Here is a 57,414-nt window from a genome sequence, read left to right as displayed (position 1 = left end):
GTGGCGGCACGGCTCAGCAATGCGAAAGGCCCAGGTCCGGCAGGAGTGCCGTGGCCTGGGCCTTTGGTGCTGTACGCCGCGTAGGACTTGAACCTACAACCCGCAGATTAAGAGTCTGCTGCTCTGCCAGTTGAGCTAGCGGCGCCTGGCTGAACGGAGGAAACTCTAGCACGCCCTTCGCGCGCCCCAAAAACGAGATACCCCCGTCCGGCCTGTGCGCTGCGTTACTCCTCGTCGTCCTCCCAGAAGAAGTCCGTCGGTGTAGGTTGCTCCGGCTCCTGTTCCAACAGGTCGGTGTCGGGGCCGATCAGGTCCTCGAGCTCGTCGTCCGGCTGCTCCCAGGTAACCGGCATCTCGGTCATGTCACTAACCCCCTGAGGTACTCCCGAAGGAAATCCAACGGCCCGCGAGCTACCCGGTCCGTGCAGTCCTAACCGCAACGGGCCAGGTAGAGGCCCGTAGGACGAGGGTGGTGGGCATGAGGAGCTCTTCGGGGGTCCAGTCACTGACGGTCATGGCGCGGCGGAGCATGCCGGCGGCGAGGACGCCCTGCTCGAAGACGCGCTGGCGGACGGTGGTGAGGTCGAGGAGGGCGCTCAGCTCGTGGTCGTCGAAGCCGATGACCGAGACGTGGCGGCCGGTGCGGCGCAGGGCCGAGAGGGCGCCGAAGGCCAGTTCGTCCGACTCGGCGAAGACGGCGGTGGGTGGGTCGGGGAGGGCGAGGAGGCGGCGCATGGCCTGTTCGCCGCCGTCGAGGCCGTGCGGGACGGACATGACGAGCTCTTCGCAGAAGGGCACGCCGGCGGCGGTGAGGGTGTCGAGGTAGGCGCGGCGGCGCTCGTGCGCGACGGGAAGGAACATCGCCTGGTCGGCGTAGGTGGAGATCATGCCGATGCGGCGGTGGCCGAGGCCGAGGAGGTGCTGGACGGCGGAGGAGGCGGCGGCGACGTCGTCGATACGGACGCAGCCGGCGCCGGGCACGTCGTGGCCGACGGCGACGATCGGGACACCGAGGCTGCGCAGGTCGGCGATCTCGGGGTCGCTGAACTGCATGGCGACCACGAGGACGGCGTCGACGCGGCGGCGCAGCGGGAGCTGGCCGAAGAAGCGTTGCCTGGCCGCGGCGTCGCCGAGGTTGTACAGCAGCAGGTCGAGGTCGTGCTCGCGCAGCACGGACTCGGCGCCGGCGACGATCTGCCCGAAGAACCAGCGGGCGGCGTACGGGACGATCACCCCGACGGTGTGGGTGCGGCCGCTGGCGAGGCGGGAGGCGATCGGTGAGACGACGTACGACAGCGACGCCGCGGCGTGCAGCACGCGGTCGCGCGTCTCGTCGGAGACGTTGGGCAGCCCTCGGAGGGTGCGTGACACGGTGGCGGTGGAGACCCCGGCCAGCCGGGCCACGTCCTCCATGCTCACGGGCACGGGAACGTCGGCCACACGGGGAGGCTAGCAACACTGACGGCAAAGGCAATGTGTCCACCGTGTTGCTAACTCGTTATCGATCAATAGTCCCGAAGGGCTCGACAAACCGACCTTGCAAACGCTTACATCCGAGGGACACAGCACACCGGTACGTGGGCGGAGCTGTTCGCCCGGACCGGGTCTAGCCAAAGGAGGCTAACCATGGCTGTCCTTTCGAGGCGGCGTCGGGCGTTCGCGCTCGCCGGTGTGGCCGCGCTGGCACTCATCGCCGCCGCTTGCGGCGACGATGCCGGCGACACCGGCACATCCAACGCCGACAAGCCCGAGTGCGCGCCCTACGCGCAATACAAGGTCGACAAGAAGAAGACCGTCTCGATCTATGCGACGATCCGCGACGCCGAGGCCACCAAGCTGACGGATTCGTGGAAGCAGTTCGAAGAGTGCACCAACATCAAGATCGACTACGAGGGGTCCGGCGAGTTCGAGACCCAGATCAAGGTGCGCGCCGACGGAGGTCAGCCGCCGGACATCGCGGTCTTCCCGCAGCCGGGCCTGCTGGCCTCGTTCGCGACGAAGAACCAGCTCAAGGAGCTGCCCGCGCCGGTGAAGGCCAACCTCGACAAGAACTGGTCGAAGGACTGGGCCAAGTACGCCACCGTCAACGGCAAGGTCTACGGCGTGCCGCTGGGCGCGAACGTGAAGTCGCTGGTGTGGTACTCGCCGCAGCTGTTCAAGGAGAAGGGCTACAAGATCCCCACCACGTGGGATGAGATGATCAAGCTCTCCGACGACATCGCTGCGACCGGCATCAAGGCGTGGTGCGCGGGCATCGAGTCCGGTGACGCGACCGGCTGGCCGGCCACCGACTGGATCGAGGACATCGTCCTGCGCGACCAGGGTCCGGACGTGTACGACCAGTGGGTCAACCACACGATCCCGTTCAACGACCCGCGCATCGTCTCGGCCGCCGAGCGGACCGCGTCGATCCTGAAGAACCCCAAGTACGTGGGCAACCCGAAGACCATCGTGACCACCTCGTTCCAGGAGGGTGGCCTGCCGGTCAAGGACAAGAAGTGCGGTCTGCACCGCCAGGCCAACTTCTACTCCAACCAGTGGGCGAAGGGCACGAACGTGGCCGAGGACGGCGACGTCTTCGCCTTCTACTTCCCGGCCGTGGACCCCTCCAAGGGCAAGCCCGTCCTGGTCGCCGGCGAGTTCGTCTCCGCGTTCTCCGACCGCGAAGAGGTCGTCAAGGTGCAGACCTACCTCGCCTCCGCCGAGTGGGCCAACAGCAAGGCCAAGCTCGGTGACTGGATCTCGGCCAACAAGAACCTGGACGTCAGCCTGGTCAAGGGCACGATCGACCAGCTGTCGGTGAAGATCCTGCAGGACCCGGCCACCGTGGCCCGGTTCGACGGCTCGGACCTGATGCCCGCCGCGGTCGGCTCGAAGTCCTTCTGGACCGGCATGACCGACTGGATCAACGGCACCAAGGACACCAAGGCGACGCTGGACTACATCGAAAGCACCTGGCCCAAGTAGTGAACTGAGGTCCGGCACCGGCGCTCGCAGGCGTAGGCGGAAGCCAGCGCAGCGGCGCCGGTGCCGGCCGGTCGGAGGACACCCCCATGGAATATGACTTCTCCGAAGACATCGCCAAGATCTGGCCGGCTCTGCTGTTCATCGGCGCCTTCATCGCCGTGGTCGGCGGCCTGCTGTTCGTGCTCGACATCCTGCCCAGATGGGGGAAGGGCAAGGAACGGCTGCAGATGCTGGGCTTCCTCGGCCCGGCGCTCGTCCTGCTCGGTGTCGGGCTGCTCTACCCGCTGGTCCGCACGGTCACGCTGTCGTTCTACAACAACTCCCGCGGCTCGTTCGTGGGGCTGGACAACTACAGCTGGATCGTCACCAACGACGACACACTGATCATGCTGCGCAACACCCTGTTCTGGGTGGTGTGCGTGCCGCTGCTCGCGACCGCGTTCGGCCTGATCTACGCCGTGCTGGTCGACAAGGCCCGCGGCGAGGGCATCGCCAAGTCGCTCATCTTCATGCCGATGGCGATCTCGCTCGTCGGCGCCACGATCATCTGGAAGTTCATCTACGCGTTCCGCGAGGCGGACCAGGAGCAGATCGGCCTGCTGAACCAGATCCTCGTGTGGTTCGGCATGGAACCCCAGCAGTTCCTCACCAGCTCGCCGAGCAACACGTTCTACATGATCGTCATGATGATCTGGATCCAGGCGGGCTTCGCGATGGTCATCCTGTCCGCCGCGATCAAGGCGATCCCGGCCGAGATCGTCGAGGCGGCCAAGCTCGACGGCGCCAACCCGTGGCAGATGTTCTGGAAGGTCACGATGCCGAGCATCCGGCCGGCGGTCGTGGTGGTCACCATCACCATCACCATCGCCACGCTGAAGGTCTTCGACATCGTCCGGACGTCGACCAACGGCAACTTCAAGAGCAGCGTGCTCGCCTTCGAGATGTACAACCAGGCCTTCCGGCTCAGTGACGACCCCAGCGGTGAGGGGCGCGGTGCCGCGCTCGCCGTCGTGCTGTTCCTGCTCGTCGTGCCGGTCGTCGCCTACCAGGTCCGGCAGCTGCGGAAGCGAGCGGAGATCCGATGAGCGACGTTTCCCTCGACAAGAACGAGGACAAGAACAAAGCCACGAACCAGGCCGCGAACCTGAGGAAGGCCGAGACCGGCCCCCTGCCCAGGAGCGGGCACGGCGGCGAGGACACGATGGCCGCCCGGGTCCGCCGCAAGCTGACCTCCCGCGTGGCCAGCGCCGTGGCGATCGTGATCGCGATCGTCTGGACGATCCCGACGTTCGGGCTGTTCGTCTCGTCGCTGCGGCCCGAGGAGGACATCAAGACCACGGGCTGGTGGAAGTTCTTCAGCAACCCCAGCCTGACCCTGGAGAACTACAACGAGGTCGTCTTCGGCACCTCGGCGAGCTCCGGCCGGCTGGCCAGCTATTTCATCAACTCGCTGGTCATCACCGTGCCGGCCGTGGTGTTCTCGGTCAGCCTGGCGGCGATGGCCGCCTACGCGCTGTCCTGGCTCAACTTCCGCGGCCGGGACTGGATCTTCGTCGGCGTGTTCACGCTGCAGATCGTGCCGCTGCAGATGGCGCTCATCCCGCTGCTGCAGCTGCTGGGCGACTACACCAAGTGGGGCGGCGGCTTCTTCGCCGTGTGGTTCGCGCACACCTGCTTCGGCCTGCCGCTCGGCGTGTTCCTGCTGCACAACTTCATGTCGGAGCTGCCGAAGGACCTGTTCGAGGCGGCCAGGGTCGACGGTGCCGGCCCGGCGATGACGTTCCGGCGCGTCGTGCTGCCGCTCATCACGCCGGCGCTCGCCTCCCTCACGATCTTCCAGTTCCTGTGGATCTGGAATGATCTACTGGTGGGTCTGGTGTTCACGTCCGGGCCGGACACCCGTCCGCTGACGGTGCGGCTCGCCGAGCTGGCCGGCACCCGGGGCAACGACTGGCAGCGGCTGACCTCCGGGGCGTTCGTCTCGATGGTCATCCCGATCATCGTGTTCCTGTCGCTGCAGAGATATTTCGTACGCGGCCTGCTGGCCGGAGGAGTCAAGGGGTGAGTTCGCTGGTCTGGTGGCGCGATGCCGTGATCTATCAGGTCTACCCACGCTCGTTCGCGGACGCGGACGGCGACGGTATGGGAGACCTCCGCGGCATCACGTCGCGCCTCGACCACCTCGCCGAGCTGGGTGTCGACGCGCTGTGGATGTCGCCGTTCTACCCCTCGCCGCAGCACGACGCGGGGTATGACGTCGCCGACTACCGCGACGTCGACCCCCGGTTCGGCACCCTGGCGGACTTCGACGCGCTGGTCGTCGCGGCGAAGGCCCGCAACCTGCGGGTCGTCGTCGACCTGGTGCCCAACCACACCTCCAGCGAGCACGTGTGGTTCAAGGAGGCCCTCGCCGCGGGCCCGGGAAGCCAGGCGAGGGAGCGGTACCACTTCCGCAAGGGCCTGGGCCCCGACGGCGAGCTGCCGCCCAACGGCTGGCAGAGCGTCTTCGGCGGACCCGCCTGGACCCGCGTCCCCGACGGCGAGTGGTACCTGCACCTGTTCGACACCAGCCAGCCCGACCTCAACTGGGACCTGCCCGAGGTCCGGCAGATGTTCGTCGACGTGCTGCGGTTCTGGCTCGACCGGGGCGTCGACGGCTTCCGCGTCGACGTCGCGCACGGGCTGATCAAGGAGAGCGGCCTGCCCGACTGGACCGAGGCGCAGGTGCCGATCACCAGCCCGGGCGCCGAGCACCGCACCCCGCCGATGTGGGACCAGGACGGCGTCCACGACATCTACCGTGAGTGGCGGCGGGTCCTGGACTCCTACGACGGCGACCGGATCATGGTCGGCGAGGCGTGGGTGTCGCCGGCGGAGCGGATGGCCCGCTACATCCGCCCCGACGAGATGCACCAGGCGTTCAACTTCAACTACCTGATGGCCCCGTGGACCGCCGCCGACCAGCGCGCCGCGATCACCGAGTCGATCGCGGGCGTCGCCCCCGTCGGCGCCGTGTGCACCTGGGTGCTGTCCAACCACGACGTGGTGCGGCACGCGTCCCGCCTCGGCTTCGAGCCGGGGTACAGCACGCAGGGCGGGATCGGCGTCGGCGACCCGCAGCCCGACGAGGCGCTCGGCCTGCGCCGGGCCCGCGCCGCCACGATGCTGATGCTGTCGCTGCCCGGCTCCGCCTACGTGTACCAGGGCGAGGAGCTCGGCCTGCCGGAGCACACGACGCTGCCCGACGACGAGCGGCAGGACCCGACCTGGTTCCGCTCCAGGCACGAGGTCCGGGGCCGCGACGGCTGCCGGGTGCCGGTGCCGTGGGAGGCGGACGCGCCGTCGTTCGGCTTCGGGCCGACCGCCGCGTCGTGGCTGCCGCAGCCCGCCGACTGGGGCCGCTTCGCCGCCGACGCCCAGCGCGGCGTGCCGGGCTCGACCCTGTCGCTCTACACCGAGGCGTTGCGGTTGCGTCGCTCGTACGAGCTGGGCCGCGGCGTCCTCGAGTGGAACACGGCGGACGACCTGGTCGACTTCCGCAACGGCGGGATCCGGGTGATCACGAACTTCGGACAGGTGCCCGCCCCGCTGCCGCCGGGTGAGGTCCTGCTCGCCAGCGGCGATCTGGCCGCGGACGGGAGTCTGCCACCCGACACGACGGCCTGGGTTCGAGCGTGACAGAACCGGTTACCTTGACGGGATGACCGCTCTGTTCGCGTACGTCGTCAGCTACCTCCACCCGTCGGTGCTCGAAGTCACCGGCGAGCTGGCGAAGAAGAAGCCGAAGGTGAAGACCAGCGGCGGCGGCCTCATCGGCGCCTGCTGCTGCGGCGTCGTGGTGATCATCGCCATCGTGGTGATCGTGATCGTGATGCGCCGCCGCCGGTCGAGCTCCTGACGCGAGTTGGTTCACGTGGCGGGGTCCCCTGACCGATGAGGCAACCGATGGGACGGTTGTGATCCGCCGGGAAGGGAACCCTGCTGCCATGGCACGAGTGCTGCTCGTCGACGACGACGTGGACATCCGCGAGACCACCGCGATCCGGTTGCAGATCGGGGGTCACCACGTGATCACCGCCGCCACGCCACAGGAGGCGCTCGACGTCGCGGCGGATCAGCCGCACTTCGACGTCGCCGTGCTCGACCTGCACCTGCCGCGGGTCGACGGCGACGAGCTGCTCGACCTGTTCCGCGGCCACCAGGCGACCGCGGACCTGCCCGTGGTGTTCTACAGCGCCAACGCGCCGCACGCCACGTCGGTGCACGGGCTGTCCCTGGCCGACACGAAGCTCACCCACGGCCGTCCCCTCAACAGCCTCCTGGCCACCATCAACTGCCTCTCGCACTGAGCAACCGCACGGCAACCCGCGGCGAACCGGTGCCGCACCGGCCGCTCCCGAACCTTGGTGAAGCAAGCACGTCACCAGTTCGGGAGGGTCCTGCCAGATGCGAAGCACCCTGCGCGCCACCTTCGTCGCCGTTGCCGCAGTCGCCGGTGTCGTGGCCGCCGGCACGCCGGCGCTGGCCGCCCCGGCCGAGGGGCAGATCCGTGACGCCGGCAAGCCGGGGGCGATCCGCGACCGGTACATCGTCGTCCTCAAGGACACGGTCGCGGCGAGCGACACGGCCAGCAGTGCCAGCCGGCTCGCCGACCGCTTCGGCGGGCAGGTCAAGCGCTCCTTCGGCAGCACGCTGAAGGGGTTCTCGGCGCAGCTGACGGAGCGCGGCGCCAAGCGGCTCGCCGCCAACCCGCTCGTCGAGTACGTGCAGCAGGACCGCACCGTCTCGCTGGAAGGCAGCCAGGCCGGCGCGCCGTGGGGGCTGGACCGCATCGACCAGGCGAACCGCCCGCTCGACGGCACCTACACCTACCAGGGCAGCGCCGCCAACGTCACCGCGTACGTGCTGGACACCGGCGTCCGCCTGACGCACGGCGAGTTCGGTGGCCGCGCCCGCTCCGGCTACGACTTCGTCGACAACGACACCGACGCGAGCGACTGCCACGGCCACGGCACCCACGTCGCGGGCACGGTCGGCGGCAGCACCTACGGCGTCGCGAAGGCCGTGAACATCGTCAGCGTCCGGGTCCTGGACTGCAACGGCTCCGGCAGCTACTCCGGGATCATCGCCGGGATCGACTGGGTGACCGCCAACGCGCAGAAGCCCGCGGTCGTCAACATGAGCCTCGGCGGCTCCACCAGCCCCGCGCTCGACCAGGCGGTGCGCAACTCGATCGCCTCCGGCGTCACGTACGTGCTCGCCGCCGGCAACGAGAACGTCGACGCCTGCGGTGTCTCCCCCGCCCGCACCGGCGAGGCGATCACGGTCGGCGCGACCGACTCGAGCGACAACCGGGCCTCGTTCTCCAACTACGGCGCCTGTGTCGACCTGTTCGCGCCCGGCGTCGCGATCACCTCGGCCAGCAACAGCGGCGACGCCGGCTCCGCGATCATGAGTGGCACCTCGATGGCGTCGCCGCACGTGACCGGCGCCGCGGCGCTGTACCTGTCGGCGTTCCCGTCGGCGACCGCGGCGCAGGTGCAGAGCGCGCTGCTGGCCTCGTCGGTGGCGAACGTCGTCGGCAACCCGGGCACCGGCTCGCCGAACCGGCTGCTGCAGGCGCCGGCCGTGGCCGGTCCGGCCCCCGTCACCCAGCAGCCCGTGACCCAGCCTCCGGTCGCGGTGGTCGCCGCGCCCGCCCCGGTCGCGCCGTGCAACGTGCGGACCAACGCGGCCGACGTGACGATCCGCGACCGCGGGACCGTCACCACCGCCGTCGTGGTCAGCGGCTGCGCCGGCAAGGCGTCGGCGAAGGCCCGCGTCGAGGTGCACGTCGTGCACGCCAAGCGTGGCGACCTGGTGGTCGAGCTGATCGCGCCGAACGGCTCGGTCAAGCGCCTCAAGGCCGCGAACTCGAAGGACAAGGCGAGGAACCTCGACGCCGCCTACACCGTGAACCTGTCGAGCCGCCTGAAGAACGGCACCTGGAAGCTGCGGGTGCGCGACTCGTACAAGGGCAACACCGGCTACCTGAACAGCTGGACCCTCACCGTCTGAACCAGCACGGGCTCGGCCGCACCGGTGTCGCCAAGGATGGCGGGCCGGTGCGGCCGTATGTTCACCCGGTTCAGGCCACCGTCGCGCGGCGCTCGACCGTCTCGACCAGGCGCTGCGCGACCGTGGCGAGCGGCAGCCCGAGCCGGCTCGCGGTGCCGTGCAGCACCTCCAGGGCCGCCTCCGACGAGCAGGCCCGCTGCACCATCATGATCCCGATGGCCCGGTTGACGGTCTCGCCGTCGGCCAGGGCCTCGGTCAGCTCGGCATGCAGGTCGGCCTGCCGGCCCCGGTCGAGGACCGCGGCGAGCAGGAGGCCGGCGTGCTCGGCGATGAGCATCGCCGTCAGCCCCGCGTCGGGGGTGAAGCGGCCGGGCTGGGCCGCGTACACCGTCAAGGCCCCGATGACCTGCTCGTCGATGTCGACAGGGACGGTCAGCACACCGTGCACGCCGGCCGAGAGCGCGTGCTCGCGCCACCCCGGCCAGCGATCGTCCGACGACAGGTCGGCGCTGACGATGAGGTCACGGGTGCGGATCGCCTCCATCGACGGGCCGGTGCCGCTGTGGTACTGGCTGTCGTGGAGCTCGGCAGGCAGCTCCGGCGACGCCGCGGCGGTCGACGGCCCCCCTGCCCGCACCAGCGTGACCGCGCACCACGACGCCCCGTCCACCAGGTCGGCAGCGGTCTCGACGAGGTCCTCCAGGGCCTCGTCGAGGTCGTCGCTGGCGATCAGGCGCGCGGTGAGCTGGCGCAGGACGGCGGCGATCTCCACCGTGTGGAGCTCCGTCACAATTCCCCCTTCAGACACGCCGCCTCCTACCCGGCGCGTCGAGATCTCAACCGTCCAGCAGCGCCCGGCGTAATCCTTCCAGGGTCCGAGACAGCAACCGCGACACGTGCATCTGCGAGATGCCGAGGTCGGCGGCGATCTGCGCCTGGGTACGGTTGCCGTAGAAGCGCAGCGACAGGATCCGCCGCTCCCGCTCCGGTAGGCGGGCGATCAGCGGCTTCACCGCCTGGCGGAACTCGACGCCGTCGATGTCGCGGTCGTCGTCGCCGAGCACGTCGGCGAGCGTGCCCGCGTCGTCGTCCCCGCCGAGCGGCGCGAACAGCGACACCGGCCGGTATGCCGAAGAGGCCACCAGGGCCTCCAGGATCTGGTCCTCGGCGACACCGAGGTGGTCGGCGACGTCCCGCGGCGTGGGCGAGCGCCCCAGCCGCTGCCCGAGCGTGTCCCGCACCCGGTTGATCTCGATCCGCAGCTCCTGGAGCCGCCGGGGCACGTGCACCCCCCAGCCCTTGTCGCGGAAGTACCGCTTCAGCTCCCCGACGATCGTCGGCGTCGCGTAGCCGCCGAAGTCGGTGCCGTAGTCGGGGTCGAAGCCGTCGATCGCCTTCATCAGCCCGAGCGCGGCGACCTGGCTGAGGTCGGCGGGCGACTCACCCATCCCGTGGAACCGGCGGGCCAGCCGGTCGGCGAGCGGCAGGCTGTGCTCGATGGCCCGCTGCCGCAGCGCGCCGCGCCTGGCGTCCTTGACGTCCATCGTGGCCGCCTGGCGCAGCAGCTCGTTGACGGTCGTCCACTGGCTCTGCGGCTCTTCCTCGTCGTGTACTGGTGGTGGGGCGCCGACCGGTGGGTCGTCGTACGCACGCAGGCGTTTCGCCGCCCCGATGATCTCCAGGACGTCCAGCACCAGGTCCGACGCGCCGGGGGTCCGCAGGCCGCCGCCGCGCTCCTGGGCCTCCAGCTGCGCGCGCAGCAGCGTGTCGGCGGCGGCGCAGTCCAGCAGCCGCAGCCGCGAGAGATCGACGGTCAGGTGCACCCGTCCGGCGTCGAGCCGCTGGTTGAGCTGGATTCGCAGGTCGAGGCTCGCCGCGTGGTCGAGCACTCCCGAGGGGCGCAGGATCTCCTCGTCTCCTTCGCGCCAGGATTCCAGTGAAAGTGCCGATTCAAATCGGTCTTCATATATGGGCATTGTCTCCATGGTGGAGACTCCCCCCTATCCCATCGCGTTGCGCAGCAAGCGATTCGCGGTTGAGCGTGCGGTCGTGGAACCGGGCGGAATTGCTTTCCCGGTCACTGTACGCACGGGGGAATTGCCAATGAATATGTGAAAGGGTGAGGTCGTGGGTGACCTTTCCTGCGCGCGCGAGGTCGCCTTTGTCTTTGTGGCCGCGGGATTTACGCCCGCAGCGACGCCCAGACGACCTTGCCGTCGGGGACGGGGGTGCAACCCCAGCGCTGGGTGAGCGCCTCGACCACGAGCAGCCCGCGGCCCCCCTCGGCGAGGGTGTCGTCGGACGAGCCGCGGACGGGCAGGGCGTGGCTGCCGTCGCGCACCGACAGGTGCAGCTGGTGGCGGCGCAGGCTGACGCGGACCTCCAGCTCGGTGCCCGCGTGCCGCACCCCGTTGCTGACCAGCTCGGTGATGATGAGCTCGGCGAGGTCGGCGAGCCGGGCCACCCCCCACAGCCGGCAGGCCCGGTCCACCAGGTGCCGCGCCGCGGCGGTCGCGTCGAGCATCGGCTGGAGCCGGACGCGCATCATGGGCGGCTCGCCGCCGGGCGCCCCGGCGCAGCCGTGCGCGATCGCCGCATCGGTGGTCGCGAAGAGGGGGATCTGCCGCGCGACCGCCATCCGGTCCAGCGCGTGCCGCAGCGGCGCGGGGGCGGCCGCCATGCTGACCGCGCTGCCGGGCCAGGCCGCGGCGTGCTGGGCGAGGGCGGGGAGCACGGTCAGCGCCACGTCCTCATGGGTCCGCAGCTCCGCGACGTCGAGCACGATGAGCGCGGGCTCCGTGGCGAGGCACTCCAGGACGGTGGTGCGCAGCACCGGCGCGGTGTTCACGCCCAGGCTCCCGGCGACGTGCACCACGGTCGCATCGCCGCGGACCTCGACGGTTGCCGCAAGACTCGCCCTCATGGGGTGACGCTCTACCCGCCCCCGGTGGGTTAAACCCCACTGGCGGCGGATAGAGCGTCCTCGCATCGTTCCGGCGAACTGGTTGTATCGGGGCGTTGCCCTTCAGACCGGCGTGGCAACCTTCATGGCGCCCCACGCCATGGCGCAGATGTCGGCGACGTCCGTGTCGGCGACCGGGGTGAAGTCGGTGTAGTACAGGCCGAGAGCGTGGAACTCCCGGGGGGAGTGGATGTCGATGACCGCGTCGACGTCACCGGCGAGCAGGTCGACCGACTCCGCGGCACACACCGGCGCCGCGAACACGATGTGCGCCGGCTTCTGGGTCTGCAGTGCCCGGACCGCCGCACGCGCGGTGACCCCGGTCGCGAGCCCGTCGTCGACGAGGATGACCACGCGTCCGGTCACCTCCGCCGCGGGTCGCGAGCCGCGGTAGCGCTCCTGCCGGCGCCGCAGCTCCACCCGCTCCCGCTGTACCGCGGGCGCGAGGTCGCTGACGGTCAGGCCGGCGCACGCGAGCGCGCCGCGGTCGAACACCGGTGGCCCGTTCTCGGCGATCGCGCCCACCCCGTGGTCCGACTGCCACGGCAGCCCGATCTTCCGGGCGACCATGAGGTCGAAGTCGGCGTGGACGGTCTCCGCCACCGCGTACCCGACGGGGACTCCGCCCCGGGGGAGCGCGAGCACCAGCGGGGCCTGCGTCATGTCGAGCTGCCGCAGATGCGCGGCGACGGCGGTGCCGAGCAAGCGACCCGCGGCCGTCCGGTCCGCGAACCGCTCGGCCTCAGGCGGCCACATGGTCGTAGGCTTCCACTCGGGCGACCCGGAGGCCGGCCAACATGATCCGCATCAAGCGGACACCTCCTTCGATCGGCGCGGTGGGGCCGTCGCCACGCTGGGCCGTGTCCCCTGCTGGCCGCTCTGCCGCGGCCTACCTCGCCCGGTCCGAAGACTACGCCCGTTGAGCTGGGGAAACGTCCGCTTGGCATACTTCCTCAGGGGTGAAACCGGCATTCCAGAAATTCCTGTTGTCTCCCGTTTCTGAAGTGACGCCGTCCCACCCGGCCGGGCATGATGACCCGGTGGACACGCCAGCGCAGCGGGACGCGGCCATCGCCGTGTTCGACATCGACGGAGTGGTCGCCGACGTCCGGCACCGCCTCCGCCACCTCGACAAGCGCCCGAAGGACTGGGCCCGCTTCTTCGCCGCCGCCGACCGCGACCCGGTCCTCCCCGAGGGCGTCGAGCTGGCCCTGCGGCACGCCGCCAACCACGTCCTCGTCTGGCTCACCGGCCGCCCCGAGCACCTGCGCCCGGTGACCGACGCCTGGCTCCGCCAAGCCGGCCTCCCCGCCGACCTGCTCTTCATGCGCCCCGCCCGCGACCGCCGCCCCGCGAAGGACTTCAAGGCCGCCCAGCTGTCCCTCCTGGCCCGCGAGTCCCAGATCGCCGTCGTCGTGGACGACGACCCCGAGGTCATCGCCAGGCTCCGCACCCTCGGCCACCCCGTCCACCTCGCCGACTGGGTCCCCCACTCCTCCACCCTGCAGGCCGCCCAGGAACAGGACGGCAAGACCTGACCTTTCGCTCATGCCAGGCTCTCGGCTCGCGCCAGGCTGAGGACGTTGCCGGAAGCAGCGGCCGGCGTCGGTGTTGGTCGCGGTCCAGGCGCCAAAGCTCCGCGGCGTGGACACCAGGTGGCGGCGCCGCGGGGCGTAGACCGTGGCGGCCGGGGCTGGATCGGAGGCCGTGACCGGGCTCCCGCCGGTCACGGAAAGAGCCGAGGCTAGGCAGCGACTGCGGGAAACACCACGAGCGATCCGTCGCCGCTTCGTTCGATCTCGATCGCGACGTCGGCCTGGTGGGCTCCCACGTTGAGGCCACCGCCCAGGTCGCGAAGGCGATATGCGGCCTTGAGCAGGTCGTCGACCTCGCCCGGCGTGAACATGATGCTCCGGAAACCGCCGTAACGCTTCAACTCGATCGTCGACAGCCGGAGCAGGACCGAGTCGATGCCTGACTCCAACTCGTCGACTCGGCGCTCGTCGTCCTGCAATGTCCCGATGAAACTCTTGAACGGATTGTCCGCGCCCACCAGCTGAGCGTGTTCAACTGCTTGCAGCACGAGCACCCGGCGTTTGAGAGCGATGACGAGCCGGGCAAGCTCCAGGTGCGCGCGGAATTCGCCGCCCTCCTCGTCGACACCGGGGAACGATTTCGTCAACGCACCGATCTCGACCGGGCCACCGGGCAGCGCAGCTAGGGCATCCTGCCATTTCATGAGCCGGCGCCTGGTTCGTTCGATCGCTGTGCTGATCGCGTACGACGCGGAATCCAGTCCCAACGACAGGCCGATCCTGCCCTGGTCGAGCAGAATCGACGTCGCCTTGTCGATCGCGTCACGACAACCGTCCAACTCGCTGCGTTCCCTCTCGAGGTTGTCCTCGTGCAGCTGCTCCAGGAGGTCGGTGATTCGCTCGATCGCCTGCTGGCGTTGGTGATCAGCGTAGGCGCTGACGCCGACCGCGACGGCCATCAGCACGAGCGGCGCGGCCACGGTCAACGCTCCGGCGCCGGCCGCGGCCACACCAGCCGTGGTGGCCGAGCCGGTCGCGGCACCTGCAACAGCGGCCTTGCCGGCAACGGGGACGAACGTGGGTTGGGCCACGATGCCGGTGGAGTCGACCAGCGCGCCGCGAATACCCCCTGCGATCGACTTCGCTGCCATGGGCCTCACAAGGCCTTTACCCATCTGTGCGGCAACCTTGGCCGGCACCACCATCCGGTAGAGCACGTCACCAGTGCCGGCGACGTTCAGCGTCGGCGACGCTGACTTGGCTGTCTGGGTCACGAGCTGCGACAACTGCTGAGCGAGCGGACTGGCCGAGTGCAGCGGAATTCCGCCGCTCCGATCGCGCCTGGTCGAAATCGGATGCGCTTCCAGCGTGGCGATGGGGGAATCCGCGAGTGTCGCCAGGGCCGTTCGCAATTCTGCGAGCCGGGCCGGTGTCATACCCGCGCCGCCGAGCACGTCCGGCACGCTCACGACCTCGGTGGCGAGTGCCCATACCGGCAGGTCGTTGTCATCAGTGGTCACGTCTCGCCCCTCCCCGAGCCGACGTCCACCCTAGGTGGCGGTGACGACCCCGACAACAAACCTGGGGGCGCGGGACCGCCCCGGGGGTTGGGATGGTCCGGGGCGGTCCTGCGGTTAGGGGAAGGTCAGGCCTGTGCCGCAAGCGTGATCGAGCCGAGCAGCGCGGCGTCCTGGGCGAAGTCGGACAGGACCACCTCGGGTGGGTACGGCAGCGCGTGGGAGAGCCTGTCGGTCAGCAGCTCGCGCACCAGGTCGTCGCGGGCGACGCCGCCGACGAGCACGAGGCGCTGCGGGTCGAGCAGCAGGCAGCACGTGACGACGTGGCGGGCCAGCTCGTCGACGCGGGAGACCAGCGCGTCGCGGACCACGCCGGGCCGGGACGCGGCCGCGCAGAGGCCGGCCGCGCCGTCGGGCAGGGCGAGCCGGTCCGCCAGCTCGTCGAGGGCCCGGCCGGAGAAGTCGGTCTCGAGCAGCGGCTCGGGCGACGCGGGCCAGTCCGGGCCGGTGACGGCGTACGCGATCTCGCCGGCCGCGCCACGGTATCCGGACACGACGGCGCCGTTGACCGTGATGGCCGTGGCGACGCCCGTGCCCAGGCCGATGACGAGGCCGGGGTCGGCGTCCCGCAGCGCGCCCCGGTGCAGTTCGGCGAGGGCCGCGGCGTTGAGGTCGTTGGCGACGCTGACGCGGGTGACGCCCAGGTGGTCGCGGACGGCCTCGGCCAGGCGCAGGCGCTCCCAGCCGGGCACGTTCGGCGCGAGGTCGATGCCGTCCTCGCGGATCACGCCGGGCGAGGCGATCCCGACCGCGTGCAGGGTGCCGCCGGTGTCGGTGACGAGCTTCTGCGCCAGGTCGAGAGCGCGGTCGAGGGCCTGCCGCGCGCCGCGGGCGGCCAGCGTCGGCAGGCGCTCCGAGACGAGCAGGCGTCCGTCGGCGTCGCCGATCCCGATCGCCATCTTCGTGCCGCCGAAGTCGATGCCCAACAGCCGCCGGTCGGCGGGGGCTTCGAGGTTCACTGTGCGGCCCTTTCCGCGACCACGGCCGCGAGCTTCGTGTCGGCCTCGCGCAGCCGGTGCCGCAGCGCGTCGACCTCGGCGAGCGTCGCGTCCAGGTGGGATCGGAGCCGGGCGACCTGGGCCCGGACGGCGGCCTCGCCCGGGCCGTCGGACTGGGCGCGGCGCAGCACCAGCTCCGGCAGCAGGGCCGCGGCGCGGAGGTCCTGCACGGCGGCGTCGCCGAGCGGGTCGATCCCGGCGACGTCGCGCGCCGCCTCACGTATGCCGTCGTCGGTCCAGGTCGCGGGAGGTCCGGAGCGGACCAGGCGGCCGATGACCGAGTGGGCGGCGCGGAACGGCAGGCCGTGCCGGGTCAGCGCGTCGGCCGCGGCGGTCGTGGTCGCGCCGGTCGCGACGATCGTCTCGGCGTTCGGCGGCCGCAGCGGCTCCAGCCGCTCGAACAGGCCGCCGAGCAGGGCGAAGAACCGGTACGCGCGGTCGTTGCTCTCCCACAGCCGCACCTGCACGTCGGTGGTGGCGTTGTTGGAGTCCTCCCACCACGCCGCGCCGACGTTGTTGAACACGGACGCGGCGTCGGCGGCCGTCGCGCCGGCCATCGAGACCAGGTGCTCCAGCACGACCGGGTTGCGCTTCTGCGGCATGATGCTGCTGCCCTGCGTGAACTCCTCGGGGGTGCGCACCCATTCCCAGGTCAGCCAGTCCATGAGCGTGCGGGCCACGCGCGCCCCGGTGGCGGTCGCCTGCGCGTTGAGCGCGCCCGTCCGCATGAGGTGGTCGGCGCCGGCGACCGCCTCGTACGAGTTGACCACCACTTCGTCGAAGCCGAGCAGCTCGGCCACGCGGTGGGGGTCGATCGCCAGGTCCGTGCCCGCGAAGGCGCAGGAGCCGAGCGGCGACCGGTTCATCTCGGCGAGCAGGCTCGCGTAGGCGGCGGCCTGACCCGTGAGGGCCTCGGCGTATCCGGCGAGCACGTGCCCGATGGTGGTCGGCTGGGCGGGGCGGCGGTGGGTGTACCCGACCACGACCACGTCGGCGTACCGGTCGGCGCGGTCCAGCAGCACGGCGCCCGCGTCGCCGAGCGCGGCGATCACACCGAGCAGCTGGTCGCGCAGGACCATCCGGAACACGCCCGAGTCCAGGTCGTTGCGGCTGCGGGCGAGCTGGACGCTGAGCTGCCCGGTCGGGATGCCGCAGGCCTCGGCGAGCCGCTTCTCCAGCGTGAAGTACGTGTCCTCGACCGAGCCGTCGTACTCGAACGTCCCGGGCCGGTCGTCGCGGAGCTTGACCAGCCCGCGCAGCATCTGCGCCGCCGCGTCGGCGGGGACGAGGCCCTGCTCGGCGAGCATCACCACGTGCGCCTCGCTGGCCTTCACCATCGGCCCGTAGAGGTAGGCGGCGTGGTGGTCGAAGACGACGCGGAGGTGGTGCTGCTGGTAGGTGGTCAACGGCTGGTGCGTCATGCGTTCCCCTCGTGTCGTTGTGGTGCCGGATCGGCGCCGGGCGGGCCGGGCAGCGGCGCTGCGACCCAGGCCCGCGCGACTTCTCCGAGCCGGGCGGCGGCCGTCTCGCGCACCCGCCGGCCGGCCGCCTCGGTGGCCAGCGAGACGTGGCCGGACCAGCCCTGCCACGGCTCGGGTCGCGACTCGACCAGGACGTACGGAAAGGCGGTCGGCAGCTTCGGCCGGGGCGGCAGGTCGGGCGCGGCGCCCGGGTGCACCGCCTCCGGGTCGAAGCCGAGCACGGCGGACGTCTCGTAGGCGCCGCCGTGTCCGCGCGAGGGCAGCTCGCCGAACAGCTCGGTCGTCTCGCGGGCGTCGACGAGCTGGAACCAGTTGACCAGCAGCAGGCTCGCCCGCTGCCGGCCGGACACCCATTCCATCGCCGCCCGGGCCGTGGACATGTTGGCGTCGTGCCCGTTGACCACAAGCACCCGCGGGAAGCCCGCGGCGACGATGCCGTCGAGCACGTCGCACAGGTATCCGACGGCGATCTCGGGCCGCACGGCGATGGTGCCGGGCCACGGCCGTGTCTGTCCCGGGCACGCCGCGTACGGCACGGCCGGGAACGACACGGCCCGCAGCCCGGCGCCGGCGACCTCGCTCGCGAACCCGTCGGCCAGGATCAGGTCGGTGCCGAGCGGCAGGTGCGGTCCGTGCCACTCGACGGCGCCGACGGGCAGGACCGCGAAGTCGGCCGCCGCGGCGACGCGCGCCAGTTCGTGCCCGGGCAGACGGCTCACCGGGAGGAGCCCGCCGTCCGCCTGCCAGGCCTCGATCAGTTCGTCCATTGTTCCGCCTGTCGTGCCGCGGCCCGGCCGCCGCCGTTCTCCAGCCGGCTGGAGAACCACATCACCACGAAGATCAGCACCACCTGCAGCATGCCGTACGCGGCGGCCGTGCCGATCTCGAAGGAGTACATGCGGTTGTTGATGGCCACCGAGATAGGGACGGTCGAGGAGGTGTAGATGAGCACCGACGCGACGAACTCGCCCACACCGTGCACGAACGCCAGCAGCGCGCCGACGATGACCCCCGGCAGCATGAGCCGCACCGTGATGTTGAGGAAGGCCCGGAACCACGACGCGCCGAGGTTGCGCGCGGCCTCCTCCAGCGACGGGTCGATCAGCGCCAGGGACGCGGAGCTGGCCCGGAACACCAGTGGCAGGAACCGCACGAAGTACGCCAGCGGCAGGATCCAGAAGGTGCCGATCAGCGCCTGCCCGAAGCTGAACGAGTTGCCGGTGCTGAACGCCGAGATCAGGTTGATCGCCACGACTGTGCCGGGCAGCGCCCATGCGATCATGACGCCGATGTCGAGCAGGCTCCTGCCGACGAAGCGCAGCCGGCGCACCGCGTAGGCGATCAGCACGCCGATCACGATGCACCCGGCGGTGGCGAGCAGGCTCATCTGCAGCGAGTTCAGGATCGGCTGGAACGCCTTCGGCTCGGACACGATCGTGACGAAGTTGTCGATGGAATACGCGGACGGGATGATCTCCGTCGTCCACGACCCGTCCTCGGAGAACGCCACCAGCGCGATCGTCGCGACCGGGGCCAGCAGCACGATCGCCGCCAGCACGGAGGCGACCGGCGCGAGCCAGCGCCCGACCGGGTTGGAGATCTCCCGGCGCCGCGCGGAGATGCCCTTCGACTGCGACAGGTAGCTACGCCGCCCCTCGTACCAGCGCATCAGCAGCAGGAAGGCGATCGACACCAGGCCCAGCGCCGACGCGTACGTCGAGGCCATCGGCAGGTCGCCGTTGGTGCGGTTGATGTAGATCTGCATCGTCATGGTCTGGTCGACGCCGAACAGCAGCGGCGCCGTGTAGGACGCCAGCGACGTCATGAAGACCAGCAGCGACGCGGAGACCATCGCGGGGGTCAGCATCGGCAGCAGCACCGTGCGCCAGACCCGGACGCGTCCGGCGCCCAGGTTGTACGCGGCCTCCTCGATTGACGGGTCCAGTCCCGCCAGCGCGGCCGACGCGGCCAGGTAGAAGAAGGGGTACATAGTGAAGGTGTGCACGACGAGCACCCCGGCGATGCCGTCGAACGCGAGCACCGGCGACTCGGTCCCGAACAGGCGCTGCAGGCCGCGGGGCAGGATGCCGATCTCGCTGTACAGCAGCTGGAACGAGATCGCCCCGATCAGCGGCGGCAGTGCGGCCGGCACCAGGATGAACGCCTCGATGAGGCGGCGACCGGGGAACGAGAACCGCTTGAGCAGGAACGCCATCGCGACACCGACGACGCCGCACAGCACCACGCTGGCCACCGAGATGGCCAGCGACGTGATCAGGGAGGTGCGCGCGACGCCGGCCGAGGTGAAGAACTGCGTGTAGTTGCTGACGCCGTCCTCGCTGACGCTCTCCACGAACGTGGCGAGCATCGGCTGCACCACGTAGCCCCAGAGGATCAGGACGAGCGGGGCCACCATCAGGTACGGGAACCAGGCCGCGTTCGCGCCACCGGCCAGCCGCCGGGCCAGCGCGACCCGGCGGGACGGGACGGTGGACGACGCCGCGGTCACGGCCGGACCACCCACAGCCGCTCGGCGGTGAGCCGCAGGCCGATCCGGTCGCCGACGTCGACGCGGCCGGGCACGTCGACCGCCGCGACGGTCACCTCGCCACCCTCGGCGCCGATGTCGACCGTCAGGTGCGTGGCCATGCCGGTGAACTCGAGGGCGGTCACGCGTCCGCGGATCACGCCGGGGTCGTCGGGGCCGGCCAGCGCGATGTGCTCGGGCCGGGCGGAGACCAGCGCGGTGTCGCCGGTGCGCAGCCCGTGCCCTTCCGGCGCGCCGGAAGCGATGGTGCCGGCGCCGGGCAGCGCGACCTCGACCGTGGTGGTGTCGGCGGCGGTGACCGGCAGCGACAGCACGTTGCTGCGGCCGATGAAGCGCGCGACGAACGCGGTGGCCGGCTGGTGGTACACCTCGCGCGGCGAGCCGATCTGCTGCACGCGGCCGGCCTGCATCACGGCGATGCGGTCCGACATGGCCATCGCCTCGGCCTGGTCGTGGGTCACGTAGATGGACGTGGTGCCGGCGTCGCGCTGGATGCGCCGGATCTCGGTGCGGGTCTCCTCGCGCAGCTTCGCGTCCAGGTTGGACAGTGGCTCGTCGAGCAGGAGCATGCGCGGGCGGATCACCAGCGCGCGGGCCAGCGCGACGCGCTGCTGCTGACCGCCGGAGAGCTGCTCGATCCGGCGCGACCCGTATCCGTCGAGGTGGACCTGGGCCAGCGCCTCGTTCACCCGCCGGCTCGACTCGGCCCGCGACACCCTGCGCACCTTGAGCCCGTAGGCGACGTTCTGCGCCACGGTCATGTGCGGGAAGAGCGCGTAGTTCTGGAACACCATGCCGGTGTCGCGCTTGTTGGGGGCGAGCCGGGTGACGTCCTGCCCGCCGAAGCGGATGTGCCCCTGGGTGGGGAAGTAGAACCCGGCCACCATCCGCAGCGTGGTCGTCTTGCCGCACCCGCTCGGTCCCAGGAGCGTGAAGAACTCCCCCGCACCGATGGTGAGGTTCACGTCGTCGACCGCGGCGGCCTCGCCCGACCGGGAGAAGCGTTTGCTCACCGACTCCAACTCGACGTCGATCATCTTTCCCTCTCTGCGCTGCCATCGATGCCTGGACGGTCAGCAGACTTGAAGCGTCCGGGGGCCGGGTCGCCGCCGCGCGGCGACCCGGCCAGGGGGCGGTCAGCCCTTGTTCTTGATCTCGGCGTTCCAGTGGTTGATCCACTGGGTCTCGTTCTTGGCGATGACGTCCCAGTCGACGTCCATCGGCTTGAGGTTGAGGTCCGCCAGCCACTGCGGCTTCTCGGAGATCGGCACGGCGGGGATCTGGAAGAAGTCCTTGGCCAGCTTGGCCCGCAGCTCGCCGTCGAACAGGAACTCGATGAAGGTCTTGGCGCCCTCGGTGTTGCCGCCCTTGATCGCGGCCACGCCGTCGACGAGCACCGGCGCGCCGGACGCCGGCATCACGTAGCCGAACGGCATCTTCGACTGCTCGGACTGCAGCAGGATGTCCTGCAGGTTCCAGGCGCTGAGCACACCCTGCTCGCGGGACATCTTGACGTACAGGTCCGTCGGGTTGGCGGCGTAGTCGCCGGTGTTGGCGTCGAGCTTGCGCAGCCAGTCGTAGCCGGGCTGCGGGTTGCTGCCGTCCTTCGACAGGCGCTGGATCATCGAGGCGTAGATGGACCGCATGGTGCCCGACGCGGCCACGTCGCGGATGATGACCTTCTTCTTCCACTTCGGGTCGAGCAGGTCGTCCCAGTCCTTCGGCGCCTGGTCGGCCGGGATCGCCTTGTTGTTGTACATGATGACCTCGGGCAGCAGGATCTCGCCGAACCAGCGGCCCTGCGCGTCCTTGTACCGGGCGTCCATCTGCCCCGCGAAGGAAGGCTGCCACGCCTCGAGCAGGCCGTCGCCGGCACCGGCCGACAGGCCCTGCTGCGTGCCGCCCCACCAGACCGAGCCCTGCGGGTTGGCCTTCTCGGCGCGGGTCCGCTCGAGCACCTCCTGGGCGCCCATGTTGAGCACCTCGACCTTGCCCTTGTACTCGGGGTGCTTGGCGACGAACTGCTCGACGACGAAGTCGGTGACCTTCTTGTCGCGCGCGCTGTAGACGACGATCTTCTCGGCCGGCTTCCCGGAGGCGCCCGCCGAGGCGGAATCCTTGTTCTCACTCCCGCAGCCGGTCAGACCGGCCACTAACGTGCTGACCGCGAGGGTGAGGGCAACGCGACGTCTCATGACTTCCTCCGCATGCAGAAAGGGGGGTGTTATCGGTGGTGGTTCGTGGTGAGGAAAGGGCCGGGTAGCCGTACCGCGGCCGACAGGGCGTAACTGATCGCGCCGTGCAGCACCGCCTGGTCCCCGAGCACGGCCCGGCGCACCTCGGTGGAGGCCGGAACCCTCGCGGAGACCAGGTCCTGGATGCGTGCCAGCGCCGCGTCGTCGAGCTCGGCCGCCGCGCCGCTGAGCAGCACCCGGCCCGGGTCGACGACGCAGGCGCAGGAGATGACGAGCCGGGCCCACGCCTCCAGCACCTCGTCGAGGTAGGCGCGGGCCGCCGCGGACGTGGCCGCGAGCTCGATCAGCTCGCTGACCGGCGCCTCGGGGCGGCGGCCGGGGTTCAGCGCGACGACCCGCTCCGCGATCGCGTTGGCCGACCAACGCGCCTCGAAGGGGCCGACCCCGCTGTAGGCGCGGTCCGCCTGCGGATCGAGCGGGAGGAAACCTATCTCCCCCGCCGCGCCGCTCGCCCCCCGCCGCACCTGGCCGTCGAGGATGAGACCGGCGCCGATGCCGTCGGCGACGTGCAGCAGCAGCAGGTCGTCGACGTCCTTCCCGGCGCCCGCCATCCGCTCCCCGGCCGCCATCAGGTTGACGTCGTTGTCGACGACCACCGGCACGCCGAGCTCCTGCTGCACCGACTGGCCGATCGGCCGCGCCTCGACGAGGCCGACCGAGGGCGCCAGCCGGACCGCGCCGTCGGACGACACGCCGGGCACGGCGATCGCGACCCCGCACAGCGACGGCCGGTTGTCGGCGACCAGCTCCGCCACGAACTGGCAGACGGTCTCGACGACGTCGCGGCCGAGGCGGGACGTGCGGTGGGCGATCACTGTGCCGTTGCTGTCCGCGATCTCGCACGTGATGCGGGGCGGCTCGAGCGAGACCGCGGCCACCAGCTCGGCGCGCGGGTTGAACTCGAGCATCGCCCGCGGTCGCCCGTGCGTGTTGGCGCCCGGGCCGCGCTCGATCAGGTATCCGTCGGCGATCAGGTCACGCACGAGCGCCGTCAGCGTCGCCGCAGGAAGTCCGGTGAGCTCGGCCAGATCGACCCGGGACAGCACACGCGCTTCCCGGGCAGCCGAGATCACCGACTGGCGCTTGATCTCACGCGACCGTTCCCGGCTGACCGGACTTGTCGGTGCTCTCCCCACGGCGATCACCCTTTCTTACTAGTGCGAAGAAAATCGGGGGTCAAGTCACGGAACGATCTCGAAGGGCCACGATGCCCCCGCGATATCGACGAGCTGGACATGGCAAAAGGCCAGGTGGCTCGCCTAAAAGGACAGTAATGTGGACAGATCATAAACACAAATATGGACATTCATGGTCGGATCGGGACCACGCCCGGGTGCTCTCGTTCGGCGATTCTTTCTAGAGCGAAGAAAATGCCCGTCCGAGGTGTTGACAGCCCTTTCGGGCGGTCCCTAGCGTTACGCCACAACACCCTTCCAGTGCTGACCGGCTTGCCGGCCGCTGTGATGCATGGCGACTGTCCACTGTGGACGGTCGTCCTGCCGTGCCGGGCGCCGTCGCGTCCACGCACTAATTTCGCAGTCTGAATTAACTCGGCAAACCGCCAGCGGTCCAGGAGTACCCCCGTCTCCACCACACGAAGAAGGTTGCCCTATGAGATGGCGCCCCAAAGCCGTGATCGCCACATGCGGTCTGTTGATGGTGGGCCTGGCAAGCCCTGCACAGGCCAAACCGAACGCACCGATCGACCTGGACATCATGTTCATCGGTGCGCACCCGGACGACGAGGCCGGACAGCTCGGCATGTTCGGGTACTGGAACGAGTACCACAACATGAAGGCCGGGGTCATCACGATGACCCGGGGCGAGGGCGGCGGCAACGCAGTCGGCCTCGAGGAAGGGCCCGCGCTCGGCATCCTGCGTGAGGCCGAGGAGCGCCGCGCCGTCGGCCGGGCCGGCGTCATGAACGTCTACAACCTCGACGCGCTCGACTTCTACTACACCGCGAGCGCGCCGCTGTCCGAGCAGATCTGGAACTACGAGAAGTCGCTGTCGCGCATCGTGCGCACGATCCGGACCACCAAGCCGGAGGTCATCGTCACGATGAACCCGTCGGCGACCCAGGGCAACCACGGCAACCACCAGGAAGCCGCGATGCTCGCCGTCGAGGCGTTCTACGCGGCGGCGGACCCCAACGCCTTCCCCGAGCAGATCAAGAAGGAGGGGCTCCAGCCCTTCCGGCCCGCCCGCCTCTTCCAGGGCGGCGGCAGCGGCACCAGCTCCAACGGCCAGGCCTGCGAGACCACCTTCACCCCCTCCCAGGCGACCAACACCATCTTCGGCACCTGGCAGGGCTACGAGTCGGCCCGCAACGGCGGCATGCGGTGGAACCAGGTCGGCGTGCTGGCCCGGCGTGAGTACGCCTCCCAGGGCTGGGCCGACACGGCGGACGCGCAGAGCAACCCGGCGAGCATCGGCTGCAACCGGATCACGATGATCGACAGCCGGACCCCGTACCCGGACCCGAACGTCGGCGGCACCGCCGCGCTGCAGGGCACCAGCATCCGCGCCGCCGGCGGGCTGCCGCTCGGCACGGAGCTGCACGTCCGCTCCGAGCAGTGGGAGGTGCTGGCCGGCCAGCCCTTCGAGGTCAAGACCCACGTGCGGGCCACGCAGGCGATCCCGGGCGCGCAGGTGGCCCTGGAGGCCCCGGCGGGCTGGACCGTCACGGGCAAGGGCGACATCGGCACCGTCACGCCCAACAACAAGGAGTCCGTCGCCACGTTCACCGTCACCCCACCGGCCACCCTGGTCGCGGGTCAGCGGTTCCAGCTCAAGGCGACCATGACCACCAAGAAGGACGGCACCGGCAGCAACACCACGCTGGTGCAGGCCACCGCCCCGGTCCGCGGCACGCTCGAGCCGCTGCCCGAGGTGGGTGACTTCCGCGAGTGGACGCAGCGCAACCAGGTCCAGTCCCTCGACGCGCTGATCGAGTCGATGCTGAGCATCCCCAGCGGCGGCACCCGGCCGATCCGCGTCGACCTCACCAACCACAGCGACCAGGTGCAGTCCGGCTCGGTGAAGCTCAAGGTGCCCGCCGGCTTCGCCGTGGCCGAGGCGCAGCAGAGCTACAGCGGCCTGCAGCCCGGCGCGCGCGGCTCGGTCACGTTCACGGTGACCAACACCGACGCGTCGCTGCCGACCGCCAACCGGGCGCCCAACGACGGGCGCTACGCGGTGCAGATCGAGACCGGCTACGTCGGTGGCAGCGCGGTCGAGCCCGGTGTCCTCAACATCGTGCCGGTCACGTCCATCCCCAAGGCGGCGAAGGCCCCGGTCGTCGACGGCACGGCGAGCCCGGGCGAGTACGGCGGTCAGGCCATCGACATCTCCACCCGCTGGGAGGGCACCGCGGCCACGGCGGCGGACATCTCCGGCAAGGCCTGGCTGACCTACACCGACGACGCGATCTACGCGCTGTTCGAGATCACCGACGACGTGCTCGGCACGGTGCTGCCGCCCGAGGACTGCAAGCGTCCCCGGCGCAACGACAACATCGAGTTCGGCATCGACCCGCGCGGCGGCTCGCCGAACACCTCCACGGTGTTCAACGTGGCGCTCTTCCCGGCGACGAAGGACCCGGCCAACGGCAACCCGCCGTGCTACGCCCGGGAGCGGGACAACCACCAGGGCGCCGGCCCGGTGACCGCGCCCGGCATGCAGGTCGCGTCCGTCGTCTCCAGCAACCCCTACACCGGCTACCGCATCGAGGTGAAGGTGCCGTTCAGCGTCCTGCCCGACAACGTGGACGCGGCGAAGATGGGCATGAACATCCTCGTGAACGACTCCGACACGCAGGACCTGGCGGCGCAGACCCGCGTCGGCTGGTCCACCTGGAGCGGCGTGCGAGCCGACCCGTGGCGCTGGGGCGTCGCCAAGCTGGAGGGCTACCAGACCCAGCCTTCCTCGCCGAAGGCGCCGATCATCCCGGACACCGCGGCGGAGAGCGTGAAGTCGCCGCAGACGATCCTGCAGTCGAGCTCGGACATGGTCGCCCCCGGCGGCTGGACGGCGCTGCCCGAGGGCACGATCCAGATCAAGGGCGCGGTCAAGCAGCAGAACGGCGTCCAGGTCGAGCTCAAGGCCCGCCAGGCCGGCACCGCCCGGGTGTTCGTCTGGGACGGCAACGCGATCCTGGCGCAGTCCACGGTCGAGTTCGACCGCAGCGGCTCGAGTGCCGTGTGGCTGCCGACGACCGGCACCCTGCCGGCCGGTGCCACGCTGCTGGTGTCGTACCAGTCCGGCGAGGCCACCACGGGCATCGCCCAGCAGCTGAGCTGAGCACGCTGAGCTGAACGCACAAAGGAGGGGCCGGCGCACGCCGGCCCCTCCTTTCGCGTCCGCCTGATCCCACGAAGCGCGCGAGGACCCCCACACTCACAGTCACTTCCGCATGGCACGGCGACACCTGGCAGCTGCCACGCCCGCGCCGCCGCCACAGGCGGCACAGGCGCCTCCACAGGCGCCTTCGGCGTCGGGTCCCCACCCCAGATGCGGCTGTTCTCCTTCTGCGCCCACTCTTGAATGATTCGTCCGGGTTTGGCCTCTTCGGGACGTCATTGGCTCCGCGCGCCTGCCATCATGAGGGTGGCACCGGCGCCCGCGCGCCGGTGGCGGTGAACATCAGAAGAACGGCCCCTGACATGCCCCGCGTGGAGGCGTGTAAGGGGTGCAAGCAGTGCCGGGCGTCACTGTGCGCGGTCAGGGCGCGCCGGTCAGGGTGCCTATACTCGGGCCGCAGCTTACGGCGAAACCAGAAGGTGACTCTCACGATGACTCTGGCTCAGCAGGCCGAGCACGACGGTGGTGTCCAGTCCGACGAACAGTCGCCCGGCCCGGTGCGGACGGCTGTCTGGAGGTCCGGATGGTTACCGGCGGTGCTAGTGGCGGTCGCCACGGTCGGAGTGCTGTGGTTCTACGACGTGTCACCGGCGACGACCGGGATCTTCGCGGCGTACATCGCGATCGGGATCACGCTGCCGGGGACGCTGTTGTGGCGGCTGGTGCATCGGGGGGCGCGGGCGCTGCCGGAGGACCTGGCGGCCGGGACGGCCATCGGGTACGCGATCGAGGTGCTCGCCTACATCCCGGCCCGCGCCCTGGGGGTGCCACTGGCGGCGCAGCTGGTGCCGCTGGCGGTCATCGTGGCGTTCGCGGGTGTGCCGAGGCTGCGGCGGTACTGGCGCGGCGCCGGCCCGGCCGCGCGGACGCCGCTGGCCTGGTCGTGGGCGATGGCGGTGCTGGCGCTCGTCATGCTGGCGTGGGCGGCCAACTACTACCGGTTCGTCGGCATGAAGTGGCCCAGCTACGGCATGACCGACATCGACCTGCCGTTCCACCTGGCGCTCACCGGCGAGATCAAGCACCACATGGACCTCGTGACGCCGTGGGTGACCAGTGAGGGCGTCTTCTACCACTGGTTCGTCTACGCGGACTTCGCCTCGACGAGCTGGGCGACCGGGATCGAGCCGTGGGTGCTGCTCAACAGGCTGTCCCTGCTGCCGATGGTCATGGCGTACGTGTTGCTGATCGCCGCGTTCGGGCGCCGGGTGACCGGGTCGTGGCTGGGCGGGGCACTCGCCTCCCTGGCCGCGTTCCTCGTCCTGTCTCCCGACCCGTACGGCTGGCAGCTGAACGGGTTCTACCAGACCTACGCGTTCAACCCCATGGACGACGGGTCCAACCTCAAGCTGTTCCTGTGGACCAGCCCGACCCAGACGTTCGGCAGCCTGCTGTTCGTGCCGCTGATGCTGCTGCTGGTCGACCTGCTGCGGGAGCACGGCGGGGACCGGCGGCGGTGGGTGCTGTTCGCGCTGCTGCCCGGGGCGATCATGGGCGCGAAGGCGACGTTCCTGCCGACGCTGCTGTGCGGGCTGCTGCTGGTCGTCTGCGCACAGCTGGTGTTCCGGCGGCGGCTCAACCGGGTGGCGCTCGCCGCGCTCGTCATCGTCGGAGCCTGGATGGCGTTCGCGAACCTGGTGCTCTTCGGCGGGGAGAGCCAGGGGCTGGACATCGTGCCGCTCGGCGGGATGCGGCACAACCCGGCCGGCGGCACCACCGGCTTCGTGGCCGACCCGAAGATGTACCGCCTGGTGATCCTGCTCGCCCTGACCGTGCTGTGCTGGGTCTGCATGTGGGCCGGCGCCGCCGGGCTGCGCCGCCGGCTGTTCGACGCCGAGGTGCTGCTCATGGCCGGGCTCGGGATCGTCGGCATGGCGGCGCTGATGCTGTTCGCGCACTCCGGCGGGTCGGCCGAGGGCTTCTTCCTGATGGGCGCGCGGCCGTACCTGGCGACCCTGGCCGTCTGGGGGCTGCTGCTGCTCGCGCCGGCGCTGACCTGGCACACCGCCCGCCCGCTGCTGGTGGCCTTCGGCGCCGGCGTGCTCGTGATCTTCGCGATCCGCGCCGTCGACGGCACTCACCTGCCGAAGTTCAGCCCCACGTACCGCACGGTCCAGCTGGCCGCGAAGCTCACGTACCCGTACGCCATCCTGGCGCTGGTCATCGTCGTCGCGGCGGTCCTGGCCTGGCGGTACCGGTCCCGGCTCGGCGGCGTCAGGCCGGCGGCGCTGGTCGTGACCCTCATGCTCGGCTTCACCCTGCCGACCGTGGCCAGCCAGATCGCCAACGTGTACCCCACCGCCCAGAAGGACGGCTGGAAGAACGCCGCGAAGCTCTGGCCGATCGTCACCGAGGGCACCCTCGACGCCGGCCGCTGGCTGCGCGCCAACTCCTCCTCCGACGACCTGGTGGCCACCAACGCGCACTGCGTGTACCTCACCCCTGAAGACGGTTGCGACCGGAGGCACTTCGGCATCGCCGCGTACAGCGAGCGCCGCGTCCTCGTCGAGTCGTGGGCCTACACGGCCGAGGCGCACAGCCAGGAGCGCACGCAAGGCGTGATGCAGCAGTACTCCATGTACTGGCACCCGCAGATCATCATCGACAACGACGCCGCCTTCACCGCGCCGTCCGCGGAGACCGTCGGCAAGCTGCGCGACCAGTACGGCGTGCGGTGGCTGTGGGTCGAGGACGTCTCCAACTGGTACTACGTGGACAAGCCGCCGTACCCCGAGGAGGTCAACGTCTCACCGGACCTCGGCAAGTTCGCCCAGCTGCGGTACCGCGCCGGACACGTGGCCGTCTACGAGATCAAGTAGTCCGGGGAGCGGTCTCAGAACTGGGCGTGGGTCATCGTGTACCAGGTGGGCACGAAGGTCGTCAGGGCCAGCAGGACCAGCACGGCCAGCGACGTCAGCGCGCGCCGGGTCGTGAGGCGGGCGGGCTCGGTGGGGCGCATGGTGGACCGGCCGGCGGCGACGAAGGCGGCCACCCCACCGAGCACGACGGTGGCCGGGACCAGCGCGTACTCGCCGCGGACGAGATGGAAGCCGGCGGCCAGGACCATGGTGAGCGCGAGCCCGGCGGCGGCGAGCGGGACCAGCCGCGGCCTGACCCTGGTGATCGCCGGCAGGATCAGGCCGATGCCGCCGAGCACCTCGGCGACCCCGATGAAGACGATGAGCGGCTGCGGCACCGCGGCGTACCAGGCCACGGCCCGGGGCGCCGCGGCGTAGAGGGTGTCGTCGGCGAGCAGCACCTTGCCGAAGCCGCTGCCGGCGAAGAAGAAGCCCCACAGCACCTGCAGGGTCCACAGCACGCCGTTGAGCGTGAAGCGGATCTTGGCGGCGGGCCGGATCGTGGTGGCGGTCGCGTCCATGGTGTCTCCCTGATGTCGTGGTGCGGGTGTCGCTGACGGGAGACAGCTGACCACCGCGGCGGCCCGCCGCGCGCCGGCCGTGGGACACCGTGGGACACTCGGAACGCGCCCCGCCTGCGGGAACACGGGAGTGTTCCGGCGGCGCCGACCGGGACGCGGCTCAGGACGGGCGGGCGCCGGGCAAGATGTGGGGATGGACGGCGATCATCTGCCCTACCCGGCGCGGCGCGGGCTGCAGGCCGCGCGGGCCCTCGCGGGCGCGGCGGACGGCACGCTCGCCGCGACGCTCGCCGCGCTGCGCGCCGGGGAGCGGCACGAGCGCGAGGTGGCGCTGTTCATGGCGCTCGTCGGGCGGGACCGGCAGGCGGTCCTCGCCGCGCTCACCGACGAGGACCCGCACATCCGCCGCAGCGCCCTGCTCGCCTGGGCCGGGTCGGCCGAGACCGCGCCGGAGCCGGTCGCCCGGGTCGTCACGGACGCGCCCGCCGACACGCGGGTCCGGCTGTACCGGCGGATCCGCGTCCGCGGGCGGACGGACCTCGCCGAGGCGCTCGTCGACCCGGTCCGCGCCCGGTTCGGCGACGCCGAGGCCGCGGCGTTGCTGCCGGCGTGCGGCGAGGCCACGGTCGCCCGGCTGCTGCCGCAGCTGGCCCACGTGCTCGGCGACCGGGCCGCACTGACCCGGCGCCACCCGAGGGCCTGCCTCGACCAGGCGGAGCGGGAGCTGGCGGCGCTGCCGGAGGCCGCCCGCGGACCGTGGTGGGCGCGGCACGGCGCGGGGGTGCTCGCCGCGGCGCCCGCGCTGCCGCACCGGGTGCTGGAGCTGCTGGAGCGCTATGGGCCGCGGGAGTCCCTGCCGTCCCCGTTGCGCGCCTACGGCGTGCTCACCGCCGCCGACCCGCTGCTGGTCCTGGCGCTGCTGACCCGGCCTTCGCGGGCGGCGTGGCTGGCCAGGACGGCGCTGCCGCGGGCGGTGCTGTCGCGGCTGGGCCGGCTGCCGGTGGCGGGGCTGGTGGGGCTGGCGCGCCGCCTGCGGGGGCACGGGCCGGCGTTGGCGCGGCTGCTCGCCGCGGTGCCGCCGCACGACCGGGCGGAGCTCTTCACCCGGGCGATGTCCGATGTGGACCGTTCCCGGTCGCTGCCGGAGGCCGACGTGCACCGGGTGCTGCCGGCCGGGCTGCGGGTGGCGGAGGCGCGCCGGGCGCTCACGCTCGACGCGGTGCGGCAGAGCGAGGCGCTGACCCTGGCCTACACCGCGCACCTGCCGTGGGCGGAGGCGGAGGAGCCGCTGCTCGCCGCGACCCGCCGGGCCCGCGCCGAGGACCGCGTCACCGCCTGGCAGCTGCTGATCCGGTGCGCGGCGCGCGGAAAAGACCCGGCCGCCGTCCTCGCCGCGACGCACCACCTGCTGCGGCTGCGCAACGAACAGGACCCGGTGCGCGCCGCCGCGCTGTGGAGCCTCGCCGACGTGCGGCCGGCGCTGCTGCGGCCCGAGCTGGTCGAGCCCCTCGAGCAGGTCGTCGCGGACGTCGTACAGGCGCGGGACACCTCACCGATGGCGCTCGGCCGGCTCAGCGACCTCGCCGTGCTGGTGCTGCGCGAGCGGTTCGACTCGCCGGTGCTGGTCCGGTGGGCGCTGCACACGTTTCAGCGGCTCCTCGGCGACGACCGGGTGCCGCGCCTCGGCGACCTGCCCCGGCTGCGGCGGGGGCAGGAGACGCAGGCGTTCGAGGCGGTCCGCGGCTGGGTGCGGCTCGGCGCGGAGCGGGCGAAGTTCGAGCCGCTCTTCGCGATCGCCCGCGCCCTCGGCGAACGGGCCTGGCGGCTGCCGGACCTGCAGTCGATGCTGGAGCGCGCCACCCGCCGCGGCAACCTCGCGGGCGTCGCCCGCACCGCCGTCGACCTGTGGCTCGCCGATCCGAGGCACCGCGCCGAGCGGGTCGAGGCGGTGCTGCGCGAGGACCCCTCCGCGATCGCCCTGCCCGCCGCGTGGCGGGCCGTCTGCGCCCGGCGCGGCGACCTGCTCGACGCCGCCCTGACCGGCCCGCCGCCGACCGGCCGGTTCGTGCCCGCCGGGGTCCGCTGGGTGCCGCCGCGCCCGGTGCACCTGCGGCGCTGGCTGCCCCACCAGCACCGGGCATACGTCGAACGCCAGGCCGAGGTGGTGCGGGATGTGGGCGCGACGCCGCAGGCCCGGGCGGCGGCGCTGCGCGACGCGGCCCCGGTCCCCGTGCACGGCGAGGCCCTGGTCCTGGAGTGGGTCGACGCGGGCGACGTGGTCCTGGCGGAGGCGGCCCTGGCGGCGCTCGCCTGGACCGACCGGCCGGCGGCGGCGCTGCCCGTGCTGCTCCGCCACGTCGGTGACGACCGGGCCCGGGTGGTGGTCGCGGCGGCCGGCCGGGTCAGCCGCTTCACGCCGCCGTCGGTGCTGCTGGCGGCGCTCGACCCGGCCCTCGGCAAGGTGACCGCCCGGAAGGAGGCGGTCCGGCTGCTGGCGGCGCGGTCGGTGCCCGGCGCGGCGGACACGCTGTGGCGGCTGTGGCAGGACCCGGGCCTGCACCGCTCCGTCCGGGTCGCGATCGTGGCCGCGGCCCGGCAGCGCGCCGGCGACCCCGCGATGTGGCGGATCCTGCGCGCGGCGGGCGCCGGCCGGGACCGTGACAGCGGCCGCGACGAGCTGGCGGAGCTCCTGGCGGCCAGCCCGTGGGCGGTGCCGGTGCCGCTGCGCGGCGACTACGCGGCGCTGGTGGCCGCGGCGGCCGCCGGACCGGACAAGCACGCGGCGACGTGGGCGTGGGCGATGCTGCCCGATTGGGCGCCGTGGCTGGCTGACGTGACGGGCGCGGCGGTGTCCCGGCTGACCGACCTCGACGACCGGATCGTGTGGCGCCCCGTCGTGCGGGCCCTGGCCGGCCTCGTCGACACCGGCCTCGGCGAGGCGCCGCTCGTCGCCGCCGTGCGGGCCCTGGCGGCGGCCGGCACGGACGCCTCCGACACCGCGCGGCGGCGGGTCGAGGCGATCGTCGACGCGGTCGTCGCGTGGTCCGACCGGGCGGCGCACGACGCGGCGGGGCGGGACGCGACCGGCGCCGCGGGACGGGCACTGTCCACGGTGGACGGGTACGTCCCGGCGGCGGCGGCCCTGCTGGTCGAGGCGGCCGACCTGGCCGACCCGGCGACCGGCTGGCTCGACGGGGTCCGCCGGCTGACCGCGGACCGGCCGGTGCTCGCGGCGCGGCTCGCCGGGCGGGCCGGCAGGCGGCTGGAGCGGCCGGCCGCCGAACCGGGCACGACCCTGGCGATCGCCGCCCGGCTCGCCGCCGGGGACGGGCTCGCCGACGGGCTGTTCGGCCTCGCGTACGCCGCCCGGGGCGGCGACCTGGGCTGGCCGGAGCCGTGGCGCGACGTCGTCGCCACGCTGCGCCGCCACCCGGTCGCGGAGGTGCGGGACGCCGCGCTGGCCCTGTCGACGGACCCGACCGTGGATCAATGAACATCGGCTTTCCAGACGGCGTACACCTCGCGTGAGCCATCCCCGAACCCGGCGGGCGTGCCGCACCATGTCCGGCGTGAGAGTTGCGCACTTCTGCGACAGCCATCCCGGCCGCTCCGACGGCGTGGCCATCTCGGTCGCGACGACCGTGACGCTCCTGCGTGACGCCGGGCACGAGGTCCAGGTGTACCAGCCGGCGCCGCTGCTGCGCGGGCGGGCCGAGCCGTGCGGGGTGCGGTCGGTGCCGGTGCCGCTGCGCAACGTCCGGATCGGGGTGCCGAGGTTCCCGGGGATGCGGCGGGTGCCGGAGGTCGTGCACATCCACACGCAGGGCCCGGTCGGCGTCGGCGGCCTGCGGTACGCGCGGGCCCACGACATCCCGGTCGTCATGACCTGGCACACGGACCTGCTCGCCTACTCGGCGCACTTCATGGAGATCCAGCTCGGCGCCGCCCACGCCGCGCAGCGCCTGCAGGTCGGCTGGACCGTCCGCGACTACCTGAAGCTGACCCGGCCCGGCACCGAGCGGCGGGCCCAGCTGGTGCGGGTCGGCCAGGAGTTCCTGGACCGCACCGCGATCCTCATCGCGCCGTCGGAGAAGACGGCGGCGAGCCTCGCCGAGTTCGAGCGCGTCCCTCCGGTGTGGACGGTACCGACGTCGGTGACGCTGCCGGACTGCCCGCTGAGCCGCGACGACCTGCGGCGGTCGCTGCGGCTGCCGGCGGACGCCCCGGTGGTCCTCGCCGTCGGGCGGGCCACCAAGGAGAAGGACCCGCAGCTGCTGCTCGAGGCGTTCGCGCGGCTGCTGCGGCGGCTGCCGGACGCGCGGCTGGTGATGCTCGGCGTGCTCCAGCGGCGGCAGGCGGTGCTGCGGCAGGCGCGGCAGGCCGGGGTGGCGCACGCGCTGCGGCTGGTCCGGCCGGTGCCGCACGCGAGCATGGCCGCCTACTACCGGATGGCCGACGTCCTGGCGTTCGCGTCCACCACCGACACGCAGGGCCTGGTGCTCATCGAGGCGGAGGCGCAGGGCCTGCCGGTCGTCCTCGCGGACGCGGCGCTCGCCGGCACGCACCGGCTGAGCACCGCGCCCGACGCCGACTCGTTCGCCGCCGCGCTCGTGCGGGTCCTGACGGATCCGTCGCTGCACCGCGAGGTGGCCGAGGCCGGCCGGGCCGCCGCCGGGGCGTACTCGACCCAGAACTACCTCGACCACCTGCTGCGTGCGTACAGCGCGGCTCAGGGTGTCGCGAGAGCCTCCGTCGGGGCGAGCCTGGCGGCGCGCACCGCCGGGTAGAGGCCCGCGATCGCGCCGATCACCAGCGTCGCGACGACCCCGCCGGCGGTCGCCCACGGCGGCACGACCGCCGGCCACGACCTCGTGAGGGCGTAGACGCCGGTGACTGTGACCCCGAGGAACACCCCGCCGACCCCGCCGAGCGCCGACAGCAGCAGCGACTCGGCGAGGAACTGCAGCAGGACCTGCCCGCGGGTGGCGCCGAGCGCCCGCCGAAGGCCGATCTCGGCGCGCCGCTCCAGGACCGAGATGACCATCGTGTTGGCCACCCCGACGCCGCCGACGAGCAGCGCGACCGCGCCGAGGCCGAGCAGCAGCCCGGTGAACGTCTTGTCCGTCGCCTGCCGGGCGGCGAGCGCGTCGGACGGCCGGGACACCTTGACCTCGTTGGGCTTCTGCGGGTTCGCGGTCGCGGCCAGCACCGACCGGACCGCCTCCACCTGCTCGTCGCGGGACCGCGTGTAGACGGTCGTCGGGTGCCCGTCGAAGCCGAGGTAGGTCTGCGCCGCAGCCCAGCCGACGAGCGCGGCCGCGTCGAGCTCCGGCGCCAGCGGCACCGGCCGCAGCACCCCGACCACGGTGAACCACCGCCGGTCCAGGTACACCTGGACGCCCTCGCCGGCCGTGTCGATGCCGAGCCGCCGGGCGGCCGCCGCACCGAGGACGACCGCCGGGTAGCGGGCCGTGGCGTCGTTGAGCCAGACACCGCCGGCGAGCGACGCGCCGACGGTGCGCGGCAGGTCCAGGTGCGCCGCCTGGACGCTGATCGCGCCGGTCTGCGCGGCCGGGATGTGGTCGCTGCGGTACACGTGCGCGCCGGACACCTTGCCGGTCGCGGCGACCTCGGTGACCGGGCCGATCCGCGAGATCATCGGCACCGACTCGTCGGGCAGGGTCGCCTCGCCGCCGAACAGGTCGTTGCCGGGGGCGACGGTCAGCAGGTTGGTGCCGAGCGCGTCGAGCTGCCGGTCGAGCTCCGCCCGGCTGGACGAGGAGATGCCGACGACGGCGGTCATCGCGGCGATGCCGATCGCGATGCCCAGCGCGGACAGGAACACCCGCATCGGCCTGGTCCGCAGCCCGGCGCTGCCGACCCGCAGCACGTCGCTGAGGAACAGCCGGGCGGGGCGCAGCGGCGCGGTCGCGCTCGTCATGCGACCACTCCCCCGGTCGGCGCGACCACCTGACCGTCGCGCATGACGACCTGGCGCGGCAGCGCCGCCGCGATCGCCTGGTCGTGGGTGATGACCAGGACGGTGGTGCCGGCGGCGTGCAGCTCGCGCAGCAGCTCGACCACGCCGGCCCCCGACGTGGAGTCGAGGTTGCCGGTCGGCTCGTCGGCCAGCAGCAGTGCCGGCTCGCCGACGACGGCGCGGGCGATCGCGACCCGCTGCCGCTCGCCGCCGGACAGCTCGTGCGGCAGGTGGTCGAGGCGGTCCGCGAGGCCGACCCTGACGAGGGCCGCCTCCGCCCTGGCCCGCCGCTGGGCCCGCGACGGCCCCGCGTAGAGCAGGCCGTCGGCGACGTTGTCGAGCGCGCTCTGGCCGGGCGCGAGGTGGAACTGCTGGAAGACGAACCCGATCCGGTGGGCCCGCAGCGCCGACAGCTGCCGGTCGGTGAGCGCGGAGACGTCGTGCCCGTCGATGCGCACCGTGCCGGACGACGGGCGGTCCAGCGTGCCGATGAGGTGCAGCATGGTCGACTTGCCGGAGCCCGAAGGCCCGACGATCGCGACCATCTCCCCCGACTCGACGGTCAACGAAACCTCCCGCACCGCGGTGACGCCGCCGGGGTACGACTTGCTGACCCGCTCCAGCGCGACCACCTCGGCCGGTCCGGCCGCGACGGCGTCCCCCGCCGACAGGTCGATCATGGCGGTCATGACGGCACCCCGACCTGCATGCCCTCGGTGAGCCCGCCGCCGCTGACCTCGACCCGCCCCGCGGCGAACATGCCGAGCTCGACGGCGACGACGCGGCCGGCGCCCTGCTCGACGATCTGCAGCCCGTAGCCGCCCTCGGCGAGCGCGAGCAGCGCCGAGACCGGCACCGTGAGCACGTTCTCCTTGCGCGAGGCGGTGAACACGACCTCGACGGTGATCTGGTCGAGCCCGGCGAACGCGGCGCCGTCGTCGGGTGTCACGGTCACCTCCAGGTTCGTCTCCGCCGGGTTGTTGCCCTGCGCGGGCGTGATGACCGTGACGACCTTCACGACCTTGCCGGGCACCGTCTTGCCGGTCGGCAGCTTGACGGTGACGGCGGTCCCCACGGCCGCGAGCCGCTGCTCGGAGACCTCCAGGGAGACGGTGACGACCGGCCCGGTGCCGGTGCAGGTGAGCAGCGCCCCGCCGGCGGGGTCGCCGAGGGCCGCCTTGTGCTCCTCGACGCGGACCGCGCCGACCGCGTAGACGACCCGGCCGAGCTCGACCACGCCGGTCTTCGTCAGCCCGAGCTTGCCCTGCCACGCCTTGACCGCGGTCGCCGTCGACGCGGTGTACTCGTCGTCGACGGTGAACCCCTTGTAGCCGAGCGCGGCGAGGTTCTCCTCGAACTGGCGGACGTCGGCGCCCTCCGTGCCGGGTGCCAGGTTCCGGTAGGCGGGCAGGCCGCCGTACAGGAGCACGACCGGCGTGTCGTCCACCTTGTACAGCGGCTGTCCACGCTGGACGGTCGCGCCGACGGCCGGCAGCTCGGTCAGCGTGCCGCTGAGCCGCCCCGACACGGTCGCCGAGGTGCCGTGGCCGAGCTTGCCGTCCTCGGTCTGGGTGTCGACGAGCGTCTGCCGGGTGACCTTCGTGGTCTTCGGCGGCGCCGCCGCGGCCTGGGTGCTCGCGTCGCTGTCCCGGTCCGGCAGCCCCAGCCCGGCCGCCGCGGCGGCTCCGACGGCCGCCACCGCCACGACCGTCACCGCGACGCGCCCCGCCCTGCTCCTCTTCCTCCGGCGATCGACGCTCATGCGCCGCCGCCGGTCTCGGTCTTCTGGTTGGTGGCGGGGCCGCCGTCGCCGGGGCGCTTCGGGCCGAACTGCTGGCACGCCTGGTCGGCCTTCTTGAAGGCCTCGCTGCCGGGGTCGAGGTTGCTGCCCTGGCCGCCCTCGATGCGGATGCCGCCGTCCTCGCTCGGGTCCGGGAACTCCGGCACGCCGTTCTCCCGCATGCACTGCGAGTACTTGCGCATCCGCTCCTGCATCTCCGGGTCGGCCTTCATCGGCTGGCCGCCGTTGGGCATGTACTGCTTGCACTCGGCGTTCGCGGCGTCGACCTTCGCCTTGTCGGCACCCTGCGGGAGCATCATGCTGACCCCGCCGCCCTCGAACTGCGGGTCCGGCATGTCGATGCCGTGTTCACGCATGCACTGGGCGTACTTGAGCATGTTCTCCTGGTCCTTGGCCGGGTCCCGGGGCTGGTTCCCCGACCCGGCGCTCGCGCTCGCGGTCGGCGTGCCGCCGGCGCTCGCCACCCCGTTGTCGCCGCCGCCGGTCTTGCCGCACCCGGAGACGGCGAGGCCGGCGACGAGCAGCAGGCCGAGCAACAGACCCCGCGCCGGGGCTGTCCTGACGCGCATCATGGTGTTCCTCCTGAGAGGGGCCGGGCCTTCGCCGGCCGCTGCGCCGAAGTCAAGCGGGGAGCGCGTCACCCGGCCGTAACCGCGAACGTTGACGCCGGCGTGACGTCACCACGCGTCACCATGGAGGCATGCGCATTCTGGTGGTCGAGGACGAGCCGCTACTGGCCGAGACGGTCGCGCAGGGGCTGCGGCGCGACGCGCACGCGGTCGACGTGGTCCACGACGGCGGCGCCGCCCTGGAGCGGCTCGACGTCAACGACTACGACGTCGTGGTCCTCGACCGGGACCTGCCGGTCGTCCACGGCGACGACGTGTGCCGGTCCCTGGCGGCCCGCGACGGCGCGGCCCGCGTGCTGATGCTGACCGCCGCCGCCGACATCGACGACCGGGTCGCCGGCCTCGCCATCGGCGCCGACGACTACCTGCCGAAGCCGTTCGCGTTCCGGGAGCTGTCGGCGCGGGTCGCCGCGCTCGGACGGCGGGCGCGGGCGGCGGCCCCGCCGGTCCTGGAGCGCGCCGGGATCCGGCTCGACCCGCACCGCCGGGAGGTGTTCCGCGACGGCCGGTACGTGCCGCTGTCCCGCAAGGAGTTCGCGGTCCTCGCCGAGCTGCTGCGCGCCGACGGCGCCGCGGTCTCCGCCGAGCAGCTGCTGGAGAAGGCGTGGGACGAGCACGCCGACCCGTTCACGCACACGGTGCGGATGACGATCCTCAAGCTGCGGCGCAAGCTCGGCGACCCACCGGTCGTCCACACCGAGCCCGGCGTCGGCTACCGGGTGGCGTGATGACCACCAGACTGATGAACAGGCTGACGATCCGGGCGCGGCTCACGCTGGTGTACGGAGGGCTGTTCCTCCTCGCCGGGCTGCTGCTGCTCGGGGTCACGTACGTCCTGCTGTACCAGCGGCTCAGCGGCAACGCGATCATCAGCGGGACCGTCAGCGGGCTGCCCCCGGGTGTCGCCGCGCCGCCGCCGGACGGGCAGCTGTTCGTCCGGCAGATCAGGGACGACATCACCACCGACACCCGGCAGACGCTGATCGTCCAGGGCGGCATCGCGCTCGCCGTCATCGCGGCCGCGGCGACCGCGTTCGGCTGGCTGATCGCCGGGCGGCTGCTCCAGCCGCTGCACCAGGTGACCGCCACCGCCCGCCGGATCGCCAACGCCCCCGACCGCGGGCTGCACGAGCGGATCGCGCTGCCCGGCCCGCACGACGAGGTCAAGGAGCTCGCCGACACGTTCGACCTGATGCTGGCCCGGCTCGACCACGCGTTCGACGGGCAGCGGCGGTTCATCGCCAACGCGTCCCACGAGCTGCGGACCCCGCTGACGCTCAACCGGACGCTCCTGGAGGTCGCGGTCGACCCCGAGGACGCCTCCCCGGAGCTGCGGCAGCTCGGCAGGACGCTGCTGGCCGTCAACGCCCGGCACGAGCAGCTCATCGACGGGCTGCTGCTGCTCGCCAGGTCGGAGCGGGAGGTGACCGACCGGTCGTTCGTCGACCTCGCCGACATCGTCGAGCACGTCACGGCTCAACTGCCGCCGGGCAAGGCGGCCGTGGACAGCGCGCCGCAGGAGGCCCCGACGACCGGCAACGCCGTGCTGCTCGAACGGCTCGTCCACAACCTGGTCGAGAACGGGGTCCGGCACAACCTGCCCGACGGCGGCTGGGTCCACGTCAGCTGCGGCACCCGCCCCGACGGGACCGTCGCGCTGACCGTCAGCAACACGGGTCCGGTCGTGCCACGGTACGAGATCCCGCGCCTCTTCGAACCGTTCCGGCGGCTCGGGCCCGAGCGGGTCGCGGCCGGCGTGCCCGGCGCCGGGCTCGGCCTGTCGATCGTCGGTGCCGTCGCCCGCGCCCACGGCGGGCGGGTGCGGGCCGAGCCGCGCGACGGCGGCGGGCTGGTCGTCACGGTGATCTTGCCCATCGCACCGCCGGATTCCTGACATAACGGGTTGCCACCGTCCGGCAGACTCGGATCATGCCAGTTCCGACCGACCCACCGGCCAGCACCGCCGAGCTCATCGCGCTGATGTCGACCGACGCGCGGGTCCGTTTCCTGCACTTCTGGGGGCACCGGCCCAACCGCGACGGTTCCGTCGGGCCGGGCTGCCTGAGCCAGTGGTGGCCGGCCGAGTTCCAGGTCGGCGGCGTGCGGTACGCGTCCGCCGAGCACTACATGATGTGGTCGAAGGCCACCCTGTTCGGCGACGCCGCCACCGCGGCGAAGGTGCTGAAGGCCGGTCACCCGAACGACGCGAAGACCCTCGGCCGTGAGGTCCGCGGCTTCGACGAGACCGTCTGGAAGCGGGAGCGCTTCGACATCGTCGTCAACGGCAGCGTAGGGAAGTTCGGCCAGCACGAGGACCTGCGCGCGTTCCTGCTCGGCACCGGCGACCGGATCCTCGTCGAGGCGAGCCCCGTGGACCGGGTCTGGGGCATCGGGCTGAGCGCCCAGGACGCCTCCGCCGACGAGCCGGCCCTGTGGCGCGGCCTCAACCTGCTCGGCTTCGCCCTCATGCGGGCCCGCACGATCCTGGCGGCGGCATGACATCGCTGAAGAAGCAGTCCCGCGAGCCGGAGCCGCTTCCCGACTGGCTGGCGTGGCCGGTGCGGGTGGTCGCGGTCGTCGTGGTCGTGCCGTTCAAGCTGCTGTGGGAGCTGCTCGTCGCGATCCGCAGGTACGTCCTGGAGCCGATCCCCCGGCTCGTCTACCGGTACGTCCTGCGCCCGATCGGCATCGCGATCAACTACGTCGTGCTCCGGCCGCTCGCCTGGGTGTGGCGCACCCTGATCTGGATCCCGCTGGTCTGGGTGCTGCGCAACCTCGTGGCGGCGCCCCTCGCGTGGCTCATCGAGCACGTGGTCGCGCCCGCGCTGCAGGCACTCTGGGACGCGACCGTGTGGCTGGCGAAGCGCACCCGCCTGTTCTGGGTCTACCTCGGCAAGGGCGTCTACTACGTCCTCTGGGCCCTGGTCCAGGGGGTCCGGTGGACCGGGATCGGGCTGTACCGCTACGTCCTGCGCCCCATCGGCATCGCGATCGCGTGGCTGGCCGAGACCGGGTACCGCTACGGCATCCGCCCGCTGGGCATCGCCATCGCCTGGCTCGCGGTCGCGCTGTGGCGCTACGTGCTGAGGCCGGTCGGCCTCGCGGTCGCGTTCGTCGTCGGCGTCATCGGCTACTACGGGATCCGGCCGGCGGGCCTGCTCATCGCCTGGCTCTGGCGCAACCTCGTCGTGCCGGTCGGGCGCGGCATCGCGTGGGCTGTGTCATGGGGGTGGAACCATTCCGTCGTCCTGCTGTGGAAGTACCTCGTCGTGGCCCCGGTCCGGTGGGTCTGGCAGTCGGTGGTAACGCCCACCGGCCGGTGGATCCGCGATGCGGTCCTCCGGCCGGTGGGGCAGACGGTCGGGCGGGTCCTCGCCGCCCTCGGGCTGCGCTGAGGCGCTGCGCTGAGGCGCTGCCCTGGGGCTGACCCCGGGGCAGCGCTGGGGCTTACGCCACGGGCGCGAGCTCCCGCTCCTCGGCCGCCTCGACCTTCACGTGCGGCAGGAGGCGGTCCAGCCACGCGGGCAGCCACCAGTTGGCGCGGCCGAGCAGCGACATCGTCGCCGGGACCAGGACCAGGCGGACCAGGGTCGCGTCGACGAGGACGGCCGCGGCCATGCCGACGCCGATCATCTTGACCGTCACGTCGGGGTCGAGGGCGAACCCGATGAACACCGCCACCATGATGGCCGCCGCGCCGCTGATGACCCGGCCGGTCGCGGACAGGCCGCGGACCACGCTGCCCTGCGCGTCGCCGGTCGCCAGCCAGTCCTCGCGGACCCGGGACAGCAGGAAGACCTCGTAGTCCATCGACAGCCCGAACAGGACGGTGAAGAGCAGGATCGGCACCCAGCTCGACACCGGCACCGAGTGCGGCAGCCCGACCGCCTTCGCGCCGGCGTCGGTCTGGAAGACGGCGGTCATCACGCCGTACGCCGCGGCGACCGACAGCAGGTTCATGATGGCGGCCTTGACGGCCACGACCGGCGCCCGGAACAGGACGGTGAGCAGCAGCAGCGACAGCGCCACCACGAACGCGACCACGATCCACAGCCGGTCGGAGAGCCGGTCGGAGATGTCGGCGAACACCGCGACGAGCCCGGTGACGAGCGCGCCGTCGGGCAGGACGTCGGCGCGGAGACGGTTGAGCAGCTCGGTGGTCCGCTCGTCCTGCGGTCCGGTCGTGGGCTCGACGAGGATGACGGCGGCGTCGGCGGTACGGGCGGCCGGCGCCACCAGCGCCACACCCGGCACGGCGCGCAGGGCGGCGACGAGACCGTCGACGTCCGGCACCTTGGCCGTGTCGACGGCGATGACGAGCGGGCCGTTGGCTCCGGCGCCGAACTCGGCGGAGGTCAGGTCGTAGGCCTGCCGGGTCGTGTTGGAGGTCGGCTGGCTGCCGGCGTCCTGCGGCCAGGTGCGCATGCCGAGGACCGGCGCGGACAGCACACCGAGGACCAGCAGCGACGCCAGGGCCGCGACGACGGGCCGGCGCCCGACGAGCGCCGCCCACCGCGCCGTGAGCCCGGGCCGCGCCACGGTGTCCCGCGCCACGGTGTCCCGCGCCACGGCGGTGCCCTTGCGGACCGCGCGGGGCAGGACCCGGTGGCCCGCCAGGCCGCACAGCGCCGGCACGAGGGTGATCGAGGCGAGCATGACGGCGCCGACGGCGGCGAACGTGGCGTAGCCGAACGACGAGTAGACCGGCAGCGTCGCCAGCCTCAGGCCGAACAGCGACACCAGCACGGTGAGCCCGGCGACGATGACCGACGCGCCCGCGGTCGCGTTCGCCGCGGCGGCCGCCTCACGCGGGCTCAGCCCCGCCCGCAGCCCTTCGACGTGCCGGGCGACGAGCAGCAGCGCGTAGTCGATGCCGACGCCGAGCCCGACCATGGTCGCGATCGTGGGGGCGGTGCCGCTGATGTCGGTGACCTTCGCGAGCAGCGCGATGATGGCGCTGGCGACGCCGAGGCCGCTGATCGCCACGATCAGCGGCAGGCCGGCGGCGATGACCGAGCCGAGCGCGAAGACCAGGATGAACAGCGCGGCGACGATGCCGACGGCCTCGGCGGTGCCGGACGGCGCGGAGATGTTCTCGGCGACCTGGCCGCCGAACTCGACCTGCAGGCCCTCGCGGACGAGCGGCTCGGCGGCGGCCCGCAGCGCGTCCATGCCGGTGGTACCTTCGAAGTCGGTGACCGGGATGGTGTACCGGACGGCGATGAGCGCGGTGTCGCCGTCGGCCGACATGCGCGGCTGCGACACGTCCCCGGCGCTCGGCATCGCGGCGAGCCGGGTGCGGAGCCCCTCCAGGGTCGCGGGGTCCACCTTGCCCTTGCCGTGGACCACGACGCGGGCGTCGGTGCCGGCCAGCTCCGGCAGGTGCTTGCGCAGGAACTCGGTGCCCGCCTGCGACTCGGTGCCGGGCACGTTGTAGTCGTCGTGCGGGGTGCCGCCGAAGCCGGCGGACAGCGCGGTGAACGCGACGAGCACGATCACCCACGCGCCGATGATGCGCCAGGGATGGGCGGCGGCCGCTCCTCCGAGCCGGCCGAGCAAGCGGGACATATGTGGTGCCTCCAAGTCGTCTGAATCAGCAGCGACACCATCCCGGGTGCCACTTACAGCCGACTTGGAGGTGACTAGGACAGCACTAGAGCCGCATGACCGGCGGCGGCTGGAACGTCCCGGACAGGACGGCCTGGCTCGGCTCGTACACCCGCAGCACCGGCCGGAAGCCTCCCTCCGGCGCCGGCAGCCAGTTGGCGACGTCGTCGGGCCGCTCGTGCTGGATGCGGATGGTGAGCGACCCGTCGGCCTCGGGCCGCAGCCCCGGGGTGCCGCCGCCGATCGCGCGGCGGTCCAGGGGGTTCGGCACCGGGAAGGAGCCGGGTGCGTCGTACATGGACAACGACCACCCGGCCTCGGTCGGCGGCGGCTCGGGGAAGCGGAGCTCGTAGCGGTGGGCGCCGCTGAGCCGGACGCCGGCCGCGTCCTTGTGCACGGTCGGCGCGACCGACTCGTAGGCGTGGTTGCCCCACAGGCCGGTCCGCGCCGCGACGGCCCGCATCACGTGCGCCTCGTCGCGGTCCGGCATCGTCCACTCCGGCGTGTCCATCGTGCCGACCTCGAAGAAGTCGAGGTTGAAGTCGAACATGTGCAGGTCGTTGGTCCAGCCGTTGACGAGTTCGGCGTGCCGGGTCGTCGCCTCCTCCTCCAGCTGGTCGCGGGCCGCTTCGAGCCCGTCGCGCAGCGTCTCGCGGAGCTCGCGCGGCGCGCCCGCGTACGGCGACGTGCCCGGCTCCAGCAGCCCGATCGCCGCGAACCTGCGCTGGTAGCGCCGCTCCGCCGGCGACGGCGGGAACGCCGCGAGGGCCCGCCGCAGCGTCTCGAAGAACACCAGGTCCTCCGGGACGCCCGCCTGCGGGTGGGGCAGCCCGTCGAGCGGGACCTGCGGGTACATCGGCTCGATCCGCAGCGCGTCCTGCAGCGCGTGCACGGCGGTCGCGTCGTCGGCGCCGCCGCAGGCGAACCGCCCGATGAGCGTCGTCACCATCGTCGGGATCCTGATGACCTGGGCGCCGGGGGCCTCCCGTCCGGCCCACCCGGGCGGCACGAGCAGGAACTCGCGCTCGCCGCCGCCGGTGGACCGCCGGCCGACGTACGCGAAGTTGTCCGTCCACGCGTCGACGAACTGCAGCACGTGGTACCGGTCGCCGGTGTCGGGGACGCGCAGCCACAGTGGCCCGCCGGACAGGTCGAGCCGCGCCGTCGAGTGCAGCAGGTCCGGGTTGGCGTTGGCCCGGTCGTCGAAGCGCCGCTGATGCCTGAACGTGTTGTCCGCGCCACCCTCCCGCTCCACGGCGGCGAGGCTGGTCAGCAGCGGGTAGCCGTACTGGAACGCCTCGGCGGCCAGTGTGGTCAGGTCCATCGCGCGGAAGTCCATGCGTCCCTCCCGGGGTTGGATCGCCTCCTCTGGACTCCAGCCTGCCCGCCGGCCGTGACGCCGGTGGGTGAGTCGCCGGGTGGCTTCACCCGCACGGGTACACGCGGCCCCGGTTGGCTTCACCCGCGCGGGGTCCCGCGCCCGCCGGTGCTTCCCTTGCGCGGTCTGGTGCGTCTGGTCGGGGTTTCACTTCCGCGGGTTGGTGCGTCTGGTCGGGGTTTCACTTGCGCGGGTTGGTGCGTCTGGTCGGGGTGGCGGTGGCCGGGTCCTCCGGCCATGGGTGGCGCGGGTACCGGCCCCGCAGCTCGGCCCGGACCTGCGGATATCCGGTGCGCCAGAAGGACGCCAGGTCGCGGGTGACGGCGGTGGGGCGCCCCGCGGGCGACAGCAGGTGCAGCAGGACCGCCACCCGGCCGTCGCCGATGCGTGGGGTCTCCAGCCAGCCGAACGCCTCCTGGACCTTCACCGCGAGGACCGGCGCCTCGGGGTCGCTGTAGTCGAGCCTGACGAGCGACCCGCTCGGCACCGGCAGCCGCTCGGGCGCGAGCTCGTCGAGCCGGGCCGCCGCGGGCCACGGCAGCATGGCCCGGAGCGTCGTCCCGGGGTCGACCGCGGAGAGCTTCGTGACGCGGCTCAGGTCGGTGTGCGCGATGACGGCGGCGTCGCTGACGTCGGGCCACGGCGGGCCGAGGACGCGGTGGCAGAAGTCCATCCGCTGCCGCAGCTGGGCCGCCTCCTTCGTCCAGCGCAGCCCCTGCTTGGCGAGCGCCTCGCGGAGCGCCCGCTCGACCAGCTCCCGCGGCGGGTCCTTCAGCTCGCGCCGCCGCAGCGTGATCGCGCCGAGCCGCTCCTGGCGCTCCGCGCCCTCCGCCGTCACCTCGTCCACCGTGGACAGCAGCGCGACGCCGGCCTCGCGGGCGGTGTCCTCGTCGATCGCGGCGGCGAGCCGGACCCTGGCGGAGGCGCTGCCGGGCTGCCGGTCGGCGACGGCGACCGCGAGCCACGGGTGCCCCGTCAGCGCCGACCCCTGCGCCAGGGCCGCCTCGGTCCCGCCCGCCATCAGGTACGCGCCGCCGCGCAGCCGGGCGAGCCGCTCCGGGTAGGCGAGCCCGACGATCAGCCCCGCGACCAGGTCGTCGGGCATCGTCACGGGCGCCCCATCCCCTCCGGCGGCACGCCGCCGCCCGCCGTCCTGGTTGGCGCGCTTCCGGTCGTCGTCGGCGCGCTGCGGGCCTTCAGTGGCGGCGCGCTGCTGATCGACGGCGGCAGGCTGCCGGTCTTCGGTAGCGGTGCGCTGCGGGGCGTCGGGGGCGGCGCTGCGCTGCAGGCGGTCGGCCTCGGCGCGCCAGCGGGGGTCCCGGGCGTCGCGGAGGTGGCGCCAGGCGGCGGCGAGGTCGTCGCCCCTGGCGAGGGTGTCGTCGGCGAGGATCGCGACCACCTCGGCCGCCTTCCGCGCCCCCACCGCCGGCGCGCCGTCCAGCAGCGCCCGCGCCAGCCGCGGATGCGCGCCCACGCGCGACATGCGGTGCCCGCGCGGCGTCGCCCGCCCCGCGTCGTCCACCGCGCCGAGCGCCCGCAGCGTCGCCTGCGCCACCCGCATCGCCGCGTCCGGCGGTGTGTCCGGCAGTGCGAGGCCCACCCCGCCCGGGTGCCCCCAGCAGGCGAGCGCGAGGGCGAACGCGCTCAGCTCCGCCACGGCCACCTCGGGCTCGGGCTGCGCCGGCAGCCGCTCGTCGTCCAGTTGCGACCAGCAGCGGTACACGACGCCGGGCCCCTCCCGTCCGGCCCGCCCGGCGCGCTGGACGGTGGAGGCCTTCGCCGCTCGTACCGTGGCGAGAGACCCCAGACCGCGAGCATGATCCGTCCGTGGGACCCGCGCCAACCCGGCGTCGACCACGACCCGCACTCCCGGCACCGTCAGGCTGCTCTCCGCCACCGCCGTCGCGAGCACGACCCGGCGCCGGTCGCCGGCCCTGATCGCCGCGTCCTGCGCCGCCGCCGGCAGCCGGCCGTGCAGGACGTCCGTGGGCAGGTCGGCGAGCTTGCCGCGCACCGACGCGATCTCCGCCGCGCCGGGCAGGAACACCAGCAGGTCCCCGGCCGTCTCCCGCCACGCCCTGCGCACCACCGCCGCCACGTGGTCCAGGAACGCCGGGTCGACCTTGAGCCCGTGCGGCGGCCTGACCGGCCGCTCCGGCGGGCACCACACCACCGCCACCTCGTGCGGCGACCCGTCCGCCGCGACGACGCCCGCCTCCAGCAGCTCCGCGAGCCGCAGCGTGTCGGCCGTCGCGGACGTCGCCAGCAGCCGCAGCTCCGGCCGCAGCGTCTGCCTGCTCTCCACCAGGAACCCGAGCGCCAGATCCGTGTCCAGGTGCCGCTCATGACACTCGTCGATCATCACGGTCCCCACCCCCGCCAGCTCCGGGTCCGCGAGGAGCCGCTGCACGAGCAGCCCGGTCGTGACGACCTCGACCCGCGTCCCGGGCCCGACCCTGCGGTCGCCGCGGACGCTGTACCCCACGCTCTCCCCGACCCGCTCGCCCCGTAGCTCGGCCATCCTGCGCGCCGCCGCCCGCGCCGCGATCCGCCGCGGCTCCGCCACCACCACCCTGCCCTCGAACGCCCCCGCGAGGACCCCCGGCACCAGCGTCGTCTTCCCACTCCCCGGCGGCGCCACCAGCACCCCGGCCCCACCCCCGAGCACGGAGACCACATCCCCGAGCACCCGCTCCACCGCCAGCTCACCCACGCCCCCACTCCTACCCCATCCCGGCCACGGCCTGTGGTCGGGGGGCGGTGGTGGGCGGAAGGTGACGGTGGGGAGCGACTTTCGGCGGTAGGCGGGGCGGTGGCGGGCCGGTGGACTGGAGGCATGGGAGCGTTCATCCGCAAGATGGCGCCGGTGGCCGGGCTGCTCGTGCTGGCGCCGTTCGTCGGGGAGTACCTGCTGGGCAACATCTCGGTGCGGGAGCTGGCCGCGCTGCCGTTCCTGGTGCCGATGTACGGCGCCGGCGCGCTGCTCATCAGGGAGGTGGTGCGGCGGGCCGGGTTCGGGTGGCCGGCGGTGCTGCTGCTCGGGGCGGCGTACGGGGTGATCGAGGCGGGGCTGGCGGACCAGTCGATGTTCAACCCGGCGTTCGAGGGGCACGACTTCCAGTCGGTGACACCTGTGCCGGCGCTGGGGATCAGCGCGCTGCACTCGATGGCGTTCATCGTCGGGCACGCGGTGTGGAGCACCACCCTGCCGATCGCGCTGGTGGAGCACCTGACGCCCGGCCGGCGCCGCACCCCGTGGCTCGGACCGGTGGGGCTGGTGGTGACGGCGCTGGCGTACCTGGGCGGGCTCTGGATCATCTTCAAGGAGCTGCACGACTCGTCGGGGTTCCTCGCCACGCCGGCGCAGCTGACCGGGGCGGCCGTGGTGGCGGCGCTGCTGGTGGTGGCCGCGTTCCTGACCCGCCGGCCGGGACCGCGCGGCGCGGGCGGGTGGGTGCCGAAGGCGTGGCTGGCCGGGGCCGGTGGGTTCGTGCTGTCGGGGGCGTTCGTGGCGGTGCCGGAGAGCTGGGCCGGGGTCTGGATCGGTGTGGCGCTGCTCGGGCTCGCCGCCGTCGTCGTCTCCCGGCTCGCGCGGAGCCCACGGTGGACGCACGGGCGGCACATCGCGCTCGTCGGCGGGGTGCTGCTGACGTACGCGTGGCTCGGCTTCGTCCTGACCTGGCTGGTGCAGCCCGACGACCAGGTCCGGTGGTGGGGCAACGCCGGGTTCGCGCTGGCCGCGGTAGCGCTCCTGACCTGGTGCGGACGGGTCCAGCGCAAGCCCAGCGCAGACTCAGGGCAGGTTCAGCGCGGGTGAGCGCGGAGCCCCGACAGGGCGGCCTCCGCGTCGGCGACCCAGTGGGCGGCGCCCCACGTTGCGGCGACGTCCCGCGACAGCTGGAAGTGCTCCGCCGCCCGGTCGTGGTCGCCGAGGAGCTCGAACAGCCGGCCGAGGATGTACGCGACCGGGCGCATCGCGATCGAGGTGCTGCTCATCCCGGCGATCTGCGTGCGGACCGGCAGCAGCGCCTCGATGACGGCGGGTGCCAGGTCGGCGCGGCCGAGCGCGACGACGGCCAGCCCCCGCACCGCCATGAACGCGGACTGGAAGTAGTCGGGCCGGTGCCGGTGCTCGCCGACCGCGATGGCCCGCGCCTCGTCCGGCCGGCCCGCCTCGACGAGCGCCAGGGCGAGGGCGTCGTCGGCGATCGGGCCGAGGGCCGCCTGCGTCGCGCGGGTCTGCGCCAGGTACTCCTGGAAGCGGCCCTGGCTGATGAGCAGGCTCGCGGTGGCGAGGAAGTGGAACCCGTCGGCGTGCAGCGACCCCTGCCGGCGCATGTATTCGAGCGCCTCGTCGTAGAGCCGCTGCGCCTCGGCGTAGTCGCCGGCGACGTGCGCGAGCGCGGCCCGGGCGCTGAGGATGATCGCCTGGGGCTCCGGCAGCTGGTACGCCGTGGCGAGCGCCCCCTGCCGCGCGATCCGGTCCCGCACGCCGGCGGCGTCGTTGCCGGCGGCGGCGCAGTTGGCGAGGATCTGCTCGGCGGCCCACTCGTAGGCGACCATGTCGTGCGCCCTGGCGAGCTCCGCCAGCCGCGCGCCGACCTCGGCCCGCTCGCCGGCCTCCAGGTCGAAGCGCATCGTCCTGGCCCTGGCGGCCAGCCCGAGCGCCCGCACGGCCGGGTCGGGCAGGGACGCGGCGAGCTCGAAGGCCTCCAGGCCGGCCGCCGGGCCGCGCGGGTCGTCCTCGCCGTCGAGCTCGGCGGTGAACGCGTCGAGCAGCCGCACCCTGGTCGCCGGGTCCAGGTCGGGCTTGCGCAGCAGGCGGCTCAGCAGGCCGACGACCCGGTGGTCGATCACGCCGTACGGGCGGATCTGCCAAGGCGTCGGCACGTTCCACGCGGTGAACGCCGCGATCAGCAGGTCCTCGCGCCCGCCGGCGACGGCGATGTCCAGCGCGCGGTCGCGGGTCTGCCGGGCCTGCGCCACCGCGCCCGCCCGCGCCTGCGCCCGCAGCAGCCGGCCGAGGAGGTCGATGCGCAGCTGGTCGCGGTCCCCGGCGACGGCCTCCACGGTCAGCACCGCGCCTTCGAGCAGCTCGATCGCGGCGTCGTACGCGTAGCGCCGCTCGGCCAGCTCCGCCGCCCGCACCGCGTAGTCGACGGCGAGCGCCGCGGTGTCCGACGAGGCGGCCCGCGCGTAGTGGTACGCCAGCGCGGGGTAGTCGTCGGGGCGCAGCTGCCTGGTGCACGCGGCGACCTTCGCGTGCATGCGGGTGCGGCGCAGCTGCGACAGGTCCGTGTACATCGTGTCCCGGACCAGCCCGTGCACGAACCTGACCCGTCCCGGCGCCGGCTCCGTCAGCAGGCCCGCGATGAGCCCTGCCTCGAGCGCGTCGAGCACGGCGCCCTCGTCGGTGTCGGCGGCCCCGACGAGGGTCTCCACGTCGGCCTCCCGCCCGACGACCGCGGCGAGGCGCAGCACCGCGACGGCCGGCTGCGGCAGCCGCGACAACCGGCGGCGCAGCACGTCGCGTACCCCTTCCGGCACGTCGGACGTGGCGACGAGCGCGCCTTCCGAGGCGAGCAGCCGCGCGGACTCCCGGACGTAGAACGGGTTGCCGCCGGTGCGTTCGGCGAGGGCCGCGACGGTGCCCGCGTCGGCGTCGGCGAACGCGCCGACGAGCCGCTGCACGTCGGCGGGCCCGAGCCCGTCGAGGTGGACGCGCAGCGGCGACCGCCGGGCGAGCGCCGCGAGGGTCTCGGCGAGCCGCTCCCGGTTGTCGGCGGGCCGCAGCGCGGCGACGATGAGCACCGGCGCGTCGGTGAGGTCGGCGACGCTGGCGAGCAGCAGCAGCGTCTCGGCGTCCGCGGCGTGCAGGTCATCCAGGACGATGGCCACGGGCCTGAGGGCGGCGGCCCGCCGCAGCCACGCACGCACGGACCGGTGCAGGCGGAACCGGCCGCCGGCCACGTCGCTGACCTCGCCGGGGGCCGCCAGGGGGCGGTCGGCGTCCTCGAGCAGCGGCGCGAGCGCCGGCCCGAGGTCGTCGGGCGGCACGTCGCCGGCGAGCCCGCGCAGCGCCTCGACCCAGGCCCACGCCGGTGGCGCACCGTCGACCTCGGGGCACCTGCCGACCGCGACGAGCCAGCCGCCGTCGAGCAGCTCCTGCCGGAACCGGGCGAGCACACTGGTCTTGCCGACCCCGGCCTCGCCGCTGAGCAGCACGATCCGCGGACCGCCGGCGACCGCCTCGGCGGCGACCCCGGAGAGCGTCGCCAGCTCCTGTCCCCGCCCGACGAACACCTCGTCCTGCCCGGCCCCACGCGCCTGCGGTGGCGTCGCCCGCTCATGTACGGGGCTGCCGGCCGCACGTTCATGGTGCTCCTGGCCCGCCACCCGTGGGGCGGGCGACCGGTCCGGCGGCGCCGCGCCCTGCCCACGGTGCTCGTCGCCCGCCGGTCCCGCGCTTTCGGCAGTCCACCCCTCGGCTCCGCCGGAGCCGGGGTTCGGGTGCGGGTGGGGCTCGGCGGTTGCCGGTACATCCGCCCGGACGCTGCCCGCGGAGCTGGGCGCCGGGCGCAGGCCGTCGAGGATCCCGACGCGCTGGCCGAGGATCGCGGACTCCAGCTCCACCAGCGCGGGCCCCGGGTCCAGGCCCAGCTCGTCGGCGAGGACGGCGCGGGCGCGGCGCAGCGCGGCGAGGGCGTCGGCCTGCCGGCCGGTGCTCCAGAGGGCGAGGGCGAGCAGCCGCCACCCTTCCTCCCGCAGCGGCGCCTGCCGGGTCAGCAGCTCCGCCTCCGGGACCGCCTCGGCGGCGCCGCCGGTCCGCAGCGCCACGTCCAGCAGCAGCTCCCGGGCGACCAGGCGGAGCTCTTCGAGGCGCGCCGCCTCCGGCTGCGCCCAGGGCTCCTCGGCGAACTCGGCGTACGCGCCGCCCTGCCACAGCTCCAGCCCGGCCCGCAGCAGCAGCCGCGCCCGGCCGGGCTCGGCGGTGTGCGCGGCGCGCGCCTCGGCGAGGAGGGCCTCGAAGCGCCACGCGTCGACGGCGTCGGGCGGCACCCGGATCGCGTAGCCGGGCGGCGCGCTGATCAGCAGCCGGGCCGGCGCGCGGCGTTCGCGGGCGGGTTCGAGGACGCGGCGGAGGTTGGAGACATACGCCTGCAGGGACGCGATCGCCCGCGGCGGCGCCTCGCCGCGCCACAGGTCGTCGATCATCCGGTCGACCGAGACGACGTCGCCGCCGGCGGACAGCAGGAGCGCGAGCACGGCGCGCTGGCGGGGGCCGCCGAGGTCGGCCGCACCGCCACTGACGTCGACCGCGAACGGCCCGAGCACCCGCATCAGCATGACGCGGGCCATCGTAGCCGTCCCCAAGCGTGTTCCAAGACCGCTACAAGACAGTCCCCGCACCTTGAACGCACCACTGAAACCGCGTTCTAGGAGTTACCGATATGACCACCACCGTTGAGCGTCCCTGGGTCCAGGAGATGGTCGTCGTGCACCGCGTGTTCCGGCGCGAGTCGCGACTTATGCCCCAGCTCGTCCGTAATGTCCGGCCCGGCGACGTGGAGCGCGCCAGGTTCCTGGGGTCGATGTTCCGCGAGTACGACGCCGGCCTGCACGCCCACCACACGGGCGAGGACGCGATGCTGTGGCCGAAGCTGCTCGCCCGCGTCGACCTGGACGCGGACCTCGTGCTGCGGATGGAGCAGCAGCACGAGGTCGTCGCCGCCGGGCTCCGCGAGGCGATGGCCCTGCTCGCCGCGTGGGAGGCCGACGCGTCGGCGCCGGCCCGGGACGCGCTCGCCGACGCCATGGACCGGCACCGCCGGGACCTGCTCGTGCACCTCGACGAGGAGGAGCACTCGGTGCTGCCGCTGGTGTCGGAGCACATCACCGTGGCGGAGTGGGCGGCGCTCGGCGAGGAGGCCCGGTCGCACACGCCGAAGGACAAGCTGCTCTTCATGCTCGGCGCGCTGCTGGAGGATGCCACGCCCGAGGAGACGAGCCGCTTCCTGTCGCACCTGCCCATGCCAGCCCGGGTGCTGTGGCACACGGTGGGCCGCCGCCAGTACGAGAAGCAGATGCGCAAGGTCCGCGCGGGGCTGCGTTAGTTGCCCGGCTAGTTGGACGTGTAGCCGGGGACGTTCTGGGAGCCGTCGGCGCTCTCGACGCGGTCGACCTCGCCGTCGAAGTCGTCGTCGTGGTAGATCAGGTCGATCTTGCCGTCGTGGTCCTGGTCGTAGGCGACCTGGTCGATGAGGCCGTCGTCGTTGGTGTCCCACATGGCGATGTCGGTGACGCCGTCGTGGTTCTCGTCGGCGACCAGCACGTCGGCCACGCCGTCGCCGTCGCTGTCGTAGCTCGCGGTCTCCAGCCCCTCGGTGGACGGCGGCGTCTGCGACCCGGCGGCGGCCGCGGCGGAGTCGGAGTCGGACTCCTCGGTGCCGGGGTCGGCCGTGGTCTCGCTCGCGGGACTGAGACCGGCCTCCACCCCGTGCTCCTCGCCGAAGACCGCGTGCGGGTCGGCGAAGTCGGACACGCCGAGGTCACCCGGGTCGAAGTCGACGCCGAAGTCGGACTGCAGGCCGAAGTCACTCATGCCTGTCACCTTTCCAGCACCGGCGAACCCGGCGCCACCCGGGACACGTGCGGGTCGGTATGAGAAGACCCGCGATCCGGGGGCGCCGGCTCCGCGTCCCGTTCGGCCCGAGCCTTCCTACGACGTCCGGTCGCCCGGCGCTGACCGGTCGTCCGGCCGCCCGCCGCCCGCGGTGAGCCCCTCCCGGGCCTCCGTGGCGAGCGCGAGGTTGGCGCGGCGCATCCCGTACAGGAAGAACAGCACCAGACCGACGGCCATCCAGATCAGGAACCGCACCCAGGTCACCACCGGCAGGTTGAGCATCAGCCACAGGCTGGCCAGCACGCTCAGCGCCGGCAGCCACGGCACCCCCGGCGCCCGGAAGGCCCGGGGCAGGTCGGGCCGCGTGCGCCGCAGGACGATCACGCCGAGCGACACCACGATGAACGCGAACAGCGTCCCGATGCTGGTCAGCTCCGACAGCTCCGACAGGGGCACGAACGCGGCGAGCACGGCGACCACGACGCCGGTGATCGTCGACATGACCCACGGGGTGCCGTAGCGGGGATGCACCTTCGACAGGACCGGCGGCAGCAGGCCGTCGCGGGCCATCGCGAACGACACCCGGGCCTGCCCGAGCAGCAGCACGAGGATGACGGACGTGATGCCGCACACGGCGCCGAGGGAGATCAGGTCGGCGGCCCAGCCCTGCCCGACGAGGTCGAACGCCTTCGCCAGCGGCGCGGCGGTGTCGAGCTGCCCGAAGGGGACCATGCCGGTCACCACGAAGGCGACCGCCATGTACAGCACGCCGCAGATGACCAGGGAGCCGATGATGCCCCACGGGACGTCGCGCTGCGGGTTGCGGGTCTCCTCGGCGGTGGTCGCGACGACGTCGAAGCCGATGTACGCGAAGAACACGATGGACGCGGCCGCGACGATGCCGAACCAGCCGAAGTGCTGCGGCGTGATCCCGGCCAGGACCTGCAGCAGCGGCGCGTCGCCGCCGCTGGCCTTGGTCGACGGCTCGGCGGCGGGGATGAACGGCGTGTAGTTGGCGGCCTTGATGAAGAACACGCCGAGCCCGATGACGAACACGACGACGGCGACCTTGACGACGACGAGGAACCCGGTGACCCGCCCGGACAGCTTCGCGCCCATGACCGCCACGATCGTGAGGGCGGCGACGATGAAGGCGGCCCCGAAGTCGGGCAGGGCCTTGTCCCCGGCGAGCCAGGCGGGCAGGTCGAACAGCTCCTGCAGGTAGGCCGACCAGCCGCGGGACACGACGGCGGCGCCGAGGGCGAGCTCCAGGCACAGGTCCCAGCCGATGATCCAGGCGACGAACTGCCCGAGGGTGGCGTAGGAGAAGGTGTACGCGGAGCCGGCGACCGGCACGCTGGAGGCGAACTCCGCGTAGCAGAGGGCGGCGAGGGCGCACACCACCCCGGCCAGGGCGAACGAGATCACGATGGCCGGGCCGGCGTTACGGGCGGCCTGCTGGCCGGTCAGCACGAAGATGCCCGTACCGATGATCACGCCCACCCCGAAGACCGTCAGGTGGAACGCCGACAGGTTCTTGCGCAGTCCTCTGCCCGGTTCGTCCGTGTCCCGCAGCGACTGCTCGATCGGCTTGGTCCGAAAGATCGACATCGGTGCACCTCCTCGGGGCCCGACAGGCCCTGAACCCGACATGCCCGGACGATCTGGGTTCTACACCCGGGCGGCCGCACCTAGTACAGTTAAAACCTACCGGTTAGATAGAAATTAGGGGCGGGCATGCAAACCACAGTGGTCGTGGGCGGAGGCTGTAGCGGCGCCCTGACGGCGATCCATGTCAGCGGCCCGGCGGACCGGGTCGTGCTGGTCGACCCGGCGCCGGCGGACACGCTCGGTCGCGGCGCGGCGTACCGCACGACCGACCCCACACATCTGCTCAACTCGCGGGCGGCGGCGATGAGCGCGCTCGCCGACACCCCGGACGACTTCGTCGACTGGTGCCGGGAGCAGGGGCTCCCCATCGGCCCGGCGGACTTCGCGCCCCGCGCGGTCTTCGGCGACTACCTGCACGACCGGCTGCGCGGCGCCGACTTCGAGCACGCCCGCGGCGTGGCGATCCGCCTGGACACCGGCCGGGAGCGACTGAGCGTGGTGCTGCGCGGCGGGCAGACCGTGGCCGCGGACCGGGTCGTGCTCGCCCTCGGCCACGGCGCCCCGGCGGGCCCGCTGTCGATCACCTCGGCCGTGCGCACCCACCCCTACTATGTGGGAAACCCGTGGACGCCGGGCGCGCTGGACCGGGTCCCGGGCGACGTGCCGGTGCTGCTGATCGGCACCGGGCTCACCGCGCTGGACGTGGCGATGTCGCTGAGCAACCGGGGGCGCCGGGCGCCGCTGCACGCGGTGTCGCGCCGTGGCCTGCTCCCCCAGCCGCACCTGGAGACCCAGCCGAAGGCCACCGGGACGTTCGCCCACGACGGCGCCGACGCGCGCGGGCTGCTGCGGGCGGTCCGGCGCTACGCGGCGACCGAGGCCGACTGGCGCTGCGCCGTCGACACGCTGCGGCCGCAGATCGACCGGCTGTGGCGGCAGCTGTCGGTGGACGCGCGGCGACGGTTCCTGCAGCACGTCGCGGCGTACTGGGAGGTCCACCGGCACCGGATGGCGCCGACGGTCGCGGCGCGGGTGGCCGCGCTGCGCGACAGCGGCGCCCTCCGCACGCACGCGGCGGCGATCCACTCGATCCGGCGCGGCGAGCGCGGCTTCGTGGTGACGCTGCGGTTCAAGGACAGGGACGTGAGCTGGCCCGTCGGCGCGATCGTCAACTGCACCGGCCCGGGCGGCGCCGCCACCAGCACGCTCGGCCGGGCGCTGCTGGACGACGGGCTGGCCCGCCGCGACCCGACCGGCACCGGCCTCGACGTCGACGGGCACGGCCGGCTCGTCGGCCGCGACGGCGAGCCGTCCGACCGCATCTTCGCGATCGGCCCGACCCGCCGGGGTGCCTGGTGGGAGACGACGGCCGTGCCGGAGATCAGAAGCCAGGCCGCCGCGCTGGCTCGAGTGCCGGTGCCTGCTTGATCGTCATGACGTGCTCGACGAGCGCGATGAGCACACCCTTGATCGAGCGCCGGTCGCGGGCGTCGCAGAGCACCACGGGCACGTCCGGGTCGAGGTCCAGCGCCCGGCGGACCGCCTCCGCGGTGTGCTTCTGCACGCCGTCGAAGCAGTTGACGGCGACCAGGAACGGCGTGTTGCGCTCCTCGAAGTAGTCCACCGACGGGAAGCAGTCGGTGAGCCGCCGGGTGTCGGCGAGC

Annotated in this window: 45 protein-coding genes and 1 tRNA gene (1 of these 46 cut by a window edge); 19 read left to right on the top strand and 27 right to left on the bottom strand. The window is 72.8% G+C overall.

What is annotated here, in order from left to right:
- Positions 1–72: 72 nt before the first annotated feature.
- The 3 genes from ABD332_RS50065 to ABD332_RS50055 form a co-directional block, all read right to left on the bottom strand.
- A tRNA-Lys gene (locus tag ABD332_RS50065) sits at positions 73–145 on the bottom strand.
- A gap of 79 nt (positions 146–224) precedes the next feature.
- Complete coding sequence (locus ABD332_RS50060) at positions 225–362, bottom strand: hypothetical protein (RefSeq protein WP_344512435.1); 138 nt, start codon at positions 360–362, stop codon at positions 225–227.
- A 49-nt stretch (positions 363–411) separates the two neighbouring features.
- The gene (locus ABD332_RS50055) at positions 412–1,440 is read right to left on the bottom strand and encodes a LacI family DNA-binding transcriptional regulator (RefSeq protein ID WP_344512433.1); all 1,029 of its coding nucleotides are present in this window, start codon (positions 1,438–1,440) and stop codon (positions 412–414) included.
- Between the two features lie 186 nt (positions 1,441–1,626).
- On the opposite strand from ABD332_RS50055, the gene ABD332_RS50050 reads away from it, so the two are divergent.
- The 7 genes from ABD332_RS50050 to ABD332_RS50020 all read left to right on the top strand — a co-directional run bounded on the left by ABD332_RS50050 (position 1,627) and on the right by ABD332_RS50020 (position 9,024).
- Entirely contained in the window at positions 1,627–2,967 is a 1,341-nt protein-coding gene (locus tag ABD332_RS50050; protein WP_344512432.1) for an ABC transporter substrate-binding protein, read from the top strand.
- 86 nt (positions 2,968–3,053) lie between these two features.
- Positions 3,054–4,052, top strand: coding sequence for a carbohydrate ABC transporter permease (locus tag ABD332_RS50045; RefSeq protein WP_344512431.1), 999 nt, complete (start codon positions 3,054–3,056; stop codon positions 4,050–4,052).
- 116 nt (positions 4,053–4,168) lie between these two features.
- Positions 4,169–5,032, top strand: coding sequence for a carbohydrate ABC transporter permease (locus ABD332_RS50040; protein WP_344512447.1), 864 nt, complete (start codon positions 4,169–4,171; stop codon positions 5,030–5,032).
- Entirely contained in the window at positions 5,029–6,645 is a 1,617-nt protein-coding gene (locus tag ABD332_RS50035) for a glycoside hydrolase family 13 protein (protein WP_344512429.1), read from the top strand. Before ABD332_RS50040 ends, ABD332_RS50035 begins: the two co-directional genes overlap by 4 nt.
- A 22-nt stretch (positions 6,646–6,667) precedes the next feature.
- The gene (locus ABD332_RS50030) at positions 6,668–6,865 is read left to right on the top strand and encodes a hypothetical protein (protein ID WP_344512427.1); all 198 of its coding nucleotides are present in this window, start codon (positions 6,668–6,670) and stop codon (positions 6,863–6,865) included.
- Positions 6,866–6,953: 88 nt separating this feature from the next.
- Positions 6,954–7,316, top strand: a complete 363-nt coding sequence (locus ABD332_RS50025; protein ID WP_344512425.1) for a response regulator — start codon at positions 6,954–6,956, stop codon at positions 7,314–7,316.
- A gap of 97 nt (positions 7,317–7,413) precedes the next feature.
- A complete protein-coding gene (locus ABD332_RS50020) occupies positions 7,414–9,024 on the top strand; it encodes a S8 family peptidase (protein WP_344512423.1) in 1,611 nt (536 codons plus the stop codon).
- A gap of 70 nt (positions 9,025–9,094) precedes the next feature.
- Here the strand turns inward: ABD332_RS50020 and ABD332_RS50015 are convergent, their stop codons facing one another.
- The 4 genes from ABD332_RS50015 to ABD332_RS50000 form a co-directional block, all read right to left on the bottom strand.
- A complete protein-coding gene (locus tag ABD332_RS50015; protein ID WP_344512421.1) occupies positions 9,095–9,814 on the bottom strand; it encodes a GAF and ANTAR domain-containing protein in 720 nt (239 codons plus the stop codon).
- A gap of 46 nt (positions 9,815–9,860) precedes the next feature.
- Positions 9,861–11,000: a SigB/SigF/SigG family RNA polymerase sigma factor gene (locus tag ABD332_RS50010; protein WP_344512419.1), complete on the bottom strand. Its 1,140-nt coding sequence runs from the start codon at positions 10,998–11,000 to the stop codon at positions 9,861–9,863.
- 206 nt (positions 11,001–11,206) lie between these two features.
- Positions 11,207–11,947 carry an ATP-binding protein gene (locus ABD332_RS50005; protein WP_344512417.1) on the bottom strand — a complete coding sequence of 247 codons (741 nt, stop codon included), beginning with the start codon at positions 11,945–11,947 and terminating at the stop codon, positions 11,207–11,209.
- 102 nt (positions 11,948–12,049) lie between these two features.
- Positions 12,050–12,742, bottom strand: coding sequence for a phosphoribosyltransferase (locus ABD332_RS50000; RefSeq protein ID WP_344512415.1), 693 nt, complete (start codon positions 12,740–12,742; stop codon positions 12,050–12,052).
- 284 nt (positions 12,743–13,026) lie between these two features.
- Here ABD332_RS50000 and ABD332_RS49995 point away from each other — a divergent pair, with 284 nt between their 5' ends.
- Complete coding sequence (locus ABD332_RS49995) at positions 13,027–13,524, top strand: phosphatase domain-containing protein (protein ID WP_344512413.1); 498 nt, start codon at positions 13,027–13,029, stop codon at positions 13,522–13,524.
- A 206-nt stretch (positions 13,525–13,730) separates the two neighbouring features.
- Here ABD332_RS49995 and ABD332_RS49990 read toward each other — a convergent pair whose 3' ends face one another.
- The 8 genes from ABD332_RS49990 to ABD332_RS49955 form a co-directional block, all read right to left on the bottom strand.
- Positions 13,731–15,041: a hypothetical protein gene (locus ABD332_RS49990; protein WP_344512411.1), complete on the bottom strand. Its 1,311-nt coding sequence runs from the start codon at positions 15,039–15,041 to the stop codon at positions 13,731–13,733.
- A gap of 125 nt (positions 15,042–15,166) precedes the next feature.
- Positions 15,167–16,057 (bottom strand): ROK family protein, encoded by an 891-nt coding sequence (locus ABD332_RS49985; protein WP_344512409.1) that lies wholly within the window; start codon positions 16,055–16,057, stop codon positions 15,167–15,169.
- A complete protein-coding gene (locus ABD332_RS49980; RefSeq protein ID WP_344512407.1) occupies positions 16,054–17,517 on the bottom strand; it encodes an argininosuccinate lyase in 1,464 nt (487 codons plus the stop codon). Before ABD332_RS49980 ends, ABD332_RS49985 begins: the two co-directional genes overlap by 4 nt.
- Positions 17,514–18,344, bottom strand: coding sequence for a creatininase family protein (locus tag ABD332_RS49975; RefSeq protein ID WP_344512404.1), 831 nt, complete (start codon positions 18,342–18,344; stop codon positions 17,514–17,516). The genes ABD332_RS49980 and ABD332_RS49975 overlap by 4 nt, the downstream gene beginning before the upstream one ends.
- On the bottom strand, positions 18,332–20,086 hold the full coding sequence (locus ABD332_RS49970; RefSeq protein WP_344512402.1) for an ABC transporter permease: 1,755 nt from the start codon (positions 20,084–20,086) through the stop codon (positions 18,332–18,334). Before ABD332_RS49970 ends, ABD332_RS49975 begins: the two co-directional genes overlap by 13 nt.
- On the bottom strand, positions 20,083–21,162 hold the full coding sequence (locus ABD332_RS49965) for an ABC transporter ATP-binding protein (protein ID WP_344512400.1): 1,080 nt from the start codon (positions 21,160–21,162) through the stop codon (positions 20,083–20,085). Before ABD332_RS49965 ends, ABD332_RS49970 begins: the two co-directional genes overlap by 4 nt.
- Positions 21,163–21,261: 99 nt before the next feature.
- On the bottom strand, positions 21,262–22,320 hold the full coding sequence (locus ABD332_RS49960) for an extracellular solute-binding protein (protein WP_344512398.1): 1,059 nt from the start codon (positions 22,318–22,320) through the stop codon (positions 21,262–21,264).
- A gap of 29 nt (positions 22,321–22,349) precedes the next feature.
- Positions 22,350–23,426: an ROK family protein gene (locus ABD332_RS49955; RefSeq protein WP_344512396.1), complete on the bottom strand. Its 1,077-nt coding sequence runs from the start codon at positions 23,424–23,426 to the stop codon at positions 22,350–22,352.
- A gap of 610 nt (positions 23,427–24,036) precedes the next feature.
- Between ABD332_RS49955 and ABD332_RS49950 the strand changes: the two genes are divergently transcribed.
- Together ABD332_RS49950 and ABD332_RS49945 are read left to right on the top strand one after the other, a co-directional pair.
- Positions 24,037–26,682, top strand: coding sequence for a sugar-binding protein (locus ABD332_RS49950; RefSeq protein WP_344512394.1), 2,646 nt, complete (start codon positions 24,037–24,039; stop codon positions 26,680–26,682).
- A 596-nt stretch (positions 26,683–27,278) separates the two neighbouring features.
- A complete protein-coding gene (locus ABD332_RS49945; protein ID WP_344512392.1) occupies positions 27,279–29,561 on the top strand; it encodes a hypothetical protein in 2,283 nt (760 codons plus the stop codon).
- Positions 29,562–29,575: 14 nt separating this feature from the next.
- Here the strand turns inward: ABD332_RS49945 and ABD332_RS49940 are convergent, their stop codons facing one another.
- Positions 29,576–30,121 (bottom strand): DoxX family protein, encoded by a 546-nt coding sequence (locus ABD332_RS49940; protein ID WP_344512390.1) that lies wholly within the window; start codon positions 30,119–30,121, stop codon positions 29,576–29,578.
- Positions 30,122–30,314: 193 nt separating this feature from the next.
- On the opposite strand from ABD332_RS49940, the gene ABD332_RS49935 reads away from it, so the two are divergent.
- Positions 30,315–33,614 (top strand): hypothetical protein, encoded by a 3,300-nt coding sequence (locus ABD332_RS49935; RefSeq protein WP_344512388.1) that lies wholly within the window; start codon positions 30,315–30,317, stop codon positions 33,612–33,614.
- A gap of 76 nt (positions 33,615–33,690) precedes the next feature.
- On the top strand, positions 33,691–34,908 hold the full coding sequence (locus ABD332_RS49930; RefSeq protein ID WP_344512386.1) for a glycosyltransferase: 1,218 nt from the start codon (positions 33,691–33,693) through the stop codon (positions 34,906–34,908).
- Here ABD332_RS49930 and ABD332_RS49925 read toward each other — a convergent pair.
- Genes ABD332_RS49925 through ABD332_RS49910 form a run of 4 tightly spaced genes read right to left on the bottom strand, consistent with a single transcriptional unit; the run spans position 34,851 to position 38,474 of the window.
- Positions 34,851–36,062, bottom strand: a complete 1,212-nt coding sequence (locus tag ABD332_RS49925; RefSeq protein ID WP_344512384.1) for an ABC transporter permease — start codon at positions 36,060–36,062, stop codon at positions 34,851–34,853. The two genes, ABD332_RS49930 and ABD332_RS49925, sit on opposite strands and share 58 nt — an antisense overlap.
- On the bottom strand, positions 36,059–36,790 hold the full coding sequence (locus ABD332_RS49920) for an ABC transporter ATP-binding protein (RefSeq protein ID WP_425552414.1): 732 nt from the start codon (positions 36,788–36,790) through the stop codon (positions 36,059–36,061). Before ABD332_RS49920 ends, ABD332_RS49925 begins: the two co-directional genes overlap by 4 nt.
- Positions 36,787–37,800, bottom strand: coding sequence for a peptidoglycan-binding protein (locus tag ABD332_RS49915; protein ID WP_344512382.1), 1,014 nt, complete (start codon positions 37,798–37,800; stop codon positions 36,787–36,789). The genes ABD332_RS49920 and ABD332_RS49915 overlap by 4 nt, the downstream gene beginning before the upstream one ends.
- A 59-nt stretch (positions 37,801–37,859) precedes the next feature.
- Positions 37,860–38,474 (bottom strand): hypothetical protein, encoded by a 615-nt coding sequence (locus ABD332_RS49910; protein ID WP_344512380.1) that lies wholly within the window; start codon positions 38,472–38,474, stop codon positions 37,860–37,862.
- A 128-nt stretch (positions 38,475–38,602) separates the two neighbouring features.
- On the opposite strand from ABD332_RS49910, the gene ABD332_RS49905 reads away from it, so the two are divergent.
- Genes ABD332_RS49905 through ABD332_RS49890 form a run of 4 tightly spaced genes read left to right on the top strand, consistent with a single transcriptional unit; the run spans position 38,603 to position 41,926 of the window.
- Positions 38,603–39,259, top strand: coding sequence for a response regulator transcription factor (locus ABD332_RS49905; RefSeq protein WP_344512378.1), 657 nt, complete (start codon positions 38,603–38,605; stop codon positions 39,257–39,259).
- Positions 39,260–39,273: 14 nt separating this feature from the next.
- A complete protein-coding gene (locus ABD332_RS49900; RefSeq protein WP_344512443.1) occupies positions 39,274–40,425 on the top strand; it encodes a sensor histidine kinase in 1,152 nt (383 codons plus the stop codon).
- Between the two features lie 35 nt (positions 40,426–40,460).
- A complete protein-coding gene (ybiA, locus tag ABD332_RS49895) occupies positions 40,461–41,030 on the top strand; it encodes a riboflavin biosynthesis intermediates N-glycosidase (protein ID WP_425552413.1) in 570 nt (189 codons plus the stop codon).
- Positions 41,027–41,926, top strand: coding sequence for a hypothetical protein (locus ABD332_RS49890; protein ID WP_344512376.1), 900 nt, complete (start codon positions 41,027–41,029; stop codon positions 41,924–41,926). The genes ybiA and ABD332_RS49890 overlap by 4 nt, the downstream gene beginning before the upstream one ends.
- A gap of 52 nt (positions 41,927–41,978) precedes the next feature.
- Here the strand turns inward: ABD332_RS49890 and ABD332_RS49885 are convergent, their stop codons facing one another.
- The 3 genes from ABD332_RS49885 to hrpB form a co-directional block, all read right to left on the bottom strand.
- Positions 41,979–44,099, bottom strand: coding sequence for an MMPL family transporter (locus tag ABD332_RS49885; RefSeq protein WP_344512374.1), 2,121 nt, complete (start codon positions 44,097–44,099; stop codon positions 41,979–41,981).
- A gap of 85 nt (positions 44,100–44,184) precedes the next feature.
- Positions 44,185–45,477, bottom strand: coding sequence for a DUF1254 domain-containing protein (locus ABD332_RS49880; RefSeq protein WP_344512372.1), 1,293 nt, complete (start codon positions 45,475–45,477; stop codon positions 44,185–44,187).
- A 220-nt stretch (positions 45,478–45,697) separates the two neighbouring features.
- Positions 45,698–48,229 (bottom strand): ATP-dependent helicase HrpB, encoded by a 2,532-nt coding sequence (gene hrpB / locus ABD332_RS49875; protein WP_344512370.1) that lies wholly within the window; start codon positions 48,227–48,229, stop codon positions 45,698–45,700.
- A 123-nt stretch (positions 48,230–48,352) separates the two neighbouring features.
- Between hrpB and ABD332_RS49870 the strand changes: the two genes are divergently transcribed.
- The gene (locus ABD332_RS49870) at positions 48,353–49,333 is read left to right on the top strand and encodes a hypothetical protein (protein ID WP_344512368.1); all 981 of its coding nucleotides are present in this window, start codon (positions 48,353–48,355) and stop codon (positions 49,331–49,333) included.
- On the opposite strand, the gene ABD332_RS49865 is transcribed toward ABD332_RS49870, so the two are convergent.
- Positions 49,321–52,863: a BTAD domain-containing putative transcriptional regulator gene (locus ABD332_RS49865; RefSeq protein WP_344512366.1), complete on the bottom strand. Its 3,543-nt coding sequence runs from the start codon at positions 52,861–52,863 to the stop codon at positions 49,321–49,323. The genes ABD332_RS49870 and ABD332_RS49865 overlap by 13 nt on opposite strands.
- Positions 52,864–52,967: 104 nt before the next feature.
- On the opposite strand from ABD332_RS49865, the gene ABD332_RS49860 reads away from it, so the two are divergent.
- Positions 52,968–53,630 (top strand): hemerythrin domain-containing protein, encoded by a 663-nt coding sequence (locus ABD332_RS49860; protein WP_344512365.1) that lies wholly within the window; start codon positions 52,968–52,970, stop codon positions 53,628–53,630.
- A gap of 8 nt (positions 53,631–53,638) precedes the next feature.
- Here the strand turns inward: ABD332_RS49860 and ABD332_RS49855 are convergent, their stop codons facing one another.
- Both ABD332_RS49855 and ABD332_RS49850 read right to left on the bottom strand, forming a co-directional pair.
- Positions 53,639–54,118, bottom strand: coding sequence for a hypothetical protein (locus ABD332_RS49855; protein ID WP_344512364.1), 480 nt, complete (start codon positions 54,116–54,118; stop codon positions 53,639–53,641).
- Positions 54,119–54,235: 117 nt separating this feature from the next.
- Positions 54,236–55,750: an amino acid permease gene (locus ABD332_RS49850; protein ID WP_344512363.1), complete on the bottom strand. Its 1,515-nt coding sequence runs from the start codon at positions 55,748–55,750 to the stop codon at positions 54,236–54,238.
- Positions 55,751–55,876: 126 nt separating this feature from the next.
- Here ABD332_RS49850 and ABD332_RS49845 point away from each other — a divergent pair, with 126 nt between their 5' ends.
- Positions 55,877–57,178: an FAD/NAD(P)-binding protein gene (locus ABD332_RS49845; RefSeq protein WP_344512362.1), complete on the top strand. Its 1,302-nt coding sequence runs from the start codon at positions 55,877–55,879 to the stop codon at positions 57,176–57,178.
- Here the strand turns inward: ABD332_RS49845 and ABD332_RS49840 are convergent.
- A protein-coding gene (locus ABD332_RS49840) for a GTP-binding protein (protein WP_344512360.1) crosses the window boundary here: on the bottom strand, positions 57,132–57,414 show its end. Its footprint extends 323 nt past the window's final position; the window shows 283 of its 606 coding nt (coding positions 324–606); its start codon lies beyond the right edge, outside the window — the gene reads right to left on this strand; the stop codon is at positions 57,132–57,134. The two genes, ABD332_RS49845 and ABD332_RS49840, sit on opposite strands and share 47 nt — an antisense overlap.

This window comes from Dactylosporangium maewongense, assembly GCF_039531485.1.
GTDB classification, from domain to species: Bacteria; Actinomycetota; Actinomycetes; order Mycobacteriales; family Micromonosporaceae; genus Dactylosporangium; species Dactylosporangium maewongense.
This window is presented reverse-complemented; position numbering and strand designations above follow the sequence as displayed.

What these genes read in the sequence shown, in the direction of transcription:
- ABD332_RS50060 (WP_344512435.1), bottom strand. Translation starts at nt 362, where the DNA reads ATGACCGAGATGCCGGTTACCTGGGAGCAGCCGGACGACGAGCTCGAG.
- ABD332_RS50050 (WP_344512432.1), top strand. Translation starts at nt 1,627, where the DNA reads ATGGCTGTCCTTTCGAGGCGGCGTCGGGCGTTCGCGCTCGCCGGTGTG.
- ABD332_RS50045 (WP_344512431.1), top strand. Translation starts at nt 3,054, where the DNA reads ATGGAATATGACTTCTCCGAAGACATCGCCAAGATCTGGCCGGCTCTG.
- ABD332_RS50040 (WP_344512447.1), top strand. Translation starts at nt 4,169, where the DNA reads ATGGCCGCCCGGGTCCGCCGCAAGCTGACCTCCCGCGTGGCCAGCGCC.
- ABD332_RS50030 (WP_344512427.1), top strand. Translation starts at nt 6,668, where the DNA reads ATGACCGCTCTGTTCGCGTACGTCGTCAGCTACCTCCACCCGTCGGTG.
- ABD332_RS50025 (WP_344512425.1), top strand. Translation starts at nt 6,954, where the DNA reads ATGGCACGAGTGCTGCTCGTCGACGACGACGTGGACATCCGCGAGACC.
- ABD332_RS50020 (WP_344512423.1), top strand. Translation starts at nt 7,414, where the DNA reads ATGCGAAGCACCCTGCGCGCCACCTTCGTCGCCGTTGCCGCAGTCGCC.
- ABD332_RS50010 (WP_344512419.1), bottom strand. Translation starts at nt 11,000, where the DNA reads ATGCCCATATATGAAGACCGATTTGAATCGGCACTTTCACTGGAATCC.
- ABD332_RS50005 (WP_344512417.1), bottom strand. Translation starts at nt 11,947, where the DNA reads ATGAGGGCGAGTCTTGCGGCAACCGTCGAGGTCCGCGGCGATGCGACC.
- ABD332_RS50000 (WP_344512415.1), bottom strand. Translation starts at nt 12,742, where the DNA reads ATGTGGCCGCCTGAGGCCGAGCGGTTCGCGGACCGGACGGCCGCGGGT.
- ABD332_RS49980 (WP_344512407.1), bottom strand. Translation starts at nt 17,517, where the DNA reads ATGACGCACCAGCCGTTGACCACCTACCAGCAGCACCACCTCCGCGTC.
- ABD332_RS49975 (WP_344512404.1), bottom strand. Translation starts at nt 18,344, where the DNA reads ATGGACGAACTGATCGAGGCCTGGCAGGCGGACGGCGGGCTCCTCCCG.
- ABD332_RS49965 (WP_344512400.1), bottom strand. Translation starts at nt 21,162, where the DNA reads ATGATCGACGTCGAGTTGGAGTCGGTGAGCAAACGCTTCTCCCGGTCG.
- ABD332_RS49960 (WP_344512398.1), bottom strand. Translation starts at nt 22,320, where the DNA reads ATGAGACGTCGCGTTGCCCTCACCCTCGCGGTCAGCACGTTAGTGGCC.
- ABD332_RS49950 (WP_344512394.1), top strand. Translation starts at nt 24,037, where the DNA reads ATGGTGGGCCTGGCAAGCCCTGCACAGGCCAAACCGAACGCACCGATC.
- ABD332_RS49940 (WP_344512390.1), bottom strand. Translation starts at nt 30,121, where the DNA reads ATGGACGCGACCGCCACCACGATCCGGCCCGCCGCCAAGATCCGCTTC.
- ABD332_RS49935 (WP_344512388.1), top strand. Translation starts at nt 30,315, where the DNA reads ATGGACGGCGATCATCTGCCCTACCCGGCGCGGCGCGGGCTGCAGGCC.
- ABD332_RS49925 (WP_344512384.1), bottom strand. Translation starts at nt 36,062, where the DNA reads ATGACGAGCGCGACCGCGCCGCTGCGCCCCGCCCGGCTGTTCCTCAGC.
- ABD332_RS49920 (WP_425552414.1), bottom strand. Translation starts at nt 36,790, where the DNA reads ATGACCGCCATGATCGACCTGTCGGCGGGGGACGCCGTCGCGGCCGGA.
- ABD332_RS49910 (WP_344512380.1), bottom strand. Translation starts at nt 38,474, where the DNA reads ATGATGCGCGTCAGGACAGCCCCGGCGCGGGGTCTGTTGCTCGGCCTG.
- ABD332_RS49905 (WP_344512378.1), top strand. Translation starts at nt 38,603, where the DNA reads ATGCGCATTCTGGTGGTCGAGGACGAGCCGCTACTGGCCGAGACGGTC.
- ABD332_RS49900 (WP_344512443.1), top strand. Translation starts at nt 39,274, where the DNA reads ATGAACAGGCTGACGATCCGGGCGCGGCTCACGCTGGTGTACGGAGGG.
- ybiA (WP_425552413.1), top strand. Translation starts at nt 40,461, where the DNA reads ATGCCAGTTCCGACCGACCCACCGGCCAGCACCGCCGAGCTCATCGCG.
- ABD332_RS49890 (WP_344512376.1), top strand. Translation starts at nt 41,027, where the DNA reads ATGACATCGCTGAAGAAGCAGTCCCGCGAGCCGGAGCCGCTTCCCGAC.
- ABD332_RS49885 (WP_344512374.1), bottom strand. Translation starts at nt 44,099, where the DNA reads ATGTCCCGCTTGCTCGGCCGGCTCGGAGGAGCGGCCGCCGCCCATCCC.
- ABD332_RS49880 (WP_344512372.1), bottom strand. Translation starts at nt 45,477, where the DNA reads ATGGACTTCCGCGCGATGGACCTGACCACACTGGCCGCCGAGGCGTTC.
- ABD332_RS49870 (WP_344512368.1), top strand. Translation starts at nt 48,353, where the DNA reads ATGGGAGCGTTCATCCGCAAGATGGCGCCGGTGGCCGGGCTGCTCGTG.
- ABD332_RS49865 (WP_344512366.1), bottom strand. Translation starts at nt 52,863, where the DNA reads ATGCTGATGCGGGTGCTCGGGCCGTTCGCGGTCGACGTCAGTGGCGGT.
- ABD332_RS49860 (WP_344512365.1), top strand. Translation starts at nt 52,968, where the DNA reads ATGACCACCACCGTTGAGCGTCCCTGGGTCCAGGAGATGGTCGTCGTG.
- ABD332_RS49855 (WP_344512364.1), bottom strand. Translation starts at nt 54,118, where the DNA reads ATGAGTGACTTCGGCCTGCAGTCCGACTTCGGCGTCGACTTCGACCCG.
- ABD332_RS49850 (WP_344512363.1), bottom strand. Translation starts at nt 55,750, where the DNA reads ATGTCGATCTTTCGGACCAAGCCGATCGAGCAGTCGCTGCGGGACACG.
- ABD332_RS49845 (WP_344512362.1), top strand. Translation starts at nt 55,877, where the DNA reads ATGCAAACCACAGTGGTCGTGGGCGGAGGCTGTAGCGGCGCCCTGACG.